We start from the raw sequence: 41,748 nt of genomic DNA on the forward strand, positions 1-41,748 counted from the left end.
CGGGGGAGGCCGGGGGCTTGGGCGGCTCGGGCGTCTTGGCGGCCGGGGGAGGGACGGGGTCGGGATCAGGCTGCGGCGCGGCGGCGGCTCCGCCGGGGTCCGGATCGGGCGAGGGCTGAGCCGCCGCCTGTGGCCGGGGGATCGGCGGGAAGGGGGTCAGGTCAACGACGATCGGCTCCGACACATCGGGGACGGGCGCGCCCGACATCGCCGTCAGCAGGGCAGGCAGGAGGGCGAGATGGGCCGCGACGCTGACCGCCACGCCCAGCCAGAGACGGCGGGATTGACGTGGTCTGGCGGAACCGTGATCCCGGGAACGGAAAGAGGATCCGTGCATTCGGCAGTCACACCATGCCCGGGTGTCAGCAAATGGGCGAGATTTGTTCAACGGCGCGCGCCGGTTTGCTTACGGTGAAGCTGACATGATCTGGCCTGATACCGGTCATCACGTCGCCTTTCCTGACGGTCTAGCTGGCGTCGCGCGCAATGACTGGGGTCGCGCCCCGGTGACATGGAGATACCAATTTGACTCGTCTGAAAATCAGCTCGGCCAAACTGAGGACCGTTGTTATGGCCGGTTCGGCCATCGCTCTCGGCTTCGCGGCCACCGGCTGCGCCAGCCACAAGTTCGTGCGTGAGAACGTGGCCGTCGTCGACGCCCGCGTGGACGCCACCGACCAGCGTGTCGCCCAGGTCGAAGGCACGGCGGGCGAGGCGCTGCAGCGCGCCACCGACGCCCACAAGCTGGCCGAGGGCAAGTTCCTGTATCAGGTCGTGCTGTCTGACGATTCCGTGAAGTTCCCGACCAACGCCCACGAGCTGTCGCCCGAGGCGCAGCAGCGTCTGGCCGAGCTGGCCCAGCGGCTGAAGGCCGAGAACCGCAACGTCTATCTGGAAATCCAGGGCCACACCGACGCCACGGGCGCCCCGGCCTATAACGAGGAGCTGGGCGAGCAGAGGGCCGAGGCCGTGCGTCGCTATCTGAGCCGCGACGGCATCGCCCTGAACCGGATGTCGACGATTTCCTATGGCGCCGAAGCCCCGGTGGCGCCGAACGACACCCGCGAGGGCCGGGCGCAGAACCGCCGCGTGGCGATCGTCGTCCTGACCTGATGATGCGGCGGCCGTCTCGGTGAGAGGCGGCCGCCGGTCCTGACCCTGAATGATTTGACCTGAGGCGTCCGGTCCGCGATGGAGCATCCATGACCGACGCAAAGCCTCAACCCAAGTTCATCACCGCCCCCCTTACCCGCCGCCCTGACGCCGCCCTGAACGGGCTGGAACAGGTGATCGAGGCGGCGATGGAAGATCCCCAGCACTGGCGGGCCTTCGAGGCCCTGTTGCCGCGTGTGGACCTTTACATCTCGCCCGAAGGCGAGGCGGCCAAGGAGGCGATCGCGGCGGCCAAGCAGGGCGGCGGGATGCGGGTCCTGAGATCCGAAGACCATCTCGAACTGCGCGGCATCGTGCTGGAGGACGGACGGACGGCCGCCGTCGTCTTCACCGATCCGCAGCGGCTGACGGGGCTGTGGAGCGACCTGCCAATCGTCGGGATGAACGCCCTGGCCCTGCTCAAGCTGTGGCGCGACCGGCCGGTGCTGCTGAACCCGGGTTCGCCACGCGCCTTCCTGTTCGAGATCGAGGATGTGGCGGCCCTTATCGCCGCGGGCGACGCCCATGCCGCGGCGGGTCGGACCACGTCGGGACCGGTCAGCGGCAAGGTGACGCTGAGCCCGCCCGAGCGCGTGCCGGAGCTGCTGCTGCAACGACTGGTCCAGGCCTTCGGGCCGGTGGGCGGATCGGGCGTCACGGCGGCCTGGCTGGCCCGCGCACGCTGGCAGGCGGCGGGCCAGCAGGGCTGGTTCCTGGACTTCCGCACCAGCCGTCCGTCCGACGAGATCCGCGCCATGGTGCAGCGGGCCGTGACCGGGGTCGGGTTCGGCGACGAGACCCTGGACATCTCGGTGGCGCCGTCGGGCGGCGCCGACGGGGTCGGCATCCGCTTCATCTAGGAGACCTGACGATGGCCAGACCCGACGCCCCGATGAGACTGGCCGTGCTGATCGACGCCGAGAACGCCTCGTCGCGCATCGCCGAGGTCCTGTTCACCGAGATCGCCACCCTGGGCGAGGCCAGCGCGCGGCGGATATACGGCGATGCGGCCAGCCCGGCCCTGAGGGGCTGGACCGACGTCCTGGCCCGCTGGGCGATCCAGTGGCAGCAGAATTTCCAGAACACCAAGGGCAAGAATTCGGGCGACATCGCCCTGGTCATCGATGCGATGGACCTGCTGCATTCGGGCCGGTTCGACGGCTTCTGTCTGGTGTCTTCGGACAGTGACTTCACCCGACTGGCGTCACGCATTCGGGAGGAGGGGGTGGACGTCTATGGCTTCGGAGAGCGGAAGACGCCCGAGAGCTTCCGTCAGGCCTGCACCCGCTTCATCTATACCGAGAATCTGACGGCGCCGGTCGCGGCGACGGGGCCGGGCGTGGCGGCGGATGTTCCATCCGAACCGGTCGCCGGGCGACGCAAACCCTCCGAGGCCGCGCCCCTGATCCGCACGGCCATCGGCGACATGGACGAGGACGGCGACGGCTGGGTGCCGGTGGGGGGCATCGGGAACCGGCTGAGGAACGCCTATCCCGACTTCGACCAGCGTTCCTATGGTCACGCCAAGCTGTCCGACCTGATCCGCGCCACCGGCAAGTTCGATGTCGAGGTCGGCGCGGGCGGGTCGATGCGGGTCCGGGCGAAGCGGTAGCCGTTCACCTTGGCCGGGCGGCGTCCGGTCAGGCCGCCGGACCGTCCAGCGTGGCCATGTCGATGACGAAGCGATAGCGAACGTCGGATTTCTCCATGCGGTCGAAGGCGTGGTTGATCTCGTCCATGCGGATCATCTCGACGTCGGGCAGGATGTTCTTCTCAGCGCAGAAATCGAGCATCTCCTGGGTCTCGCGGATGCCGCCGATGGGCGAGCCGGAGACGCGGCGACGGGCCAGCAGCAGGGGCAGGGTGGACAGCTCCTCCATCGGGCCCAACTGCCCGACGATGACCAGGGTGCCGTCGATGTCGAGCAGCGGCATGTAGGGGTTGAGGTCGTGCTTGACCGGGACCGTGTCGATGATCAGGTCCAGGCTGTTCGCCGCCGCCGTCATCGCCGCCTTGTCGGACGAGACCAGCAGTTCATGCGCGCCCAGCTCCTTGGCGTCGGCCTCCTTGTCGGCGGTGCGGCTCAATACGACGACGTGGGCGCCCAGACCCACGGCCAGCTTGACCGCCATATGGCCGAGACCGCCCAGGCCGATGACGCCGACGCGGCTGCCTTCCTTGACGCCCCAGGTCTTCAGCGGCGACCAGGTCGTGATGCCGGCGCACAGCAGGGGCGCGGCTGCGGCAGGATCGAGGCCCTCGGGCATGCGCAGCACGAACTCCTCGCGCACCACCAGATCCTTCGAATAGCCGCCATAGGTCGGCTCGCCCGTGATCCGGTCGCGGCCGTTATAGGTCTGGGTATTGCCGTGGCGGCAGAGCTGCTCCTCGCCCTTGTCGCACTGGTCGCAGTGCTGGCAGGAGTCGACCATGCAGCCGACGGCGACGCGGTCGCCCGCCTTGAATTTCTTCACGTCCGGGCCGACCGCAGTGACGACGCCGACGATCTCGTGGCCCGGCACGACCGGATAGGAGGACCAGCCCCAGTCGTTGCGCGCCTGGTGCAGGTCGGAGTGGCAGACGCCACAATACTGAATCTGCATCTGGACGTCGTTGGCGCGCAGCTCTCGCCGATCGAACGCCCACGGGGCCAGCGGCGAGGTCGTGGATTGAGCGGCGTAACCGATGGTCTTCATGGGGCGGTCCTTGAAACGACACAGGCGGACCGGCGTGTCCGCAGGCTTCGACGAGAGCGCCAAACTACGCCGCGACAGGATCGGCGATTAGTCGCTATAGGTCGCATGATCCTATGAATGGAGGTCATGAATGAAGCGGGACGAGCTGGGCGATCTGGCCGCCTTCCTGGCCGTGGCCGAGGAACGCAGCTTCACCCGCGCGGCGGCGAAGATCGGCCTCTCGCAATCGGCGCTCAGCCACACGATCCGGAGGCTGGAGGCGCGACTGGGCCTGCGCCTGTTGACCCGCACGACGCGGAGCGTCTCGCCGACAGAGGCGGGCGAACGGCTGGTCGAGACCCTGCGCCCGGCTTTTGACGGGATCGAGGCGCGGATCGACGCCCTGAGCGACCTGCGCGACCGCCCGGCCGGGACCATCCGCATCACCTCGGGCGAGCATGCCGCCCACACCCTGCTGTGGCCCGCGCTGGAGCGGTTCCTGCCCCTCTATCCCGACGTCACGGTAGAGATCGCCACCGACTACCGCCTGATCGACCTGGCCGAGGGGCGGTTCGACGCCGGGGTAAGGCTGGGCGAACATCTGTCGGACGACATAATCGCCGTGCCGATCGGACCGCAAACCCGGCTGATGGTCGTCGGCTCCCCCGCCTATTTCGCCGACCGGCCGATCCCCGTGACGCCGGACGACCTGACGGCCCACGCCTGCATCAACCTGCGTTTGCCGACGCGCGGCGGCCTCTATGTCTGGGAGTTCGAGAAGGACGGGCGGGCGCAGAACATGCGCGTGGACGGGCCGCTGGTGATCAACGACATGGTCCTGATGCTGCGGGGCGCGCTGGCCGGCTTGGGCCTCGGCATCGTCATGGAGGACCAGGTGACCGACCACATCGCCGAGGGACGTCTGATCCAGGTGCTGGCCGACTGGACGCCGCCGTTTGCGGGCTATCACCTCTATTATCCCAGTCGTCGCCAGCCGACCTCGGCCTTCTCCCTGCTGGTCGAGACCCTGAGGTATCGGCCGGATCGGCCGGGCCAGGGGCGGACCGACATTACCGTCTCGTAACTGTCCGTGGGCGGCGGGGCTGATAGGGTCGGCGCACATCGTTCCGCCGGAGTCCGCCATGCGCCGTTCGCTTCTGTCCCACAGCCTGATGATCGGCTGCTCCCTGATGGTTCTGGCGGGGGCCGCAACGGCGCAGACTGCGGCGCCGGCGGCGGAGCCGGGGGTCAGTCTGGAGGCCCTGACGCCGCCGCCGCTGAAGTTCACCCACCGGACCCTGGGCAACGGGCTGAACGTCTATGCGATGCCGGACGCGACCTCGGGCACGGTGACCATCCAGGTCTGGTACGACGTGGGAGGCAAGGACGATCCGCAGGGGCGGTCCGGGTTCGCCCATCTGTTCGAACACATCCTGAGCCGCAAGACGGTCAATATCCCCTACGGCGGGATCTCGACCATGGTCGAGAACGCGGGCGGGTCGCGCAACGCCTCCACGGGTCAGGACTACACCAACTACTACGAGACCGTGCCGCCCCAGTATCTGGAGACGATGCTGTGGACCCACGCCGAGCGGATGGCACGGCCGGTCGTCGATCAGGCCGTGTTCGACGCCGAGCGGTCGATCGTGAAGGAGGAACTGCGCCAGCGCGTCTATGCCCCGCCCTATGGCCGGCTGGGCGTCTTCGTGATCGGCGACAACGCCTATGACGATCACATCTATCGCCGTCAGGTCATCGGCTCGATCGAGGAGCTGGATTCCGCGACCCTGCCCGACGCCCTGGCCTTCCACGAGGCCTACTACCGGCCGGCGACGGCGACCCTGATCGTGTCGGGCAATTTCGATCCGGCCCAGCTGGACCGCTGGGTGGACCAATATTTCGGGGCCATTCCGGCGCCCGAACGGCCCCTGCCAAAGTTCGAGCGGCCGCCGTTCGTGAAGCGGACCTCGCCGAGATCGGCGACGGCCTGGGCGCCGAACGTGCCGCTGCCGGCGGTGGCGGCCATCTATCAGGGGGCGCCGGCGTCCGACCCGGATGCGGCGGCGCTTGAGGTGCTGTCGGCCATCCTGTCGCGCGGCGAGAGCAGCCGCCTCTATCAGGCCCTGGTCTATGACAAGCAGGTCGCCGCCTCGGCCGGGCTGGGATCCCGCGCCGAGGAGGAGGGCGGTTCCATCGTCGCCCAGGTGACGGTGGCCCAGGGCAAGACGGTCGAGGAGGCCGAGGCGGCGCTGAACGCCGAGCTGGAGCGCATTCGCAATGCCCCTGTGACGGAGGCCGAACTGGCCGAGGCCAAGACCGAGTTGCTGGCCCAGGACCTGAGGGGACGCGAGACGGCGTCGGGCCGCGCCTTCCTCCTGGGGTCGGCCCTGGTCGACAGCCATGACCCCACCGCTCCGGACAGGCGGGTCGGTGAGATCAAGGCGGTGACCGCGGCGGATGTCCAACGGGTGGCGCGGACCTATCTGGACGAGAACGCCCGGGTCTCGGTGCGCTATCTCGACGAGAGCCAGAAGCCGGAGGGAACGACCGACGCCCAGGCCGAGGCCGCGTGGCGAAACCCGACGCCGGTCCCGACCTTCGTCAGCGTGCCGCCCGCGCAACTGCCGCCCAACCAGCTTCTGCCCGAGGGTCAGCGCCAGGCCGCCCCGATGCCGGGTCCGGCGCGGGAGATGCGGGCTCCGGTCTTCGCCGAGCGGACCCTGTCGAACGGGCTTCGGGTCATCGTGGCGAAGTCGACGGACCTGCCGATCATGAACGCCCAACTCGTCATCGGCGGAGGTCCATCTGCAGACCCGGCTGATCGCCCCGGCCTCGCGACCATGGCCGGTGATCTGGCCATCCAGGGCGCCGGCGGTCGTACGGCGCCGCAGATCGCCGAGGCCTTGGAGCGACTGGGAGCCAATATCGGTGGCGGCGGAGGTTCGGACGCGACCACGCTGTTCGTTGCGGCGCCGATCGCTTCCGCTGTCGAGGTCGGCAAGGTCTTCGCGGATGTGATTCAACGGCCAACCTATGCGGTTGAGGAGGTCGAACGGTCGAGGGTGCGAAGTCTCGGCTCGTTGCGGGTCGCCCTGCGCAATCCCAGTTTTCTGGCCACCCAGGTCATGTACCGCGTCGCCTTCGGAGATGCGCCTTATGGCGCGCCTGCAAGCGGGACTGTTGCGGCCTGGGAAGCCGTCACCGCTGAGGAGATCCGGGCTTTCCACACTCGCTGGTGGCGGCCCGACAACGCGGCCCTGATCATTACCGGCGGCATGACGGCGGAGGAGGGCTTCGCCTTCGCCGAGAAGACCCTGGGCGACTGGGCCAGGCCGGAGGGACCGGTTCCGACCGTGACGGGCAGGGCGGGAACGGCGGTCCTGCCGCCACGCGTGGTGGTGGTGGATCTGCCGGGTTCCGGCCAGGCGGCGGTGACGGCGGCGGTGCGAGGGCCGAAGCGGTCCGACGCCGTCTACTATCCGCTGGCGGTGGCCAATGCGGTGATCGGCGGTGGCCAGAACGGTCACCTGTTCCAGGAGGTGCGGGCCAAGCGGGGGCTGAGCTACGGCGCCTATTCCAGCCTGAACGCCATGGTGGACGGCGGCCTGCTGTCGGCCTCGACCCAGACCAAGAACGAGAGCGCAGTCGAGGTGGTCGATCTGGTTCTGGCCGAACTGGACCGGCTGGTGACCGAGCCGGTGAGCGAGCAGGACACGGTGGATCGGGAGACCTTCCTGACCGGCGGCTTCTCGCGCTCGATCGAGACGACCGGCGGGCTGGGCGGCTTCCTGGCCCAGGCGGTGACACAGGGCCTGCCGCTGGACGAGAGCACGGCCTATGCGGCGAAGATCGAGGCCACGACGCCCGAAAGCCTGCAGGCGGCGGCGCGGGCCACGCTCGGGTCGGACCGGGCCTATGTGGTGGTGGTCGGGGACAGCAGGATGTTCATCGACGGCCTGCGCGCCAAACACCCGGACCTGACCTTGATCCCGGCAGCGTCGCTGGATCTGGGGAACGCCGCGCTGGGGCAGTAGGGGGGCGGCTTCAGCGCCAGCCCCTCACCCTTGAGCGCAAGGACGACGGCTTCGTCGCCGTGCGCTCAAGCCCTCTCCCGATGGGAGAGGGAGGAAGTGGCTTGACTCATTTCGATAATTAGCTAATCATCACATCATGAGTTCGGTGTTCAAGGCCCTGTCCGATCCGACGCGCCGCAAGGTGCTTCACCTGCTGCGGCAGGGGCCGATGAGCGCGGGCGAACTCAGCGACCGGTTCGACGTGTCCAAGCCGACGATGTCCGCACATTTCGCGGTACTGAAGGAGGCGGATCTGGTGCACGCCGAGAAGGTGGGGAAGTCGGTCATCTATCACCTGAAGCTGTCGGTGCTCGAAGAGGCGCTGTTGGGCTTCGTCCATTCGTTCGGCCTCGGCGCGGAGACGCCGGGCCAAGAGGAAGAGACAGCGAAATGAACAAGGAAATCATGGGCTCCCTGGCCTGGGGCGTCGGGATCGTGGTTCTGGCCCTGGCGGCGACGGGCGCGCGTAAGCTGGGTTACATCGACGGCGACATGGTCAACCGGATCGTGCTGGGGGCCACCGGCCTGATGGTCGCGGCTTTCGGCAACCGTATTCCCAAGACCTTCACCCCGTCCGCCGGGGCGCGGAAGGCCCAGAGGGTGGCGGCCTGGTCGATGGTGATCAGCGGCCTGATCTATGCGGGTCTGTGGGCCTTCGCCCCGTTCCAGACGGCCGTCATCGGCGGCTGCGCGGCCATCCTGATCGGGATGGCCGTGACCTTCGGCTACTGCCTGATGCTGAAGAACCGGGCGAAGGCGGCCGGATAGGGCGTTGTTCCGGGCGGGGATTACCTCGCCCGGAAGGCCTTGATCGCCTCGACGGTCGAACGGACCTGAGCCTCGATGCCGGTCCAGTCGCCGGCCTTCACGGCCGCGTCGGTGACCAGTTTGGAGCCCATGCCCGCCGCGACGATGCCCGCACCGAACCATTTGGCGATGGAGGCCTCGTCCGGGTCGACGCCGCCGGTCGGCATGATCTTGGTCCAGGGCATGGGGCCAATCACCGCCTTGACGAAGTCGGGTCCGCCGACGCTGGCGCCCGGGAACAGCTTGACCACCTCGCAGCCCAGTTCATGGGCGTTGCCGATGTCGGTCACCGAGCCGCAGCCGGGGAAGTAGGCGGTCATGCGACGGTTGCAGACCCGGGCCACGTCGGGAACCAGGCAGGGGCTGACCACGAAACGCGCGCCGCGATTGAGGAAGAGGGCCGCCGTGCCCGCATCCACCACCGAACCGATGCCCAGGATGATGTCGGGGTCGGTGCGCTGAAGCTCTCTCGCCAGATCGCCGAACAGGTCGCAGGCGAAGTCGCCGCGATTGGTGAACTCCACCACCGGCGCCCCGCCGCGGGCGCAGGCGCGGATCACGTTCAGACAGACCTCCGGGTCCGAATGATAGAAGACGGGCGCCACGCCCTGGCTCTCGAGGGCGTTCAGGACGGTCAGGCGATCGTGGCGCATCTCAACTCCGCTCATCCCCACGAAGGCGGGGACCCAGTTCTGTTGGCAGGACCGGTCGGGCCGGTGGTCCGCCCTGCTTATCCCAGCGACCGGTGAATGCCAAAGCACTGGGTCCCCGCTTTCGCCGGGATGAGCGGAACTTATTGTTTCACCCTCTCCACGATCCGCCTCACCAGCCCGCTGTCCGCATCCGCGAGCGGGTCCAGGACGGTGAAGTGGTTCAGGCCGTCCAGCGCCTCGAACCGGGTCTCGACGCCTTTGGAGGCCCAGAGGTCGGCCATGGCGCGGGACTGGCGGATGAACTCGGCGGTTTCGGCGGCGCCGACGATGCAGTCCAGGCTCGTGCCGCCGGGCGCGCCGCCGTTGGGCGGGGGCCAGTAGATCGGGGACAGGGCGCGGGCGGTCAGGGCGTCGAGGCCCAGCGCCGTGTTCAGGCTGGTCGGGATCAGGGGCTCCAGATCGAAGACGCCGGAGATGGCCAGGGCGCCGGAGGCTCGGCCCTCGGACAGCAGACAGGCCGCCAGATGGCCGCCGGCGGAATGGCCGAAGACGAAGGGGCGGGCGCCGGTGCTGGCTTTGAGCAGGTCGGCGACGGCGCGCATCTGATGCACGATCCGGCTCAGGCTGACCTCGGGGCAGAGGTCGTAGGAGGGGATGGCGACGCTGATCCCTTGAGCCAGCAGGGGCGGGGCGATCCAGCTGAACCACCCCTTGTCCAGCGCCTGCCAGTAGCCGCCGTGGATGAAGACGGCGACGGGGGCGTCGGGGGCGGCCTCCCACAGGTCCATGACCTCGCGCGGGCGGTCGCCGTAGGCCAGTTCGAGGGGAGGGCGGGCCACGCGGGCGGTCTCCGCCTCGGCCTTCCAGCGGGCCATGACGACCGGGTGGTCGGGCACGGCGGCGCGGTTGTTGTACTGCGGTTCAAGATCGATGGGGTTACCGGTCACGCGCGCATCCGCTAGGAAACCCTCCGAACCGTTCGGGAGCCGCCGCCATGATGACCGCCATCTTCGTCTTCATCAAATGCGAGCTGGGCTTCGCCAATGATGTGGCGGCCGACATCGTGGACAATGTCGAACATGTCTCGGAGGTCTATTCGACCTCGGGCCAGCACGACCTGCTGGCCAAGTTCCAGCTGCCGCGCGATCTGGACATCGGCACCTTCGTGACGAAACAGGTCCAGACGCGGGCCCATGTGCGCGACACCTTCACGGTGATCACGTTCAGCCCGTTCTTGCCCTCGAAGTAGAGGCGGGTTTCGAGGTCGCCGCCTTGGCGCGCGCCGGGCGGCCCTCGTCGCGGGCCTCTTCGGCCTCGTCGTCGTCGCCGACCTTTTCCTCGACGCTGGCGGAGAAGCGCTGGTAGGCGCCCAGGCCGACCAGGACGAGCACGGATCCGACCAGCAGTCCGGTCGGATAGACCAGCTGGGCCACGTCCTCCCGCGCCGTCTTGAAGACCACGACCAGGGTTTCGAGGAACAGGGCGATGACGATGGTGGACAGGAACTTGGTCAGGCTCCGGCGCGCCTCGGCGGCGCTGCGTTTCTCGTTGCCGCGCCGCACCTCGTCCTCGAACAGGTATTTGGCCACGTCGAAGACGGCGATGGCCACGATGACGTAGCCGAGCACGTCGAGAATGGCGTCCGCGCCCGAGGCGTCGGGGGCGGCGAAGGCCTTGACCGCATCGGCCAGGCCGAAGCCGACCAGGGCCACGGCCAGGACCATCAGAAGCAGGCTGGCCAGGGCGAAGACCGCCCGGGTGACATAGGACATGGGAACGGCTCCGCTTGGGTCGCCGGGTAACGTGTCGGGGCCGAAGAATGTTGCATTTCGGCCGCCGCAGGTGACGCTACGTCAGCCAGAATCCCTGCTATCTTGACGCTAACGCACGCGTAAACCAGCGGCACGAGGAGACGCCATGTCCGATCTGGAAACCTTCCGCGCCGAGACGCGCGCCTGGCTGGAGGCGAACTGCCCTCCCGAGGTGCGCGGGCCGCTGGACAATGAGGAAGACCGCGTCTGGGGCGGTCGCAACCCGACCTTCAAGACCCCGGCCCACAAGCTCTGGATGGAGCGGATGGGAGCCAGGGGCTGGACGGCGCCCGAGTGGCCGGTTGAATACGGCGGCGGCGGGCTGAGCCGCGAGGAGGCCAAGGTGCTGGCGTCCGAACTGCGGCGCATCGACGCCCAGATGGCCCTGTCGAGCTTCGGCATCTGGATGCTGGGCCCGGCCCTGCTGCAGTTCGGGACGGAAGAGCAGAAGAAGAAGTTCCTGCCGCCGATCGTGCGCGGCGAGATCCGGTGGTGCCAAGGTTATTCCGAGCCGGGCGCCGGGTCCGACCTGGCCAATGTGCAGACCCGGGCCGTCGATCAGGGCGACCACTGGATCGTCAACGGTCAGAAGATCTGGACCTCATACGCCGACAAGGCCGACTGGATCTTCTGTCTGGTGCGGACGGACCCGGAGGCGCCCAAGCATCTGGGCATTTCCTTCGTCCTGTTCGACATGGCGACGCCGGGGGTGACGACCAAGCCGATCACCCTGATCAGCGGCAAGAGCCCGTTCTGCGAGACCTTCTTCGACGATGTGCGGGTGGAGAAGGAGAACCTGGTCGGGACGCTGAACCGGGGCTGGGACGTGGCCAAGGCGCTGCTGGCGCACGAGCGGACCATGATCGGCGGCATGGGCGGCATCGGCGGCGGACGGCCGCTGGGCCAGGTCGCGGGCGACAGCGTGGGGGTAGACGCCGAGGGCCGTCTGGACGACCCGATGCTGAGGGCCAGGATCGCCGAGCTGGACGTCGATCTGATGGCCTTTGGTCTCTCGATGGAGCGGGTCGGGGACCAGCACAAGGCGCGGCAGGCTCATCCGGCCATGGCCTCGATGCTGAAATACTATGGGTCGGAACTGAACAAGCGCCGCCACGAACTGTCGATGGCGGCGGGCGGATCGGACGCCCTGGAGTGGGAGAGCGACCGTTCGCACAAGGGCACGCCCGCCCGCGACTGGCTGCGCACCAAGGCCAATTCGATCGAGGGCGGGACCAGCGAGGTCCAGCTGAACATCATCGCCAAGCATATTCTGCAACTGCCGGGAGCCTGAGCCCTTGCCCCTGATCCTGACCGAAGAGCAGACCATGCTGAAGGAGGCCGCCGACGGCTTCCTGAGCGAGAACGCGCCGATCGCGCACCTGAGGAAGCTGAGGGACGAGCGCGATCCCGATGGGGTGTCGCGCGACCTGTGGCGCCAGTTCGGCGAGATGGGGTTCGCGGGGGTGATCATCCCCGAGGACCACGGCGGCTCGGGTCTCGGTCCGGTCGAGGCGGGGGTGCTGGCCGAGGCGCTCGGCCGGACGTTGACGCCGTCGCCCTTCATGGGGTCGGGGGTGCTGTCGGCGAAGGTGCTGGTCGAGGCGGGATCGGATGCGCAGAAGTCCGCCTGGCTGCCGCGCATCGCGGCGGGGGAGGCGATCCTGTCCCTGGCGGTGGACGAGGGGGCCAAGCACCGTCCCGACGCCATAGCCACCACGGCCGAGCGATCGGGCAACGGCTTCCGGCTGAACGGGGCCAAGGGTTTCGTGCTGGACGGGCACGTGGCGGATGCGCTGATCGTCGCTGCGAGCACGGAAGAGGGTCTGACCCTGTTCCTGGTCGATCCGAAGACGGCGGGGGTCGAGATCGAACGCACCGTCATGGTCGACGCCCACAACGCGGCCCGCGTCGTTCTGACCGATGTTCAGGTGGACGCCGACGCCGTGATCGGTTCGGTCGGGGGCGGGAAGCCGGCGCTCGATGCGGCCCTGGACCTCGGCCGGGCCTGCACGGCGGCCATGCTGAACGGGGCGGGGGATCAGGCCTTCCAGATCACGCTCGACTACCTGCGCACCCGCAAGCAGTTCGGCAAGCTGATCGGCGAGTTCCAGGCGCTACAGCACCGGGCGGCCCACCTATATACCGAGATCGAACTGGCCCGCGCCGCCGTCATCGGCGCCCTGCAAAGGCTGGAGGCCGGGAAGGATCCGAAGGGGCTGGCCGTTTCGGTCGCCAAGGCCAAGGCGGGGAAGGTCGCCGAACTGGCGGTGCAGGAGGCGGTGCAGATGCACGGCGGCGTCGGCATGACCGACGAGTTCGACGTCGGCCTGTTCATGAAGCGGGTGCGGGTGCTGAACGAGTTCGGCGGCGACGCGGCCTTCCATCAGGAAAAGGTGGCGCGGGCGCAGGGATACTGACATTCTGCGATCATGCAGATGCTGGCCCTGATCGCTGTCGCTACGGGCGCGCTCTCGTCGAGCGGGCCGATCATCGAGTCGCCGTCCTGGTCGCGGACGCCGACGGCGGAGGAGTTCTCGCTCGGGCGGCGGACGGGTCTCCCGCCGGAGGGCGCGGTCACCTTGTCCTGCATGGTGCGGGCAGATGGCCTGCTGGAAGCCTGTGTTGTCGAGTCGGTGGCGCCGGCGCAAAGCCGTCTTGACGAGGAGGCGCTGCGGCTCACGCAATACTATCGTCATAAGCCCCGCTTTTGGGATGGCCGCCCCGTCGTCGGCGCGAAGGTGCGATTCACGATCCGCTGGCGGGACCAGCCTTAGAGCCTGAGGCTGCCCCCTCATCCCTCATCCCTCCGATCAAGTCGCAGGGCTGCCACCTTCTCCCCTGAGAGGAGACAGGGTAGATCGGGCGCAAGGGAGACAGGCATGACGCTGAACAGCGCACGATACCAGACCGGCTTCGGCAATCATTTCGCGACGGAGGCGGCGCCCGGCGCCCTGCCGGAGGGGCGGAATTCGCCGCAGCGGCATCCGCTGGGGCTCTATGCGGAACAGCTGTCGGGAACGGCCTTCACGGCGCCGCGCGTCGAGAACCGGCGGTCGTGGCTGTATCGTTTGCGGCCCTCGGCCCAGCATCCGGCCTATCGGCCGTTCGATCAGGGTTTGGTGAGGTCCGGGCCGTTCAACGAAGCGCCGCCCAGTCCGAACCGGATGCGCTGGGACCCCCTGCCGATGCCGGAGGCCCCGACCGACTGGGTCGAGGGGCTGGTCACCTACGGCGGCAATGGCGATCCGGAGGCGGGCGTCGGGACGGGCATCCACCTGTATGCCGCCAACCGGTCGATGGTGGATCGCGTCTTCTACTGCGCCGACGGCGAGCTGCTGATCGTGCCGCAGTCGGGCGAGCATCTGTTCGTCACCGAGATGGGTCGGATCGAGGCGGCGCCCGGCCATGTGGTCGTAGTTCCGCGTGGCGTGCGGTTCCGGGTCGAATGTGAGGGGGCGATCCGGGGCTATGTCTGCGAGAACTATGGGGCGCCGTTCCGCCTGCCGGATCTGGGGCCGATCGGGTCGAACGGCCTGGCCAATCCGCGCGACTTCGAGACCCCGGTCGCCGCCTTCGAGGACGTGGATCGGCCGACCGAATGCGTCCAGAAATACGGCGGGCGGCTGTGGGTCACGACCTTCGATCACTCGCCGCTGGACGTGGTCGGGTGGCATGGAAACCTGGCGCCGTACCGCTATGACACGGCGCGGTTCAACACCATCGGCACGGTCAGTTTCGACCATCCGGACCCCTCGATCTTCACGGTGCTGACATCGCCCAGCGACACGCCGGGGACGGCGAACTGCGACTTCGTGATCTTTCCGCCGCGCTGGATGGTGGCCGAACAGACCTTCCGCCCGCCCTGGTTCCACCGGAACGTGATGAGCGAGTTCATGGGTCTGGTGACCGGGGAATACGACGCCAAGGAGGGCGGGTTCGCCCCGGGCGGCGCCAGTCTGCACAACTGCATGAGCGGCCACGGGCCGGATCAGGCCAGCTATGACAAGGCGGTCACGGCGGACCTGAAGCCGGTGAAGATCACCGACACCCTGGCCTTCATGTTCGAGACGCGCATGCCGATCCGGACCACTGAATGGGCGCAATCCAGCCCGACGATGCAGCTCGACTACGACGACGTCTGGACGGGCTTCGCAAAAGGAAGAGTAGAATGAAGTTTCGCACGATCGCCGTGGCCGCAGCGGCCCTGATGGCCCTCGCCGCCTGTGCGCCCAAGGCCGTGGAGACGGGCGCCGAGAACGCGGTCCAGACTCCGACGGCGGCCGATTGCGCCGCGCGCGGCGGGACGATGCAGGCGGTGGGCCGGGCTCAGACGATGCAGTGCGTGGTGAAATACGCCGACGCGGGCAAGCGCTGCACCACAGGATCGGACTGCGCGGGCGATTGCCGGGTCGAGAGCACGCCCTTCCCGGCGGCGGGCGCGGCGGCGGTGGGCGTCTGTCAGGCCGACAGCCGGCCGTTCGGGTGCTACGCCCGGATCGAGGGCGGCAAGGCGACCCCGGCGATCTGCGTGGACTGAGGCTTCGGCCGTAGGGTGGGCCCATCTTGCCTCATGCGTTCGGCGTCGTGAGCGGGTAGAAGGCGGCGATGCTGCGCCTGTCCGAAGTCAAACTGCCCCTCGACCACCCGCCGGAGGCCCTGCCGGCCGCGATCGCCGCGCGTCTGGGCGTGCCGTCGCACGACCTGAAATCCTGGTCGGTGTGGAAGCGGGCGCATGATGCGAGGAAGAAGTCGGCGATCCTGAAGGTCTATATCCTCGACGTCGAGGTGGCGGACGAGGCGGCCGTGCTGGCGCGGTTCAAGGACGACCCGCATGTGAAGCCGACGCCGGACGTGGCCTATCGGCATGTGGCCACGGCGCCGAAAGATATGCGTCTCAGGCCCGTCGTGATCGGGGCCGGGCCGTGCGGTCTGTTCGCCGGGCTGATCCTCGCCGAGATGGGGTTCAAACCCATCATCCTGGACCGGGGCAAGGTGGTCCGCGAGCGAACCAAGGACACCTGGGAGCTGTGGCGCAAGAGCAAGCTGCACCCCGAATCCAACGTCCAGTTCGGCGAGGGCGGGGCCGGCACCTTCTCCGACGGCAAGCTCTACAGCCAGATCAAGGATCCGCGCTTTCTGGCCCGCAAGGTGCTGACCGAATTCGTCGCGGCAGGGGCGCCCGAGGAGATCCTGACCGAGGCCCATCCGCACATCGGCACCTTCCGTCTGGTGACCATGGTCGAGGCCATGCGCGAGAAGATCGAGGCCCTGGGCGGGGAATACCGGTTCGAGCATCGGGTGGTGGACGTCGAGCTGGATCAGGGACGGCTGCGGGGTCTGCATCTGCACACCGGCGAGTTCCTGGAGGCCGACCATGTGGTCTTCGCCATCGGCCATTCGTCGCGCGACACCTTCCAGACCCTGTACGACCGGGGCGTTCATATCGAGGCCAAGCCCTTCTCGATCGGCTTCCGCATCGAACATCCGCAGTCGTGGATCGACCGGGCCCTGTTCGGGCCGTGCGCCGGGCATCCGGATCTGGGGGCGGCGGCCTATTCCCTGTCGCATCACTGTTCGAACGGTCGGACGGTCTACAGCTTCTGCATGTGTCCGGGCGGGACGGTGGTGGCGGCGACCAGCGAGCCGGGCCGGGTCGTGACCAACGGCATGAGCCAGTATTCGCGCAATGAGCGCAACGCCAACTCCGGCTTCGTGGTCGGCATCTCGCCCGAGGATTACGGCAGCGACCACCCACTGGCCGGGATAGAACTGCAGCGCGATCTGGAGACCCGGGCCTATGTGGCGGGCGGCGGCGACTATTTCGCGCCGGGCCAGCTGGTCGGCGACTTCCTGGCGGGCCGCGCTTCGACGGCGCTGGGCGAGGTGGAGCCCAGCTACAGGCCGGGGGTGCGGCCGACCGACCTGGCGCCCCTGATGCCGGAGTATGTGATCGCCGCCATGCGCGAGGCCCTGCCCGTCTTCGGCCGCAAGATCCCCCGCTATGACGACGCCCAGGCGGTGCTGACGGGGGTGGAGACGCGGAGTTCGTCGCCGATCCGCATGACCCGCGGCGCCGACTTCCAGAGCCTGAACGTGCGCGGCCTGTTCCCGGCGGGCGAGGGCGCCGGCTATGCGGGCGGCATCCTCTCGGCGGCCGTGGACGGGATCAAGGTTGCGGAGGCGGTGGCGCGGTCGATGGCGGGGGAGGCGGCGGGGTAGGCGGGAGCCATCCCCCACCTCCAGCGTTCCACGGCTTCGCTTGTTCGAGACGCCATGTCCGCCGCTCTTCCCGCCTTCACCGCCAGACTGATCGACCGTTTCCGCAAGCGCCGGACCTGGCGCGACCGGTTTCCGCGTCTGCATGAGGCGCTGGAGGCGTCGTCGCGGTTCGGGTTCGCGGCCAATGGGTTCGTCTATCTGTCGGTCGGGATCCTGATGCTGGCCGCGGCCATCGGCATGAGGGGCGAGGCGGTCGATCCGCACGGGGTTCTCTATGTGCTGGCCCAGCAGCCGTTCGGGCGGCTGTGGCTGGTGCTGATCGGGGCGGGGCTGTGGGCCTTCGTCGGTTGGCGGGTGCTGCAGGCGGTGTTCGACGTCGATCACGAGGGGTCGGACCTGAAGGGCTGGGCCGCGCGGGCGGGGCAGGCGGCCAGCGGCCTGGCCTACGGCGTGCTGGCGTCCGGGGTGTTCGAGCTGCTGGACGAGGTCGGGCCCAACATGGGCGCCGAGCAACTGGCGGAAAATCAGGAGAAGGCGTCGATCCTGCTGGGCCTGCCATTCGGCGGGGCGGCCCTGATCGTCATCGGCCTGATCATCGCGGGCGTCGGGCTCGGCAATATCGTGATGGGGATGGTCAACGACTTCGGCGCCACCCTGGTCTGTTCCAAGGCCGTGTGCCGGTGGGTCTTGCCGCTGGCGCGGGTGGGCTATGCGGCGCGGGGGCTGGCCTATCTGCCTCTGGCCCTGTTCGTGACCCTGGCCGGGTATCGGGCGCAGTCGGATCGGGTGGAGACCTTCGGCACGGCGCTGGAGGCGCTTGAGCGACAGCCGGGCGGGGCGATCATGCTGGGGCTGACGGCGGGCGGACTGATCGCCTTCGGCCTCTATGCCTTCGTCGAGGCGCGGTTCCGACGCATCCGCGTGCCGAAGGACCTGTCGCCCTAACGCCGTCGTACGGCTCTGGCGCAACCCATGAAAAAGCCCCCGCCGATCGCTCGGCGGGGGCCGTTCCGGTGAGGCAGACGCCTCTTACTGGCGGGTCGGGGTGTTGGCGGTGGTCATGCCGCCGTCGGCGTTACCGGCCCGTTGTTCGATCTGGTCGGCCTTGCGGTCGGCGGCCTGCTCGACGCGGTCAGCCTCGGCGTTGAGGGCCTTTTCCTGGGCCTCGTTCGGGGTCGCGGCGGCCTGGGCTTCAAGAGCGTCGGCGCGGGCTTCGCCCTGGGCTTCGACGGCGTCGGCCTGCTTTTCAGCGGCCTTGTCGGCGGCGCTTTCGCCACAGGCGGCGAGACCGGCGAAGGCGAAGGTCGCGGCGGTGGCGATGATCAGTTAACGCTTGGTGTTTCCTCCATTTTGTAAATGAGGAAACGCCGCCGGACCGAAAGGGTTCACGCCGCCGTGAGCAAAGCGTGAGCCGTCAGCCCTTTTCCAGATCGGCGAAGGCCACGCGCGCAGCGCCCAGCAGGGCCGCGTGCTTGTGCAGGATCACCCGCGTCGGGATGGCCTGCATATACTCCTGGAAACGGCCCTTGCGCTCGAAGCGGCGGCGGAAGGGGCTCGCCTGGAGGAAGGGCAGGATGCGCGGGGCGATGCCGCCGGCGATATAGACCCCGCCGCGCGCCCCGGTGGTCAGGGCGATGTCCCCGGCCACGGCGCCGAGGATGGCGCAGAAGCGGGCCAGGGTGGCGCCGCAGGGGCTGTTGGGATGCTCCAGCGCCGTCTTGGTGATCTCGGCCGGGTCGTCGATGTGGGTCTCGCGCCCGTCGATCTCGGCCAGGGCGCGGTGCATGTTCAGGAGGCCCGGACCGCAGATCAGGCGCTCGATGGAGACGCGGTCGTAGCGGCGGCGAAGGATGCGGAGGATTTCGTCCTCGACCTCGTCGCCGGGGGGGAAGCAGGCGTGGCCGCCCTCGCTGGGCATGGCCATTTCACCGCCGCGTCCGTCGCGCACCAGGGCCGAGACGCCGAAGCCGGTGCCCGGGCCCAGCACCGCGATGGCGCTGTCGGGGTCGCCTTCCTCCGGCCCGCCCAGATCGCCCAGCTGGTCGGCGCCGACGACCGGCGCGCCCCAGGCCAGGGCCTCGAAGTCGTTGATGAGGCGCACGGGATTGAGGCCCAGGGTCTGGAGCTCGCTTTCGGACACGCGCCAGGGCGAGTTGGTCAGGTCGATCTCGCCGTCGGTGACGGGGCCGGCCACGGCGATGACGCCGCCGGTCGGCTTGACGTCACAGCCGTCGATGAAGGCCTTCACCCCCTCGAGGAAGGTCGGATAGGTCTCGGCCGGGAAGCTGTCGTGATGCTCCAGCGTCGGCTTCGCCCCGCCTTTTGAGTCGGGCGCCATATGGGCCAGGGCGAAGCGGGCGTTGGTGCCGCCGACGTCGCCGACGAGCAGGGTCTTGTCCCAGGCGATGGTCATAGTTGAACCTTACTGAGGAAGCTGATGGACGCGGTTGCCCTTCTCCCCTTGTGGGAGAAGGTGGCTCGCGAAGCGAGACGGATGAGGGGGCTGCTCGATCCAGAAGCTGTCGGCCGACATTCCGTTTGCTGACACACACCCCTCATCCGGCCCTCCGGGCCACCTTCTCCCACAAGGGGAGAAGGGGAATATGGCGTTGTTCTCATGCGTCCACGGTCCGGTCGACGATATTGGGTTCGGGCGGGGTGTCGGCGTGTCCGGCGGCGCCGGCGTTGATCGCGGCCAGCGGCGGGAAGCAGACGGTGGCGCCTTCCTCGGCGGTCGAGACCACCTGACGGAAGGATCCGAACAGCTCGCGGCCATAGCCCCAGGACGAGCCCTCGGCATGGATGGTCGAGCGTTGCGCGGCCGGGCGGGTCGAGATGTCGCCCGCGTCGATCGTGGTCAGGAGCCCGGCCTCGGCGTCGAGGCGGATGATGTCCCCGTCCTGCACATGGGCCAGGGGGCCGCCCGCGAGGGCCTCGGGTGACACGTGAATGGCGGCGGGGGTCTTGCCGCTTGCGCCGGACATGCGGCCGTCGGTGACGAGGGCGACCTTGAAGCCCTTGTCCTGAAGCACGCCGAGGGCGGGGGACAGTGAGTGAAGTTCGGGCATCCCGTTGGCCTTCGGCCCCTGGAAGCGCAGGACGACGATGACGTCGCGGTCCAGCTGTCCGGCCTTGAAGGCGGCGAGAACGTCTTCCTGGGCTTCGAAGACGGCGGCGGGAGCCTGGACGATGCGGTTCTCGGGCTTGACCGCCGAGACCTTGATGACGGCGCGGCCGAGGTCGCCCTTGACCAGACGAAGACCGCCCTCCTTGTCGAACGGGTCCGAGGCAGGGCGGAGGATGGTCGTGTCGAGGCTTTCGGCGACACCGTCGCGCCAGACCAGTTCGCCGTCAATCAGGGACGGCTCCTGGAAATAATGGTGGATGCCGGGCCCGGCGATGGTGGTCACGTCGGAATGGATATGGCCGGCTTGGGCCAGTTCGCGGGCCACGAAGGCGACGCCGCCGGCGGCCTGGAAGGCGTTCACGTCGGCCGAGCCGTTGGGATAGACGCGGGCCAGAAGCGGGGTGACCGAGGACAGTTCGTCCATGTCGGTCCAGTCGATCAGAACCCCCGCCGCACGCGCCATGGCGACCAGATGGATGGCGTGGTTGGTCGAGCCGCCGGTCGCCAGGAGGGCCACGATCATGTTGACGATCGACTTCTCGTCCACGACGTCGGCCATGCGGGCCTCGCCCGAGCGGGCCAGTTCGACGGCGCGTTTGGCCGCCGCCGCTGTCAGGGCGTCGCGCAGGCCGGTGTCCGGGTGGGCGAAGGCGGTGGACGGCAGGTGCAGGCCGCCCAGCTCCATCATCATCTGGTTGGAGTTGGCCGTGCCGTAGAAGGTGCAGGTGCCGGGCGAATGGTAGGAGCCGATCTCGCTGGCCAGAAGGACGTCGCGGCCGACGAGGCCTTGCGCGAACTCGGCGCGGACGCGGGCCTTTTCCGCATTGGGGATGCCCGAGGGCATGGGCCCGGCGGGGGCGAAGACGACGGGCAGATGGCCGAAGGCGAGGGCGCCCATGAAGAGGCCGGGCACGATCTTGTCGCAGACGCCCAGCATCAGACCGGCGTCGAAGGCGTCGTGGGTCAGGGCGACGCCGACCGACATGGCGATGACGTCGCGGCTGAACAGGCTGAGCTCCATGCCCGGACGGCCCTGGGTGACGCCGTCGCACATGGCGGGGGTGCCGCCCGCGACCTGGGCCGTGGCGCCGACCTCTCGCACCGCCTGACGCACCACGCCGGGATAGCGTTCGAACGGCTGGTGGGCCGAGAGCATGTCGTTATAGGCGGTGACGATGCCGAGGTTGGGTTTTGACCCGTCCATCGCCGTCAGCTTGTCGGCCAGGGTCTGGCCGGCGAAGGCGTGGGCCCAGTTGGCGCAGGACAGTTTGGCCCGGCCGGCGCCGCTGTCACGCGCGGCGTCCATGCGGCGGATATAGTCGGCGCGGGTGACCTTCGAGCGCTCGGCGATGCGGGCGGTGACGGCGGCGACGACGGGGTGCAACTGGGCCATGATCTAAGCCTCCGTCCAGACGACTTCGAGGGGGACGTTCGCCGCGATGAGGGCGGCGATGGGCTGGACGGCGGGATCGCCCTGGGCCTCGCGTTCGAAGACGTCGCGCTTGGCCGCGCCCTTGAGCGCCAGGATCACGCGACCCGCCTGCATGAGATAGGGCAGGTTGATCGACAGGCGCTCGATCGTGGGGGCCAGGCCGTCGCGGCCGTGGGGGACCCCCAGAACGGTCGGCTTGAGCGTCGGGGTGAGCAGGGTCTTCAGGGTCGGGCTTTCGGGGAACATGGAACAGATATGGCCATCCTCCCCCATGCCGAGAAGGACCGCGTCGAAACGGCGGCCGTCGAGTTCCGCTTCGAGGGTGCGCGCCGCCAAAAGCGCGGCGCGGTCTACCGTGACAGTTGAGTGGAACAGCGGGAGGAAGACGGCGTCTGCTGCCGGGCCGACCAGAAGGGTCTGCTTCAACAGCGCCGCGTTCGACTGCGCGTCGGTTTCAGGGACGTAGCGCTCATCGACCAGAGTCACGAAGGTATGCTGCCAGTCCTGCCGGGAACGCAGGGCCGAAAGCCGCTGATAGATCGGCGTCGGAGTGGAGCCGCCCGACCCGGCGAACACCGACCAGCCCTTGTGAGACTGGGCGCCGTCTTCAAGCGCCTGGGCCAGGCGGGCGGCGATGTCGTCGGCCCAGGCGTCAGCGGTGGGGAGGGTGATGATTGGCGTCATTCTAGCACTCACACCTTCCGTCATCCTCGGGCTTGACCCGAGGATCGGAGGCGGACCCGAAGCCGGTGTCGAATGTCACCGCACCGATGCGCGGAACGCCCGGCCCTCGGGTCAAGCCCGTGGGTGACGGAAGGGAGGGGGGAGCGGTGATGATGTCACGCATCGGTCGTGTTCCAGGCCCGGCCGGTGCGTTCCAGCAGGTAGTCGGCCTCGGGCGGGCCCCAGGAGCCGGGGGCGTATTCGATGGGTTTGACGTGGCCGTCGGTCCAGGCCTCGGAGACCTCGTCGACCCACTTCCACGCCTGTTCGGCCTCGTCGCGGCGGACGAACAGGGTCGAGTCGCCGTTCAGGGCGTCGAGCAGCAGCCGCTCATAGGCGATGCGGCGGCGAGGCGGGGTCTCGTCCTTGCCGCGGAAGCCCCAGGTCAGGCTCATCTTGATCGGCTGGAGCTGCATGCGGGCGTCCAGACCGGCCTTCTTGTTCATCACCGTCAGGGAGATGTCTTCCTCGGGCTGCAGCTCGATGACCATGCGGTTGGCCTCGATCTCGCCCCGGTCGCCCGCGCCGAAGATGGAGTGGGGCAGGGGCTTGAACTGGATGACGATCTCGGTGCGCTTCTCTGGCAGCCGCTTGCCGGTGCGCATGAAGAAGGGCACCCCCGCCCAGCGCCAGTTGTCGATGTCGGCCCGGATGGCGACGAAGGTCTCGGTTTCGGAGTCCAGACCGCGTTCCTCGTCATAGCCCTTGACGGTCTCGCCCTCGAACGGGCCGCCGACATACTGCCCGCGCACGGTGACCCGTTCGGCCTCCTCGTGGGTGATGGGGCGCAGCGAGCGGAGAACCTTCACCTTCTCGTTGCGCACCGACTCCGGATCGAGATCGCTGGGCGGCTCCATGGCGACCAGGCAGAGCAGCTGGAGCATGTGGTTCTGCAGCATGTCGCGCAGGGCGCCGTACTCGTCATAGTAGGGCCAGCGGTCGCCGACCCCGACCGTCTCGCCGATGGTGATCTGGACGTGGTCGATGTTCTGGGCGTTCCACAGGGGCTCGAACACCGTATTGCCGAAGCGCAGGGCGATCAGGTTCTGGACCGTTTCCTTGCCGAGGTAGTGGTCGATGCGGAAGACCTGATCCTCGTCGAAGGCGTCGGCGACGGCGTTGTCGATCTCCAGGAAGGATTTCAGATCGCGGCCGACCGGCTTTTCCAGCACCACGCGGCAGTTGTCCTCGGCCAGACCCGCCGCCTTCATGGCCGAGACGATGCGGGCGTAGAGGGAGGGGGAGACGGCGAGGAAGGAGGTGACCGGCCCATCGCCGGTCCTGGCTTTCAACGGCTTGAGGCTCTCGGCGCTGGTGGCGTCCACGGCCAGATAGTCGAGGCGGGCCTCCATCCGGGCCCAGGTCGCGGCGTCCCAGACGCCGTCGGGTTCGGCCTTGGATTGGCAGGCGGCGCGGACCTTCTCGACATATTCGTCGCGGCTTTCGTCGGAGCGGGCGGCGCCGATGATCTTCAGATCCTCGGGCAGGCGGCCCTCATGATCGAGAAAATAGAGGGAGGGCAGCAGCATCCGCATGGCCAGATCGCCGCCGCCACCGAACAGCACTAAGGCCGCCATGCTCGCTCCTTCCCATCATGCGGGATCGGAAGACCCCTTTTACCGTGTGTCTTTGGCCGGTCGCGCGCGTTCCGCCAACACGTCCAGCACCGCCTGAAACGACAAGTGACGCGAGCGTAACAGAACCAGCAGGTGATAGATCAAATCCGCAGCCTCGCTGGCCAGTTCCGTGTCCGGACCCGCGACGCCGGCCAGAGCCGTCTCAACTCCCTCTTCGCCGACCTTCTGGGCGAGACGTTTGGGGCCTTCGGCGATCATCCGGGCGGTGTAGCTGACCGAAGGGTCCTCGGAGGCGCGGACGGCGATGGTGCGTTCCAGCGCCGCGATCCGTCCCAGACCCGGGGCGTCGGCGTCGCCGAAGCAGGAGGTGGTTCCCAGATGGCAGGCCGGGCCCATGGGACGGACGGCCAGAACGATCGCATCGCCGTCGCAGTCAGGGGTGATCGAAACGACCGTCTGGCGATTGCCGGAGGTCTCGCCCTTGCGCCAGCGTCCGCCGCGCGAGCGGGAGAAGAAGGTGGCCTCTCCGGATGCGATCGTCTCGTCCAGGGCGGCGCGGTCCATATAGGCGAGGGTCAGGACCTGGAGGGTGTCGGCGTCCTGAACCACGACGGGGATCAGGCCGTCGCCCTTGGCGAAGTCGAGGGTCTCTGGGTCGAGGGTCATATCCGCATCTCCTGCCCCTGCGCGGCGAGGTAGCGTTTCAGGTCGGGAATGGCGATGGCGCCGGTGTGGAAGACGCTGGCGGCCAGGGCGCCGGAGACGTCGGCCTGCTGAAACACATCGCTGAAGTGCGAGGGGGCGCCGGCGCCGCCCGAGGCGACGAGGGGGATGGTCATCCGGGCGCGGGCGGCGGCGAGCTGTTCGACGTCGTAACCGCGCCTGACGCCGTCCTGGTCGATACAGTTGAGGACGATCTCTCCGGCGCCGAGGCCTTGCGCCTCTTCGATCCAGTCGAGGGTGCGCTTGCCCGCGCGGCGGCGGGCGTCGGGGTCGCCGGTGTATTTGTGGACCACCCATTCGCCGTCCTCGAGCCGGCTGTCGACGCCGACGACCACGCACTGGCCGCCGAGGCGTTCGGCCATCTCGGCGATCAGGTCGGGGCGTTCGAGGGCGGGGGAGTTGATCGAGACCTTGTCGGCGCCGTTGTCGAGGCAGCGGGCGGCCTGATCGACGCTGCGGATGCCGCCGGCGACGCAGAAGGGGATGTCGAGCAGGCGGGCGATGTCGCGCACCCAGCCGTAGTCGAGAGTGCGGCCCTCGGGCGAGGCGGTGATGTCGTAGAAGACCAGTTCGTCGGCGCCCTCGTCACGATAGCGGGCGGCCAGTTCGGCAGCGTCGCCCATGTCGGTGTGGCCCACGAACTTCACGCCCTTGACCACCCGGCCGTCCTTGACGTCGAGGCAGGGGATGATGCGACGGGCCGTCATTCGGCGACCGTCTTGATGGCTTCGGCGGCGGTGAACCGGCCCTCGTAAATGGCGCGGCCGACGATGGCGCCGGCGCAGCCGAGGTCGCGGCAGGCGGTCAGGTCATCGAGAGAGGAGACGCCGCCCGAGGCCTGAATCTTCAGGTCGGGGCGACGGCGGCGGGCCTCGGCCAGAAGGTCGAGATTGGGGCCGGTCAGGGCGCCGTCGCGGCCGACGTCGGTGATGAGGACGTGCGTCAGAGTTCCGGCGGGATAGCGATCCAGGGCGGTCCAGAGATCGACGCCCGACGACTGGGTCCAGCCCTTGAGGGCCGGGACGGGGACGCCGTCCTCCAGCTTGATGTCGAAGGCGAGGGTCAGGCGTTCGGCGCCGAGGTCGGCCAGCCAATCGGCGACCTGATCCGGGGCGGTGACGGCGAGGGACCCGACGACGACGCGACTGACCCCGGCGGCCAGAAGGGCGTCCACGTCGGCGCGGGCGCGGACCCCGCCGCCGGACTGGATCTTCACGGCGACGCTGGCGGCCAGTTCGCCGATGAGGCCGTGCTGCATGGCGCGGCCGGCCTCGGCGCCGTCCAGATCGACGACATGGACCCACTCGGCGCCCTCGGCTGCGAACTGGGCGAGGCGGCGGGCGGGCGCGTCGTCATAGCGGGTCACGGCGTCGAACCGGCCGTGCAGCAGGCGGACGCAGGCGCCGTCCTTCAGGTCGATGGCGGGGTAGATCAGCATGTCAAGAAACTCATTGCATCGTCCCTTGGCCGTCATCCTCGGGCTTGACCCGAGGATCGGGCGCAGGGCGGGCGGTGCGCGACTGCAGGGTGAGATTGGTGGACTGGCTCCCGGATCGCGGGGCGGCGCGTCCGGCCCTCGGGTCAATCCCGAGGGTGACGGAGATGGAGTGTGCAGTCACGCCGCCACCTCCAGGAAATTCTTCAGGATGCGCGCCCCGGCGGCGGCGGAGCGTTCGGGGTGGAACTGGCAGCCCCAGCGATTGTCGCGACGCACGACTGCCGGGACCGGGCCGCCGTAGTTGGCGCGGGCGAGGGTGGCGGGGCCGTCGGGGCAGACGAAGCCGTGGACGAAATAGGCGTAGGCGCCCAGCTCGACGCCTTCGAGCAGGGGGTCGTCGGCGAGGTCGTTCAGGCGGCTCCAGCCCATGTGGGGCACGGGCAGGCTCGCGCGCAGGTCGAAGGGGCGGACGGCGCCGGGGATGAAGCCGAGCAGATCGACATGGCCGTCCTGTCCTTCCTCGCTGGTCTCGAACAGCAGCTGCTGGCCGAGGCAGACGCCGAGCAGGGGGCGGGGGAAGGCGCGGATCGGACCGGACAGGCCGAGGTCGTCGAGGCGCCGCATGGCGTAGCCCGCCGCCCCGACGCCGGGCAGGATCAGCCGCTCGGCCTCGGCGACCTCGACCGGATCGGCGGTCAGGCGGACGGTCGCGCCGAGGCGTTCGAGGGCGAACTGGACCGAGGCGACATTGCCGGCGCCGTAGGCGAGGACGGTGACGGCGGTCATCGAGGGAGAGCCGGGGTGAACAGTGCGAGTGAGCAAAGAGGTGAGCGGGACTTTGCGGGCGTCGATGCTTCTGAGCTCACGCCTTGCTCACTCGCACTCCTCAAGAACGCACGCGCGATGCTTAATCCGACTCCCATCACAGCACCCCCTTGGTGCTCGGCACGGCGTCGCCTTCGATGCGGATGGCCTGGCGCAGGGCGCGGCCGAAGCCCTTGTAGGCGGCCTCGGTCTTGTGGTGGTCGTCGTCGCCGGTGACCTTGATGTGGACGGCGGCGCCCATGGCCTCGGCGAGGGAGCGGAAGACGTGGGCGGTCAGGTCGGTGCGGTAGTCGCCGATGTAGGGGGTGGCGAACGTCCCCTCGAACAGGGGATAGGGGCGGCCCGACAGGTCGATGGCGACGTGGGCCTCGGCCTCGTCCATGGCCAGGACGAAGCCGTAGCGGGCGATGCCGCGCCGTTCGCCCAAAGCCTGCTTCAGCGCCTGACCGAGGGCGATGGCCGAATCCTCAATGGTGTGATGCGGGTCGGTGTGCAGGTCGCCCTCGCAGGCCAGGCGCAGGGAGAAGCCGCCGTGGGCCGCGATCTGCTCGAGCATGTGGTCGAAGAAGCCGACGCCGGTTTCGATCTTCACGGGGCCGGTCGCGTCCAGATCGACGGCGCAGACGATGCGGGTCTCCTTGGTGTCGCGCACCGCCTGACCGGTGCGGGCGGGACGGGCGCGGGGCGGGTTGAGGCCGAGGGCGACCAGCAGTCGGTCGTTGACCTCGGGCTTGAGCGATACCGGCAGGCGGAGACGGTCCCCCGACTGGTCGGCCGAGACGCCGTATTTCGTCAGTTCGGTCAGGACGCCGGCCGGGTCCTCCGGCCGGGCCATGAGGATGGGACCGACGCCAGCTTCGACGGTCATGAGGCGGCCGATCTCGCGGGCGAGGCGGGCGCGTTCGCGCTTGACCCCCGCGATACGTTCGGCGGTCTCGATCATGCGCGACGGGTCGAGGGCCTGTTGCGCCAGCCGGATCAGGGGCTCGGGCAGGGCGTAGGGCTCCAGCGCCGAGGCGAGGCGGGCGAGGGTGTCGGGCTGGGCCAGGGCCGCGCCGACGCGGGCGCCGGCCAGACCATAGGCCAGGGACAGGCTGCGCAGGACGATCAGGTTGGGAGCGTCGTCGAGGACCGTCGCGGCTGAGGCCGTGTCGGCGAACTCGATCAGGCCCTCGTCGACGACCAGCAGGGCCGGGGCGACGCGGGCGGCCATCTCGGCGACGGCCTCGGGCGAGCCGAGGGCGCGGACGACGACGGCGGCGGTGTCCGCGTTCTTGCCCGGACGGGCGTAGAGGGCGGCGAGGTCGGTGTAGGGGGCGGCGTCTGGCGCCTGGACCGTCTGGCCCTCGCGAGCGGCGAGGCGCCAGACCAACTCCAGCCCGTGGGTCAGGCCGCGCACCGGCAGGACGCGATCGGGGGCGACGCCGTAGATCTCGGCCATGCGGGCGGCGAGGGCGGACGGGTCGGCCGGATAGCGGTCGAGGCCGTCGGCGCCGGCGACCAGCGGCGGGAAGGGGGCGGGGAGGGTCATCGGGCGGCTCCGTACGGGAGGGCCGGAGTGAAGAGTGCTGGTGAGCAAGGGGTGAGCTGAAGGGTGGCCAGTGGCCCATGGCCCCGCTCACCTCTTTGCTCACCAGCACTCTTCACTGAGACCGTTTTAACGGCGCTCATCCTTCGCTCCTCAGATCGGCCGCGCGGGCGTGGGCTTCCAGACCCTCCAGCCGGGCGAGGCGGGCGGCTATGGGGGCGAGCTGGGCGGCGCCGGCCTCTGTCACGGTCTGGACCGACATGGAGGTCATGAAGCTGGCGGTGGTGACGCCGCCGAGCGTGCGCGCGCCGCCGTCGGTGGGCAGGACGTGGGAGGGGCCGGCGGCGTAGTCGCCCAGGGTCTCGGCGGCCCAGCGGCCGACGAAGATCGCGCCTGCGGCCTGAATCTCGTCGACCAGTTCGTCGGCGTATTCGACCTGGATGGCCAGGTGTTCGGGGCCGTAGAGGTTGGCGACCTGACAGGCGGTGTGGAGGTCGCGGACCAGGATGGCGCGGGCCTCGGCGAGCGAGGCGCGGGCGATGTCGGCGCGCGGCAGGGTCGAGATCTGGGCCTCGACCTCGGTCAGGACGTAATCGAGGGTGGCGCGGCTGGTGGAGACCAGGATGACCTGGGCGTCGGCGTCGTGCTCGGCCTGGCTGAGGAGGTCGGCGGCGGCGATCTCGGGCGCGGAATCCCGATCGACGATGACCATGAGTTCCGAAGGGCCGGCGGGCATGTCCACGGCGGGACCGCCGGGGAGGGCGGCCGCCTGTTTCTTGGCCTCGGCGACCCAGGCGTTGCCGGGGCCGAACAGCTTGTCACAGGCGGGGATCTCGCCGTCGGGCAACTGGACGCCGAAGGTCAGGGCGGCGATGGCCTGGGCGCCGCCGATCAGCCACAGGGCGTCGAGGCCGCCTTCAGCCGCAGCCACGATCATGGCGGGGTGAACGCCGCCATCCTTCGCCGGAGGGGTGACGGCGATGCGCTCGCGCACCCCGGCGACGGCGGCCGGGATGGCCAGCATCATCAGGGAGGAGAAGAGGGGCGCTGTGCCGCCGGGGACGTAGAGGCCCGCCGTGGCGATGGGTCGCCAGGCGATGCGGGAGCGGACGCCGGGGGTCGTCTCGATCCAGGGGCTGTCGGCCGGGCGGGTCATCTGGTGGAAGATGCGGATGTTCTCGGCAGCCATGCGCAGGGCGCGGGCGTCGGCGGGCGACAGGGCGGCGCGAGCCTCGGCGACGATTTCGGCCGTCATCGGAATGCGACGGGGCGGGGCGCCGTCCAGCTTCACCGACCAGTCGATGACGGCCTGACCGCCGCGCTCACGCACGTCGTCGAGAATGGCGCGCACCCCGTCGGAGACGTCGTTGGCCGTGCGGCGTTGCGGCCGAGCGAGCGCCGCCCGCTGCTGGTCCGGGTCGAGGGCGGACCAGTCGATGCGTTTCCAGTCGATAGGCATCACATCATCTTCTCGATCGGGAGGACGAGGATGGCCGAGGCGCCTTCGGCCTTGAGCTTTTCCAGGGTCTCCCAGAAGACGGCCTCCTGACAGACGGCGTGGACGGCCACGGCGTCCTCGCGTCCCATCAGCGGCATGACAGTGGGCGCGCCGGCGCCAGGCAACAGGGCCGTGATCCGGTCAAGGGTCGCCACGGGGGCGTTGAGCATGACGTATTTTGCGCCTTGCGAGGACACGACGCCCGCCATCCGCTCGATGATGGACTCCAGCAGGTGTTGCAGGCCCGGTTCCGGGGCGGTCGGCGACTTGATCAGGACGGCCTGGCTTTCCAGCACGGTCTCGCGGGCCTGAAGCCCGTTGGCCTCGAGCGTCGCCCCGGTGGAGACGAGGTCGCAGATGGCGGCGGCCAGCTTGAGCCGGGGGGCCACCTCGACGGCGCCGCGCATGGTGACGATCTCGGCCGAGACGCCGCGTTCGTCGAGGAAGCGGCGTAGAATCTTCGGATAGGAGGTGGCGATGCGCAGCCCCTCCAGCGAGGTCGGGTCGTCGTAGGCGAGGGTCGGGGGGACCGCGAGTTTCAGGGTGCAGCGGCCGAAGCCGAGCGGCATGACCACCTCGGCGTTGGCGCCGCCGTTCTTGCCTTCCTCGAGCACATTCTCGCCGACGATGCCGAGATCGCAGACGCCGTCGGCGACGAAGGTCGGGATGTCGTCGTCGCGCACCCGCAGCAGGTCGATCGGATAGTTCTCGACCCGATAGAGGAGGTCGTTGTTGCCCTTGACCACGCGCAGGCCGGCGTCCCGCACCAGATCGAGGCTGCGGTCGGAAAGGCGGCCGGATTTCTGGACGGCGATACGCAGTCGTCCCTGGACAGTGCTCATGACTTGGGCGTTTCTTTTTTCAGGCGGTCGAGGACGAGGCGGTAGCCTTGGTTGTCCATGTCCTTGAGGAAGCGGGCGACGCGGACGACGGTGGTGGGGCTGGCGCCCGCCTCCACGGCGATCTCGCGATAGGATTGCAGTTGCTGGTCCAGCAGCCGGGCCACGGCCCAGCGTTCGGCGAAGGCGCGCAGTTCGGACGGGGTGCAGAGGTCGGCCAGGAAGGCGTCGGCCTCCTCGCGCGTCTTCAGACACAGCAGGGCGTCATACAGGGCCAGCCGGTCGTCGGCGGCCTTGTTGATGGATTTTCGCGACGGGAGGTCGGTCATGGCGTGTTCCACTATGGTGTAACGATGGAACGGTCAAGAGGTGGATAGTGAGTAGTGATTAGTGAGTAGGGCCGACCGAAAAGGGATCTGGGTCCTGAGCTCCGGAGCGGCCGGGGGCGCCGCCACTCACTAATCACCACTCACTACTCACTCTCGCGCTCGCCACTCGTCCCTCGTCCCTCTATCTAGCCCCCATGACCAAGGTTCTCATTATCGGCGCGGGGCATGCGGGCGGGACGGCAGCGGCGCTGTTGCGGCAATACGGGCATGAGGGGGAGATCGTGCTGGCGGGCGAGGAGCCGGCGGCGCCCTATCAGCGGCCGCCCCTGTCCAAGGCCTGGCTGAAGGGCGAGACCGATCTGGAGACCCTGCTGCTGCGGCCGGTGGACTTCTATGAGGATCAGGGGATCGACCTGCGGACGGGCGTGACGGCGACGGCGATCGACCGCGCCGCGAAGGCTGTAACCTTCGCCGACGGGACGGAGGAGCCGTATGACGTGCTGATCCTGGCCATGGGATCGACGGCGCGGCGGCTGAACATTCCGGGCGCCGACCGGCCCGAGCTTCTGGAACTGCGCACGACGGCCCATGCCGAGCGGCTGAAGGCGGTCCTGGGCTGGGGCAAGCGGCTGGCGGTGGTCGGCGGCGGCTATGTCGGGCTGGAAGCGGCGGCCTCGGCCCGGGCGCTTGGGGCAGAGGTGGTGGTGATCGAGCGCGAGGCGCGGGTGCTGGCGCGGGTGATTTCGGAGGCCCTGTCCGGTTTCTTCACCGACCTGCACAGGTCGAACGGCGTCGAGATCCGCACCGGGGCCGAGGTCGCGGCCTTCGAAGAGGGCGCGGTGGTGCTGTCGGACGGCGAGCGGATCGAGGCCGACGCCATTCTGGTCGGGGTCGGGGCCCTGGCCTGCGACGCCCTGGCGCGCGAGGCGGGGCTTGTGTGCGAAAACGGTGTTGTGGTGGACGAGGCGGCGCGGACATCGGACCCGTCGATCTTCGCCATCGGCGACATGACGCATCGGCCGGTGCCGGTGCACGACGGGGCGCGGGTGCGGCTGGAGAGCGTGCCCAATGCGCTGGAACAGGCCAAGCAGGCGGCGGCGGCCATCACCGGCCGCCCGGCGCCGGCGCCCGAGGTTCCCTGGTTCTGGTCCGACCAGTACGACGCAAAGCTCCAGATCGCCGGCCTGCCCCTCGGCGCCGACCAGCAGGTGGTGCGGGGGGATCCGGCGAGCGGGCGGTTCGCGGTATTCCATCTGGCCGGCGACCGTATCGTCAGCGTGGAGGCGGTCAGCGCCCCGCCGGAGTTCATGGCCGGCAAGCAGATGATCGGGCGGGCGACGCCGGTGGATGCGGCGAAGCTGGCGGATGTGGCGGTGTCGATGAAGGAAGTCGCCCGCGCCTGAGGTCGCCGACGCAATTCGTATGTCGCATTGCAATATTTCTGTTGCCTAACCGCAAATCCAAAGCCCACTCTGGCGTTTGTGGGGTCACCGACGGGCTGAGGCGCAAGATTTGATCTTTGATGAAATGTCAGGCGGGGGCGGGGCCGGAGAGGTCCGCGACAGCTATCGGACCCTGGCCCGGTGGCTGGAGACGGCGCCCGACGACCTGCTGACGTCGCGATCGCGCCAGGCGGAGCTGTTCTTCCGGCGCATGGGGGTGACCTTCGCCGTCTATGGCGACGTCGAATCCAACGAGCGGCTGATCCCCTTCGACGTGGTGCCGCGGATCATCGGCGGGAACGAATGGACCCAGCTGGAGAAGGGGCTGAAGCAGAGGGTCTCGGCGATCAACGCCTTCCTCAAGGACATCTACGGGCCGCAGGAGTGCATCAAGGCCGGGGTGGTGCCGGCGGACCTGATCTTCACCAACCCCAACTATCGCCCTGAGATGCAGGGGCGTCGTCCGCCGGGGGACATCTGGTCGCACATCACCGGGGTCGATCTGGTCCGCACGGGCGAGGACGGCTTCATCGTGCTGGAGGACAATTGCCGCACGCCGTCGGGGGTCTCCTACATGCTGGAGAACCGCGAGATGATGATGCAGTTGTTCCCCGACCTGTTCGCCGAGCACCGGATCAAGCCGGTCGAGACCTATACGGACATGCTGCTGGCCTCGCTGCAGGCCTCGGCGCCGGAGGGGGCGGGGGCCGATCCGAACATCGTGGTGTTGACGCCGGGTCCCTATAACTCGGCCTACTACGAGCACAGCTTCCTGGCCGACAAGCTGGGGGTGGAACTGGTCGAGGGGGGCGACCTCTTCGTCAATGACGACATCGTCTACATGCGCACGACCGAGGGGCCCAAGCGGGTCGACGTCATCTATCGCCGTATCGACGACGACTTCCTCGACCCCCTGACCTTCCGCCCGGATTCGGCGGTCGGGGTGCCGGGGATCATGGCGGCCTATACGGCCGGCAACGTCACCCTGTCGAACGCGGTGGGCACCGGCGTGGCCGACGACAAGGCGGTCTACACCTATATGCCGGAGATCATCCGCTTCTTCTCGGGCGGCGACCCGATCCTGGGCAATGTGCCGACGTGGCGCTGTCGCGAGCCGGAGGCGCTGAAGGAGGTTCTGGACAAGCTGCCGGAGCTGGTCGTCAAGGAGGTCGGGGGATCGGGCGGCTACGGCATGCTGGTCGGACCGGCCTCGACCAAGGCCGAGATCGAGGATTTCCGGGCCAAGCTGATTGCGGACCCGGACGACTTCATCGCCCAGCCGACCCTGGCCCTGTCCACGGCGCCGACCCTGGCCAATGGCGAGCTGTCGCCGCGCCACGTCGATCTGAGGCCGTTCGTCCTGTCGAGCCCCAAGGGAATCCGGGTGGCGCCCGGCGGGCTGACGCGGGTGGCGCTGAAGGCCGGGTCGCTGGTGGTCAACTCCAGCCAGGGCGGCGGCACCAAGGATACGTGGGTGCTGGATGAGTGAGTTTCGCCCATGCTGAGCCGCACCGCAGACAGTCTGTACTGGACCGGCCGCTACATGGAGCGGGCCGACTTTCTGGCGCGCATCCTCGAGGCGGCGTCGCGGCTGGCGGCCCTGCCGGCCAAGGATGCGGCGGCCACGACCGCCTGGGCCAGCGCCATCGCCTCCGCCGGGGTGGCGCAGCGGTTCGCCGACAGCGGCCGGTCGCCCAGCGAGCGATCGGTGCGCGAGTTCCTGGCCTTCGCGCCCGAGAACCCGTCCTCGATCAAGGCCTGCATCACCGCCGCCCGGACCAATGCGCGGTCGGTGCGCACAGCCCTGACCATCGAGCTGTGGGAGGCGATCAACGGCGCCTGGAACGGCCTGGCCGAGTTCGGCGAGCCGACCAGGCGCGACGACTTCGTGCGCTATCTGGAATGGGTCAAGCACACCTCGCTCGCGGTGGAGGGCGCCAGTTCGCGGACCATGCTGCGCAACGACGCCTACTGGTTCCTGAGGCTGGGGGCGGCGATCGAGCGGGCCGACAACACCGCCCGGCTGCTCGACGTCAAATACCACCTGCTGCTGCCGGCCGACGAACGGGTGGGCGGGCAGCTGGACTATTTCCAGTGGACGACCTTGTTGCGCGAGGTGTCGGCCCTGACCGCCTATCGCTGGGTTTACCGAGAATCCGTGCGGCCCTGGCTGGTGGCGGATCTGATGGTGCTGAACCGTCAGATGCCCCGGTCGCTGGCGTCGTGTCAGGGGATGATCGTGTCGTATCTGGAGCGACTGGCGACCGATTATGGCCGGCGGGGGCCGGCGCAAAGGCTGGCCTCGACGCGGCTGGCGGAGTTCAATGAGGCTAGGATCGAGGACATCTTCCAGTCGGGGCTGCACGAATACATCCTGCGCTTCCTGAACGAGAACAACGCCTTGGCTGCGGCCATTCACGACCAGTATCTGGTGTGAGCATGCGCATCCGGATCGATTACGAGACCCGATATTCCTACGCCCGGGACGCGCGGTTCATCCTGCAGAACCTGCGCGTCACGCCGCGGTCGAGCGAGGGGCAGCAGGTGCGCGAATGGCGGGTCGAGACCGACGTCGACACGCGCCTGCGCCGGACGGAGGATCCGTTCGGCAACATCGTCCACCACCTCTACACCGAGCGGCCGACGCGGGTGCTGACCATCCGGGTGACCGGCGACGTGGTGACCAGCGACATGGGCGGGCTGGTGCGCGGCGCACCCGAGCGGCTGTCGCCACTGGTCTATCTGCGCGACAGCCCCCTGACCCATGCGGATTCGGCGCTGAAGGCGTTCGCCGGCAGGGTCGGCCCGGGCGACGACCTGACCCGGCTGCACAGTCTGATGGGACTGATCCATGCCGAGGTGGCCTTCATGATCGGGGCGACGACGGCGACCCATACCGCCGCCGACGCCTTCGCCCAGAGGCGGGGCGTGTGTCAGGATCACGCCCAGATCTTCATCGCCTGCGCGCGCCGACTGGGCATCCCGGCCCGCTATGTCTCGGGCCATCTGCAACGCACCGACGGCCAGGACGACCAGGAGGCGTCCCACGCCTGGGCCGAGGCCTGGGTGGAGGGGCTGGGCTGGGTCGGTTTCGATCCCGCCAACGGCATCTGTCCCACCGAACGCTATGTGCGGGTGGCCACGGGGCTGGACGCGCTCGGCGCCTCGCCGATCCGGGGCACAAGCTATGGTGGCGGGACCGAGACAATGACCGTCGCCCTGCGTGTGCGTCAGATGCAACAGACCCAGCAGCAACAGCAGCGGCAGGGCGGGTCATGATATCGTCAGGGGTCGTCCTGTCGTCCGAATCTGCTAGCGTCGCGGTTCGTTGTCTTGCGGGTCGCGAACGGGAACGATGACCTACTGCGTCGGAATGCTGGTGAATGACGGTCTGGCGATGATCGCCGACACGCGCACCAACGCGGGCGTGGACAACATTTCGTCCTACAAGAAGCTGCACATCACCGAGGTGACCGGCGAGCGGATCATAGGCATCTGCACGGCCGGCAATCTGTCGGTGACCCAGACGGCCCTGTCCATGGTGGCCGAGGGGGTCCGGATGCCCGGCCACGACGACCTGGAAACCCTGGAGACGGCCCCGACCCTGTTCCGCGCGGCCCAGATCGTCGGCCACGCCCTGGCCGAGGTCCGGAACGAACTGACCTCGATGCGCGCCGAGGCGCCCAAGCTCTCGGCCTCAATGCTGCTGGGCGGTCAGGTCAAGGGCGGTAAGATGGGGCTCTATCTCATCTACGCCGAGGGCAACTTCATCGAGTGCGGTGCCGACACTCCCTATCTGCAGATCGGGGAATTCAAATACGGCAAGCCGATCCTTGATCGGGCCCTGAGGCCCGACACCCCGATGGCCGAGGCGGTGAAACTGGGGTTGATCTCGTTCGATTCGACCATCCGTTCGAACATCGCCGTGGGGCCGCCGTTCGATATGGTGGTGATCGGCCGCGACGCCCTGCACGGGGAGCAGCGCCGGATCGCGGCGGACGACCCCTATTTCCGCGATCTGGGCCATCGCTGGTCGGAATCCCTGGCCAACGCCCATCGAGCCATGCCGGCTCCGCCATGGCTGGACGATGCGCCGCCGGCGCGCCCGTCGATTTCGGTGGTGGGATAGGGCGACGGCCTCCAGCATCATCCTGACGTCAACGCGCGAACCGCCTGACAACACGAGGTTTTTTGACGTCACGGGTCTGGATCCTCGCCACAAGGGCGAGGATGACGGGAAGCGGATGTTCATCTGAGCCCCGGGAGCCCGTTCGCCTTCGGCGGATGTCCGCTGCGGCTTGCTGCCTCTGCGAATTCTCAGGCATCGCCGAAATGCGGCGCCTTCGGGTCGAATTGTTGCGATTTGTTCGCATAATCGGTTGCATCTACGGCGCGGCTTGGTATTTGCGAGCGCATCGCAACTTCCTGCCCAAGGCTCCCCATGTCCGACACCCGCGCCGCCGCTCTTCGCGCCCTCCTGTTCGCCTCCAGCGCCGCCGGTCTGATGTGCGCCGCGCCTGCTCTGGCGGAAGCGTGGGCGGATGAGGCGCCGATCGCGACCGCCGATCAGGACACCACCAACCTCGGCACCATCGACGTCAACGGCCAGCGGGTGAAGCGGGAGCCGAGCTCGCCGGAGTTCGTGGCGCCTCTGGTGGACACGCCGCGCGCCGTCACCGTCATTCCGCAGCAGGTCATCGAACAGATCGGCGCGACCTCGCTGCAGGACCTGCTGCGCACCTCGCCGGGCATCACCTTCGGCGCCGGCGAGGGCGGGCAGCCCCTGGCCGACCGGCCCTTCATCCGCGGCCAGTCTTCGGGCAACAACATCTTCGTCGACGGCATCCGCGACTCGGGTGGTCAGCAGCGCGAGGTCTTCAACCTGGAGCAGGTCGAGGTCATCAAGGGCCCGGATTCGGTCTATTCGGGTCGCGGCTCGGGCGGCGGCTCGATCAACCTGTCGTCCAAGACGCCCAAGCTGACGGATTTCACCAATGTGTCGCTGGGCGGAGGCACGGACCGCTACTGGCGCGGCACGATCGACCAGAACTGGCGTATTGGAGACAACGCCGGCTTCCGCATCAACGTCCTGTCGGCCTCGGGCGACGTCGCCGGGCGCAAGGCCGTGGACTATGACAAGTTCGGCGTGGCTGCGGCTCTGGGCGTCGGTCTGGGCACGGACACCACGGCGACCCTCAGCTTCAACTATCTCGACAGCAACCAGATGCCCGACTACGGCATCCCGCTCTACACCAAGCGGGGCGGGGCCACGGCGCCGCGCGAGAATGAGCAGGGCATCCTGGATGTGCCCTACGACACCTTCTACGGCCTGACGGCGCGGGACTATCTGACCAATACGGTTAAGAGCGCGACCCTGAGGCTGGAGCATCGCTTCTCGCCCAACCTCGCGATCCGCAACATCACCCGCTATTCCGAGACGGTGAACGACTATGTCGTGACCAACCCGGGCGACGGCGGCGCCGCGCAGCTGATCAACGGCGTCTGGTGGATGAAGCGGGGCCTCAAGACCCGCTTCAACCCGGTCGACACGACGGCCAACGTCACCGAGCTGTTCGGGTCGTTCAACACCGGCGGGATCAAGCACAGCTTCGACCTGGGCGCCGAGTTCACCCATGAGGTTAACAACAACTCGTCCTGGGCCGTCACCACCACCGGGGGCACGGCCTGCCCGGCGCCCCTGACGGGCTTCGACTGCACGCCGCTGTACAATCCCAACCCGAGCGATCCCTGGACCGGGACGATCCTGCCCGGTGCGGTGACCAAGAACTCGACCAAGACCAAGGCCGTCTTCGCCTTCGACTCGATCGAGCTGACGGACCAGTGGCTGCTGAACCTCGGCGTGCGCTGGGACGAATATACGACCAACGGCGTGACCTCGGCCGGAGCGCTGGTGCCAGAGACCTCGTGGGACTTCGTCAATTATCAGGTCGGTCTGGTCTATAAGCCCACCTCCAACACCAGCGTCTATGCGTCGTGGGCGACCTCCTCGACCCCGCCGACCATCAGCGCCGGCGACGGCAACGGCAGCGGCGGCAATGGCACGGGCAACCTGGCCACCACCCTGCTGGAGCCGGAGGACACCGAAAGCTACGAGATCGGCGCCAAGGCCAGCCTGTTCCGCGACCAGCTGCAACTGAGCGCAGCGGCCTTCGCCCTGACGCGGAAGAACGCCCAGGTCCTGGTGGACGCCGGCGTCTACGCCCAGGTCGGCGAGGTCGAGGTCAAGGGGATCGAGCTGGGTGTGTCCGGCAATGTCACGCCCCAGTGGCAGGTGTTCGGCGGCTATACCTATCAGACGTCGGAACTGGTCCGCGGCGCCTACAACAACGTCAATCAGGGCGACAGCCTGGCCAACACGCCCGAGCACAACGTCAGCCTGTTCTCGACCTACAAGATCACGCCCCGCATCACGGCCGGCGGCGGGGTCTACTATGTCGGCAAGAGCTTCGGCGGCAACCAGGGCGGCGCCGGCGGGGGGGCGAACAGGATCTACGCACCGGCCTATACCCGGATCGACGCCTTCGCCTCCTATGCGGTGACCGATCGGGCCACACTTCAGCTGAACGTCCAGAACGCGGCGGATGAGAAATACATCCTGCGCACCAACGGCGTGCACCATGCCGATCCGGCGCCGGGTCGCTCGGCCACCCTGGTGCTGAACGTGCGGTTCTGACCCGTAAGCTTCCGTTTTCCTCCCCGACCCCGTTCCAGCGGGTCTAGACTGGGGCGGCGTCAGATACTGACGCCGCCCTTCTTCTTTTCCGAGAGGCCGCCGTGCTGCTGCATATCCCCGAGGTGTTCACCAAGGCCGAGGTGAAGGCCCTGCGCGCGACGCTGGACGCCGGGCCCTGGGCCGACGGCAACATGACCTCGGGCCACCAGTCGGCGACCGCCAAGAAAAACAGCCAGTTGCCTGAGGACTCTGCGGAGGCGAAAGAGGTTTCGGCCATCGTCGTCCAGGCGCTGAACGCCAATCCGATGTTCGTGGCCGCCGCCCTGCCGCACACGATCTTTCCGCCCCTGTTCAACCGCTATGAGGGCGGAGGCGAGTTCGGCACCCATGTCGACAACGCCATCCGCCAGCAGCGGGGCGGGGGCCTGCGTATCCGCAGCGACCTGTCGGCGACGCTCTTCCTCTCGGAGCCCGAGGACTATGACGGGGGCGAACTGATCGTCGAGGAGATGTACGGGCCCCAGTCGGTCAAGCTGCCGGCGGGGGACATGGTGCTGTATCCGTCCAAGAGCCTGCATCGGGTCACGCCGGTGACGCGTGGCGCGCGGGTGTCCAGCTTCATGTGGCTGCAAAGCCTGATCCGCGACGACGGCGACCGCGAGATGCTGTTCCGCATGGATGTGGCGATCCAGCGGGTGGCGCTGGAGAAGGGGCTGAAGGATCAGGCGGTGATCGAGCTGACCGGCGTCTATCACAACCTGCTGCGGCGCTGGGCCGAGGTCTGAGCGGCGGCTGGGGGCTCAGTCGGCCAGCAGGCCCGGAAAGTCGGTGAAGACCGCATCGACGCCCTGGTCCGCGAAGGCCCGAACATAGCCGACCATGTCGCCGTGGCCGCCCGGCGACATTCCGATCCGTCGTTCCAGCGGCAGGAAGAGGTTCTCGGCGCGCAGGGTCCAGACCACGACCTTGAGCCCCGCCGCATGGGCGTCGGCGACCAGGGTGGTGGGGGCCGTGGTGCGCCCCCCGGCGTCGCGCGGCAGGACCAGGCCGGTCTCGACCCCGATCCAGTCGGCATGGGCCGCGACCTCGGCCAGACCTCGGGGTGTCGTCATCTGTGCATAGGTCAGGTCCGGACGATCCACCGGGCCGCCCGCGACGGACATCAGTTGCAGCAGGGGGGTATCGACGCGCGCGCGCAGCCGCTGAAGCGGTCCGACCTCGAAACACTGGACCAGAACCGGGGCGTCGGCGCCGGTCAGACCCTCGTCGTGCAGGGCCTTGAGGAAGGCCGCCTCCATGTCGAGGCCGTGGGCGGCGAAGTGGGAGGGATGCTTCAGCTCCGGCGCCACCCAGATCGTGCGGCCGGTGCGGATCGAGGCCTCGCGCGCGATGTCCACGACATCGGCGAAGGTCAGGATGCGCTGGTCGTCATAGGCGGTGTTGGCGGGGCGCAGGTCCGGCAGGCGCTCGCGGGCGCGCAGACCGCGCAGCTCCAGCAGGGTGAAGTCCTCGGTGAACCAGCCCTCGACCGTCTGGCCGTCGATGACCTGGCCACGGCGACGGTCGGCGTATTCAGGATGGTCGGCGACATCGGTCGTGCCGCCGATCTCGTTCTCGTGCCGAACGACGAGATGGCCGTCCTTCGACATGACCAGATCCGGCTCGATGACGTCCGCCCCCTGTTCGACGGCCCGCTCGTAGGCCGCGCGGGTGTGCTCGGGGCGTTCGCCCGAGGCCCCGCGATGGGCGATGACGAGGGGATGGTCAGCGGTCTGGGCCAGGACAGGCGTTCCGATCAGCAGAAGGGCGAGGCCGAGGGTGAACCGGATCATGCCCGGCCGCTAGCAGCCTGGCGCGACGACCCGATGACGTCAGGCCGCCTGCAACACCTTGCGCAACTGCGGATGCAGTTCCGGATTGGCGGCCAGGACAGAGACGCCGGTCTTGGGGTCGCCGTCATTGGCGATGGTGGTGACGATGCCGCCGGCCTCGGTCACGAACAGGATGCCCGCCGCCACGTCCCAAGGCTTTAGGTTGCGCTCGAAGAAGGCGTCGTAGCGGCCGCAGGCGACCCAGGCGAAGTCGAGCGCGGCCGAACCCAGACGACGGATGCCCGCCGTGCGCTGGCCGATGGCGTGGATGTCCTTGATGGTCTGGGCGTGGCCGGTCTTGCCGATGAAGGG

Annotated in this window: 41 protein-coding genes and 1 pseudogene; 23 read left to right on the forward strand and 19 right to left on the reverse strand. The window is 68.6% G+C overall.

From position 1 onward, the window contains the following. Positions 1 to 262 (reverse strand): annotated as a pseudogene (locus ACT6QK_RS06560) (hypothetical protein); the annotation flags it as partial. A gap of 308 nt (positions 263 to 570) precedes the next feature. Here ACT6QK_RS06560 and ACT6QK_RS06565 point away from each other — a divergent pair. The 3 genes from ACT6QK_RS06565 to ACT6QK_RS06575 all read left to right on the forward strand — a co-directional run bounded on the left by ACT6QK_RS06565 (position 571) and on the right by ACT6QK_RS06575 (position 2,764). Beyond that, complete coding sequence (locus tag ACT6QK_RS06565) at positions 571 to 1,113, forward strand: OmpA family protein (protein WP_444597055.1); 543 nt, start codon at positions 571 to 573, stop codon at positions 1,111 to 1,113. Positions 1,114 to 1,202: 89 nt separating this feature from the next. Continuing rightward, positions 1,203 to 2,012 carry an SseB family protein gene (locus tag ACT6QK_RS06570; protein WP_444597015.1) on the forward strand — a complete coding sequence of 270 codons (810 nt, stop codon included), beginning with the start codon at positions 1,203 to 1,205 and terminating at the stop codon, positions 2,010 to 2,012. 11 nt (positions 2,013 to 2,023) lie between these two features. After that, positions 2,024 to 2,764, forward strand: a complete 741-nt coding sequence (locus tag ACT6QK_RS06575; protein WP_444597016.1) for an NYN domain-containing protein — start codon at positions 2,024 to 2,026, stop codon at positions 2,762 to 2,764. A 28-nt stretch (positions 2,765 to 2,792) separates the two neighbouring features. Here the strand turns inward: ACT6QK_RS06575 and ACT6QK_RS06580 are convergent, their stop codons facing one another. Further along, on the reverse strand, positions 2,793 to 3,848 hold the full coding sequence (locus tag ACT6QK_RS06580) for an NAD(P)-dependent alcohol dehydrogenase (protein WP_444597017.1): 1,056 nt from the start codon (positions 3,846 to 3,848) through the stop codon (positions 2,793 to 2,795). Between the two features lie 130 nt (positions 3,849 to 3,978). Here ACT6QK_RS06580 and ACT6QK_RS06585 point away from each other — a divergent pair, with 130 nt between their 5' ends. From ACT6QK_RS06585 to ACT6QK_RS06600, 4 genes are all read left to right on the forward strand, one after another. After that, a complete protein-coding gene (locus tag ACT6QK_RS06585; RefSeq protein ID WP_444597018.1) occupies positions 3,979 to 4,911 on the forward strand; it encodes a LysR family transcriptional regulator in 933 nt (310 codons plus the stop codon). Positions 4,912 to 4,969: 58 nt separating this feature from the next. Continuing rightward, on the forward strand, positions 4,970 to 7,861 hold the full coding sequence (locus ACT6QK_RS06590; protein WP_444597019.1) for a M16 family metallopeptidase: 2,892 nt from the start codon (positions 4,970 to 4,972) through the stop codon (positions 7,859 to 7,861). Between the two features lie 136 nt (positions 7,862 to 7,997). Then, complete coding sequence (locus tag ACT6QK_RS06595) at positions 7,998 to 8,294, forward strand: autorepressor SdpR family transcription factor (RefSeq protein WP_444597020.1); 297 nt, start codon at positions 7,998 to 8,000, stop codon at positions 8,292 to 8,294. Then, a complete protein-coding gene (locus ACT6QK_RS06600; RefSeq protein ID WP_444597021.1) occupies positions 8,291 to 8,668 on the forward strand; it encodes an ammonium transporter in 378 nt (125 codons plus the stop codon). The genes ACT6QK_RS06595 and ACT6QK_RS06600 overlap by 4 nt, the downstream gene beginning before the upstream one ends. A gap of 20 nt (positions 8,669 to 8,688) precedes the next feature. Here the strand turns inward: ACT6QK_RS06600 and ACT6QK_RS06605 are convergent, their stop codons facing one another. Both ACT6QK_RS06605 and ACT6QK_RS06610 read right to left on the reverse strand, forming a co-directional pair. Next, positions 8,689 to 9,360, reverse strand: coding sequence for a bifunctional 4-hydroxy-2-oxoglutarate aldolase/2-dehydro-3-deoxy-phosphogluconate aldolase (locus tag ACT6QK_RS06605; protein WP_444597022.1), 672 nt, complete (start codon positions 9,358 to 9,360; stop codon positions 8,689 to 8,691). Between the two features lie 140 nt (positions 9,361 to 9,500). Beyond that, positions 9,501 to 10,307 (reverse strand): alpha/beta hydrolase, encoded by an 807-nt coding sequence (locus ACT6QK_RS06610; RefSeq protein ID WP_444597023.1) that lies wholly within the window; start codon positions 10,305 to 10,307, stop codon positions 9,501 to 9,503. Between the two features lie 47 nt (positions 10,308 to 10,354). Between ACT6QK_RS06610 and ACT6QK_RS06615 the strand changes: the two genes are divergently transcribed. Further along, a complete protein-coding gene (locus tag ACT6QK_RS06615) occupies positions 10,355 to 10,609 on the forward strand; it encodes an Lrp/AsnC ligand binding domain-containing protein (protein ID WP_444597024.1) in 255 nt (84 codons plus the stop codon). Here ACT6QK_RS06615 and ACT6QK_RS06620 read toward each other — a convergent pair. Then, complete coding sequence (locus tag ACT6QK_RS06620) at positions 10,584 to 11,132, reverse strand: GNAT family acetyltransferase (RefSeq protein ID WP_444597025.1); 549 nt, start codon at positions 11,130 to 11,132, stop codon at positions 10,584 to 10,586. The genes ACT6QK_RS06615 and ACT6QK_RS06620 overlap by 26 nt on opposite strands. Positions 11,133 to 11,277: 145 nt before the next feature. On the opposite strand from ACT6QK_RS06620, the gene ACT6QK_RS06625 reads away from it, so the two are divergent. From ACT6QK_RS06625 to ACT6QK_RS06660, 8 genes are all read left to right on the forward strand, one after another. Next, positions 11,278 to 12,462 (forward strand): acyl-CoA dehydrogenase family protein, encoded by a 1,185-nt coding sequence (locus tag ACT6QK_RS06625; RefSeq protein ID WP_444597026.1) that lies wholly within the window; start codon positions 11,278 to 11,280, stop codon positions 12,460 to 12,462. Positions 12,463 to 12,466: 4 nt separating this feature from the next. Beyond that, positions 12,467 to 13,588, forward strand: a complete 1,122-nt coding sequence (locus ACT6QK_RS06630) for an acyl-CoA dehydrogenase family protein (protein WP_444597027.1) — start codon at positions 12,467 to 12,469, stop codon at positions 13,586 to 13,588. Between the two features lie 18 nt (positions 13,589 to 13,606). Next, positions 13,607 to 13,945, forward strand: a complete 339-nt coding sequence (locus tag ACT6QK_RS06635; RefSeq protein WP_444597028.1) for a TonB family protein — start codon at positions 13,607 to 13,609, stop codon at positions 13,943 to 13,945. A 105-nt stretch (positions 13,946 to 14,050) separates the two neighbouring features. Beyond that, positions 14,051 to 15,343: a homogentisate 1,2-dioxygenase gene (gene hmgA / locus ACT6QK_RS06640; protein ID WP_444597029.1), complete on the forward strand. Its 1,293-nt coding sequence runs from the start codon at positions 14,051 to 14,053 to the stop codon at positions 15,341 to 15,343. Then, complete coding sequence (locus ACT6QK_RS06645) at positions 15,340 to 15,708, forward strand: hypothetical protein (RefSeq protein WP_444597030.1); 369 nt, start codon at positions 15,340 to 15,342, stop codon at positions 15,706 to 15,708. The genes hmgA and ACT6QK_RS06645 overlap by 4 nt, the downstream gene beginning before the upstream one ends. 68 nt (positions 15,709 to 15,776) lie before the next feature. Next, entirely contained in the window at positions 15,777 to 17,390 is a 1,614-nt protein-coding gene (locus tag ACT6QK_RS06650) for an NAD(P)/FAD-dependent oxidoreductase (protein ID WP_444597031.1), read from the forward strand. A 54-nt stretch (positions 17,391 to 17,444) separates the two neighbouring features. Next, entirely contained in the window at positions 17,445 to 18,335 is an 891-nt protein-coding gene (locus ACT6QK_RS06655; protein ID WP_444597032.1) for a DUF1206 domain-containing protein, read from the forward strand. 141 nt (positions 18,336 to 18,476) lie between these two features. Beyond that, positions 18,477 to 18,746: a hypothetical protein gene (locus tag ACT6QK_RS06660; RefSeq protein ID WP_444597033.1), complete on the forward strand. Its 270-nt coding sequence runs from the start codon at positions 18,477 to 18,479 to the stop codon at positions 18,744 to 18,746. 58 nt (positions 18,747 to 18,804) lie between these two features. On the opposite strand, the gene glk is transcribed toward ACT6QK_RS06660, so the two are convergent. The 12 genes from glk to ACT6QK_RS06720 all read right to left on the reverse strand — a co-directional run bounded on the left by glk (position 18,805) and on the right by ACT6QK_RS06720 (position 31,429). Then, positions 18,805 to 19,803: a glucokinase gene (gene glk / locus ACT6QK_RS06665; RefSeq protein ID WP_444597034.1), complete on the reverse strand. Its 999-nt coding sequence runs from the start codon at positions 19,801 to 19,803 to the stop codon at positions 18,805 to 18,807. 202 nt (positions 19,804 to 20,005) lie between these two features. Continuing rightward, positions 20,006 to 21,910, reverse strand: a complete 1,905-nt coding sequence (gene edd / locus ACT6QK_RS06670) for a phosphogluconate dehydratase (RefSeq protein ID WP_444597035.1) — start codon at positions 21,908 to 21,910, stop codon at positions 20,006 to 20,008. Positions 21,911 to 21,913: 3 nt separating this feature from the next. Then, positions 21,914 to 22,633 carry a 6-phosphogluconolactonase gene (gene pgl, locus ACT6QK_RS06675; protein WP_444597036.1) on the reverse strand — a complete coding sequence of 240 codons (720 nt, stop codon included), beginning with the start codon at positions 22,631 to 22,633 and terminating at the stop codon, positions 21,914 to 21,916. A gap of 155 nt (positions 22,634 to 22,788) precedes the next feature. Further along, on the reverse strand, positions 22,789 to 24,249 hold the full coding sequence (gene zwf / locus ACT6QK_RS06680) for a glucose-6-phosphate dehydrogenase (protein WP_444597037.1): 1,461 nt from the start codon (positions 24,247 to 24,249) through the stop codon (positions 22,789 to 22,791). 39 nt (positions 24,250 to 24,288) lie between these two features. Next, entirely contained in the window at positions 24,289 to 24,915 is a 627-nt protein-coding gene (gene hisIE, locus ACT6QK_RS06685; RefSeq protein ID WP_444597038.1) for a bifunctional phosphoribosyl-AMP cyclohydrolase/phosphoribosyl-ATP diphosphatase HisIE, read from the reverse strand. Next, positions 24,912 to 25,679, reverse strand: coding sequence for an imidazole glycerol phosphate synthase subunit HisF (gene hisF / locus ACT6QK_RS06690; protein ID WP_444597039.1), 768 nt, complete (start codon positions 25,677 to 25,679; stop codon positions 24,912 to 24,914). The genes hisIE and hisF overlap by 4 nt, the downstream gene beginning before the upstream one ends. Next, positions 25,676 to 26,410, reverse strand: a complete 735-nt coding sequence (locus ACT6QK_RS06695) for a 1-(5-phosphoribosyl)-5-[(5-phosphoribosylamino)methylideneamino]imidazole-4-carboxamide isomerase (protein ID WP_444597040.1) — start codon at positions 26,408 to 26,410, stop codon at positions 25,676 to 25,678. The genes hisF and ACT6QK_RS06695 overlap by 4 nt, the downstream gene beginning before the upstream one ends. A 177-nt stretch (positions 26,411 to 26,587) precedes the next feature. Next, positions 26,588 to 27,196: an imidazole glycerol phosphate synthase subunit HisH gene (gene hisH, locus ACT6QK_RS06700; protein ID WP_444597041.1), complete on the reverse strand. Its 609-nt coding sequence runs from the start codon at positions 27,194 to 27,196 to the stop codon at positions 26,588 to 26,590. Positions 27,197 to 27,332: 136 nt separating this feature from the next. After that, positions 27,333 to 28,766, reverse strand: a complete 1,434-nt coding sequence (hisB, locus tag ACT6QK_RS06705; RefSeq protein WP_444597042.1) for an imidazoleglycerol-phosphate dehydratase HisB — start codon at positions 28,764 to 28,766, stop codon at positions 27,333 to 27,335. A gap of 136 nt (positions 28,767 to 28,902) precedes the next feature. Continuing rightward, positions 28,903 to 30,222: a histidinol dehydrogenase gene (hisD, locus tag ACT6QK_RS06710; RefSeq protein WP_444597043.1), complete on the reverse strand. Its 1,320-nt coding sequence runs from the start codon at positions 30,220 to 30,222 to the stop codon at positions 28,903 to 28,905. Next, the gene (gene hisG / locus ACT6QK_RS06715) at positions 30,222 to 31,103 is read right to left on the reverse strand and encodes an ATP phosphoribosyltransferase (protein WP_444597044.1); all 882 of its coding nucleotides are present in this window, start codon (positions 31,101 to 31,103) and stop codon (positions 30,222 to 30,224) included. Before hisG ends, hisD begins: the two co-directional genes overlap by 1 nt. After that, a complete protein-coding gene (locus tag ACT6QK_RS06720; protein ID WP_444597045.1) occupies positions 31,100 to 31,429 on the reverse strand; it encodes a YerC/YecD family TrpR-related protein in 330 nt (109 codons plus the stop codon). Before ACT6QK_RS06720 ends, hisG begins: the two co-directional genes overlap by 4 nt. Positions 31,430 to 31,623: 194 nt before the next feature. Here ACT6QK_RS06720 and ACT6QK_RS06725 point away from each other — a divergent pair, with 194 nt between their 5' ends. The 7 genes from ACT6QK_RS06725 (at position 31,624) to ACT6QK_RS06755 (ending at position 40,350) form a co-directional block, all read left to right on the forward strand. Further along, positions 31,624 to 32,832 carry an NAD(P)/FAD-dependent oxidoreductase gene (locus ACT6QK_RS06725; RefSeq protein ID WP_444597046.1) on the forward strand — a complete coding sequence of 403 codons (1,209 nt, stop codon included), beginning with the start codon at positions 31,624 to 31,626 and terminating at the stop codon, positions 32,830 to 32,832. Positions 32,833 to 32,941: 109 nt separating this feature from the next. Further along, positions 32,942 to 34,360 (forward strand): circularly permuted type 2 ATP-grasp protein, encoded by a 1,419-nt coding sequence (locus tag ACT6QK_RS06730; protein ID WP_444597047.1) that lies wholly within the window; start codon positions 32,942 to 32,944, stop codon positions 34,358 to 34,360. Positions 34,361 to 34,369: 9 nt separating this feature from the next. Beyond that, the gene (locus ACT6QK_RS06735) at positions 34,370 to 35,308 is read left to right on the forward strand and encodes an alpha-E domain-containing protein (protein ID WP_444597048.1); all 939 of its coding nucleotides are present in this window, start codon (positions 34,370 to 34,372) and stop codon (positions 35,306 to 35,308) included. A 2-nt stretch (positions 35,309 to 35,310) separates the two neighbouring features. After that, entirely contained in the window at positions 35,311 to 36,150 is an 840-nt protein-coding gene (locus ACT6QK_RS06740; RefSeq protein WP_444597049.1) for a transglutaminase family protein, read from the forward strand. Positions 36,151 to 36,226: 76 nt separating this feature from the next. Next, complete coding sequence (locus tag ACT6QK_RS06745) at positions 36,227 to 37,000, forward strand: peptidase (RefSeq protein ID WP_444597050.1); 774 nt, start codon at positions 36,227 to 36,229, stop codon at positions 36,998 to 37,000. 312 nt (positions 37,001 to 37,312) lie between these two features. Beyond that, positions 37,313 to 39,565: a TonB-dependent receptor gene (locus ACT6QK_RS06750; RefSeq protein WP_444597051.1), complete on the forward strand. Its 2,253-nt coding sequence runs from the start codon at positions 37,313 to 37,315 to the stop codon at positions 39,563 to 39,565. Between the two features lie 101 nt (positions 39,566 to 39,666). Continuing rightward, positions 39,667 to 40,350 carry a Fe2+-dependent dioxygenase gene (locus ACT6QK_RS06755; protein WP_444597052.1) on the forward strand — a complete coding sequence of 228 codons (684 nt, stop codon included), beginning with the start codon at positions 39,667 to 39,669 and terminating at the stop codon, positions 40,348 to 40,350. Positions 40,351 to 40,365: 15 nt separating this feature from the next. Here the strand turns inward: ACT6QK_RS06755 and ACT6QK_RS06760 are convergent, their stop codons facing one another. Then, on the reverse strand, positions 40,366 to 41,397 hold the full coding sequence (locus ACT6QK_RS06760; protein ID WP_444597053.1) for a glycerophosphodiester phosphodiesterase: 1,032 nt from the start codon (positions 41,395 to 41,397) through the stop codon (positions 40,366 to 40,368). A 39-nt stretch (positions 41,398 to 41,436) separates the two neighbouring features. After that, positions 41,437 to 41,748: inositol monophosphatase family protein (locus ACT6QK_RS06765; RefSeq protein ID WP_444597054.1), on the reverse strand; the 312-nt coding region annotated here is incomplete at its 5' end.

This window comes from Brevundimonas sp., from assembly GCF_052436175.1.
Taxonomy (GTDB): domain Bacteria; phylum Pseudomonadota; class Alphaproteobacteria; order Caulobacterales; family Caulobacteraceae; genus Brevundimonas.

Bases quoted from the DNA above. Each gene is read 5' to 3' on its own strand.
- ACT6QK_RS06565 (WP_444597055.1), top strand. From the start codon at position 571: ATGGCCGGTTCGGCCATCGCTCTCGGCTTCGCGGCCACCGGCTGCGCC.
- ACT6QK_RS06570 (WP_444597015.1), top strand. From the start codon at position 1,203: ATGACCGACGCAAAGCCTCAACCCAAGTTCATCACCGCCCCCCTTACC.
- ACT6QK_RS06575 (WP_444597016.1), top strand. From the start codon at position 2,024: ATGGCCAGACCCGACGCCCCGATGAGACTGGCCGTGCTGATCGACGCC.
- ACT6QK_RS06580 (WP_444597017.1), bottom strand. From the start codon at position 3,848: ATGAAGACCATCGGTTACGCCGCTCAATCCACGACCTCGCCGCTGGCC.
- ACT6QK_RS06585 (WP_444597018.1), top strand. From the start codon at position 3,979: ATGAAGCGGGACGAGCTGGGCGATCTGGCCGCCTTCCTGGCCGTGGCC.
- ACT6QK_RS06590 (WP_444597019.1), top strand. From the start codon at position 4,970: ATGCGCCGTTCGCTTCTGTCCCACAGCCTGATGATCGGCTGCTCCCTG.
- ACT6QK_RS06595 (WP_444597020.1), top strand. From the start codon at position 7,998: ATGAGTTCGGTGTTCAAGGCCCTGTCCGATCCGACGCGCCGCAAGGTG.
- ACT6QK_RS06600 (WP_444597021.1), top strand. From the start codon at position 8,291: ATGAACAAGGAAATCATGGGCTCCCTGGCCTGGGGCGTCGGGATCGTG.
- ACT6QK_RS06605 (WP_444597022.1), bottom strand. From the start codon at position 9,360: ATGCGCCACGATCGCCTGACCGTCCTGAACGCCCTCGAGAGCCAGGGC.
- ACT6QK_RS06615 (WP_444597024.1), top strand. From the start codon at position 10,355: ATGATGACCGCCATCTTCGTCTTCATCAAATGCGAGCTGGGCTTCGCC.
- ACT6QK_RS06620 (WP_444597025.1), bottom strand. From the start codon at position 11,132: ATGTCCTATGTCACCCGGGCGGTCTTCGCCCTGGCCAGCCTGCTTCTG.
- ACT6QK_RS06625 (WP_444597026.1), top strand. From the start codon at position 11,278: ATGTCCGATCTGGAAACCTTCCGCGCCGAGACGCGCGCCTGGCTGGAG.
- ACT6QK_RS06635 (WP_444597028.1), top strand. From the start codon at position 13,607: ATGCTGGCCCTGATCGCTGTCGCTACGGGCGCGCTCTCGTCGAGCGGG.
- hmgA (WP_444597029.1), top strand. From the start codon at position 14,051: ATGACGCTGAACAGCGCACGATACCAGACCGGCTTCGGCAATCATTTC.
- ACT6QK_RS06645 (WP_444597030.1), top strand. From the start codon at position 15,340: ATGAAGTTTCGCACGATCGCCGTGGCCGCAGCGGCCCTGATGGCCCTC.
- ACT6QK_RS06650 (WP_444597031.1), top strand. From the start codon at position 15,777: ATGCTGCGCCTGTCCGAAGTCAAACTGCCCCTCGACCACCCGCCGGAG.
- ACT6QK_RS06655 (WP_444597032.1), top strand. From the start codon at position 17,445: ATGTCCGCCGCTCTTCCCGCCTTCACCGCCAGACTGATCGACCGTTTC.
- glk (WP_444597034.1), bottom strand. From the start codon at position 19,803: ATGACCATCGCCTGGGACAAGACCCTGCTCGTCGGCGACGTCGGCGGC.
- edd (WP_444597035.1), bottom strand. From the start codon at position 21,910: ATGGCCCAGTTGCACCCCGTCGTCGCCGCCGTCACCGCCCGCATCGCC.
- pgl (WP_444597036.1), bottom strand. From the start codon at position 22,633: ATGACGCCAATCATCACCCTCCCCACCGCTGACGCCTGGGCCGACGAC.
- zwf (WP_444597037.1), bottom strand. From the start codon at position 24,249: ATGGCGGCCTTAGTGCTGTTCGGTGGCGGCGGCGATCTGGCCATGCGG.
- hisIE (WP_444597038.1), bottom strand. From the start codon at position 24,915: ATGACCCTCGACCCAGAGACCCTCGACTTCGCCAAGGGCGACGGCCTG.
- hisF (WP_444597039.1), bottom strand. From the start codon at position 25,679: ATGACGGCCCGTCGCATCATCCCCTGCCTCGACGTCAAGGACGGCCGG.
- ACT6QK_RS06695 (WP_444597040.1), bottom strand. From the start codon at position 26,410: ATGCTGATCTACCCCGCCATCGACCTGAAGGACGGCGCCTGCGTCCGC.
- hisH (WP_444597041.1), bottom strand. From the start codon at position 27,196: ATGACCGCCGTCACCGTCCTCGCCTACGGCGCCGGCAATGTCGCCTCG.
- hisB (WP_444597042.1), bottom strand. From the start codon at position 28,766: ATGACCCTCCCCGCCCCCTTCCCGCCGCTGGTCGCCGGCGCCGACGGC.
- hisD (WP_444597043.1), bottom strand. From the start codon at position 30,222: ATGCCTATCGACTGGAAACGCATCGACTGGTCCGCCCTCGACCCGGAC.
- hisG (WP_444597044.1), bottom strand. From the start codon at position 31,103: ATGAGCACTGTCCAGGGACGACTGCGTATCGCCGTCCAGAAATCCGGC.
- ACT6QK_RS06720 (WP_444597045.1), bottom strand. From the start codon at position 31,429: ATGACCGACCTCCCGTCGCGAAAATCCATCAACAAGGCCGCCGACGAC.
- ACT6QK_RS06725 (WP_444597046.1), top strand. From the start codon at position 31,624: ATGACCAAGGTTCTCATTATCGGCGCGGGGCATGCGGGCGGGACGGCA.
- ACT6QK_RS06735 (WP_444597048.1), top strand. From the start codon at position 34,370: ATGCTGAGCCGCACCGCAGACAGTCTGTACTGGACCGGCCGCTACATG.
- ACT6QK_RS06740 (WP_444597049.1), top strand. From the start codon at position 35,311: ATGCGCATCCGGATCGATTACGAGACCCGATATTCCTACGCCCGGGAC.
- ACT6QK_RS06745 (WP_444597050.1), top strand. From the start codon at position 36,227: ATGACCTACTGCGTCGGAATGCTGGTGAATGACGGTCTGGCGATGATC.
- ACT6QK_RS06750 (WP_444597051.1), top strand. From the start codon at position 37,313: ATGTCCGACACCCGCGCCGCCGCTCTTCGCGCCCTCCTGTTCGCCTCC.
- ACT6QK_RS06760 (WP_444597053.1), bottom strand. From the start codon at position 41,397: ATGATCCGGTTCACCCTCGGCCTCGCCCTTCTGCTGATCGGAACGCCT.